The sequence below is a fragment of the Devosia epidermidihirudinis genome (genome assembly GCF_000971295.1).
In the GTDB taxonomy this organism is placed as follows: domain Bacteria; phylum Pseudomonadota; class Alphaproteobacteria; order Rhizobiales; family Devosiaceae; genus Devosia; species Devosia epidermidihirudinis.
Window position 1 is genome coordinate 114334 of record NZ_LANJ01000019.1, and the last position, 57671, is coordinate 172004.

50 protein-coding genes (1 of these 50 running past the window's edge) are annotated in these 57671 nt (G+C 61.7%); 27 read left to right on the forward strand and 23 right to left on the reverse strand.

The annotated features are described in order from the left end of the window. The 6 genes from WH87_RS12290 to phoB all read left to right on the forward strand — a co-directional run. On the forward strand, positions 1-873 hold the 3' portion of the coding sequence (locus tag WH87_RS12290) for a substrate-binding domain-containing protein (RefSeq protein WP_052726182.1). The gene continues 141 nt to the left of window position 1, outside the view; only the last 873 of its 1014 coding nucleotides appear in the window; the start codon falls outside the window, past its left edge; the stop codon is at positions 871-873. A gap of 63 nt (positions 874-936) precedes the next feature. Continuing rightward, positions 937-2316 carry a phosphate ABC transporter permease subunit PstC gene (pstC, locus tag WH87_RS12295; RefSeq protein ID WP_046137479.1) on the forward strand — a complete coding sequence of 460 codons (1380 nt, stop codon included), beginning with the start codon at positions 937-939 and terminating at the stop codon, positions 2314-2316. A 2-nt stretch (positions 2317-2318) separates the two neighbouring features. Further along, positions 2319-3683 carry a phosphate ABC transporter permease PstA gene (gene pstA, locus WH87_RS12300; protein WP_082092669.1) on the forward strand — a complete coding sequence of 455 codons (1365 nt, stop codon included), beginning with the start codon at positions 2319-2321 and terminating at the stop codon, positions 3681-3683. Positions 3684-3752: 69 nt separating this feature from the next. Then, positions 3753-4535 carry a phosphate ABC transporter ATP-binding protein PstB gene (pstB, locus tag WH87_RS12305; RefSeq protein ID WP_245622408.1) on the forward strand — a complete coding sequence of 261 codons (783 nt, stop codon included), beginning with the start codon at positions 3753-3755 and terminating at the stop codon, positions 4533-4535. 17 nt (positions 4536-4552) lie between these two features. Then, positions 4553-5263: a phosphate signaling complex protein PhoU gene (phoU, locus tag WH87_RS12310; RefSeq protein ID WP_046137477.1), complete on the forward strand. Its 711-nt coding sequence runs from the start codon at positions 4553-4555 to the stop codon at positions 5261-5263. Positions 5264-5362: 99 nt separating this feature from the next. Further along, positions 5363-6064 (forward strand): phosphate regulon transcriptional regulator PhoB, encoded by a 702-nt coding sequence (phoB, locus tag WH87_RS12315; RefSeq protein WP_046137476.1) that lies wholly within the window; start codon positions 5363-5365, stop codon positions 6062-6064. Positions 6065-6319: 255 nt separating this feature from the next. Here the strand turns inward: phoB and WH87_RS12320 are convergent, their stop codons facing one another. The 4 genes from WH87_RS12320 to WH87_RS12335 all read right to left on the reverse strand — a co-directional run bounded on the left by WH87_RS12320 (position 6320) and on the right by WH87_RS12335 (position 11404). After that, complete coding sequence (locus tag WH87_RS12320) at positions 6320-7363, reverse strand: quaternary amine ABC transporter ATP-binding protein (RefSeq protein ID WP_046137475.1); 1044 nt, start codon at positions 7361-7363, stop codon at positions 6320-6322. After that, positions 7360-8232 (reverse strand): ABC transporter permease, encoded by an 873-nt coding sequence (locus WH87_RS12325; RefSeq protein ID WP_046137474.1) that lies wholly within the window; start codon positions 8230-8232, stop codon positions 7360-7362. The genes WH87_RS12320 and WH87_RS12325 overlap by 4 nt, the downstream gene beginning before the upstream one ends. Before the next feature lie 149 nt (positions 8233-8381). Beyond that, positions 8382-9410, reverse strand: coding sequence for a glycine betaine ABC transporter substrate-binding protein (locus tag WH87_RS12330; protein WP_046137473.1), 1029 nt, complete (start codon positions 9408-9410; stop codon positions 8382-8384). A gap of 554 nt (positions 9411-9964) precedes the next feature. Continuing rightward, complete coding sequence (locus tag WH87_RS12335; protein WP_046137472.1) at positions 9965-11404, reverse strand: aldehyde dehydrogenase family protein; 1440 nt, start codon at positions 11402-11404, stop codon at positions 9965-9967. A 352-nt stretch (positions 11405-11756) separates the two neighbouring features. Between WH87_RS12335 and WH87_RS12340 the strand changes: the two genes are divergently transcribed. Beyond that, positions 11757-12467 (forward strand): SIMPL domain-containing protein, encoded by a 711-nt coding sequence (locus WH87_RS12340; protein ID WP_046137471.1) that lies wholly within the window; start codon positions 11757-11759, stop codon positions 12465-12467. 94 nt (positions 12468-12561) lie between these two features. On the opposite strand, the gene WH87_RS12345 is transcribed toward WH87_RS12340, so the two are convergent. Together WH87_RS12345 and WH87_RS12350 are read right to left on the reverse strand one after the other, a co-directional pair. After that, complete coding sequence (locus tag WH87_RS12345) at positions 12562-13392, reverse strand: sulfite exporter TauE/SafE family protein (protein WP_046137470.1); 831 nt, start codon at positions 13390-13392, stop codon at positions 12562-12564. Next, positions 13392-13814 (reverse strand): secondary thiamine-phosphate synthase enzyme YjbQ, encoded by a 423-nt coding sequence (locus tag WH87_RS12350; RefSeq protein ID WP_046137469.1) that lies wholly within the window; start codon positions 13812-13814, stop codon positions 13392-13394. The genes WH87_RS12345 and WH87_RS12350 overlap by 1 nt, the downstream gene beginning before the upstream one ends. 251 nt (positions 13815-14065) lie before the next feature. On the opposite strand from WH87_RS12350, the gene WH87_RS12355 reads away from it, so the two are divergent. The 5 genes from WH87_RS12355 to WH87_RS12375 all read left to right on the forward strand — a co-directional run bounded on the left by WH87_RS12355 (position 14066) and on the right by WH87_RS12375 (position 19663). Beyond that, the gene (locus WH87_RS12355; RefSeq protein ID WP_156458215.1) at positions 14066-16372 is read left to right on the forward strand and encodes an OmpA family protein; all 2307 of its coding nucleotides are present in this window, start codon (positions 14066-14068) and stop codon (positions 16370-16372) included. A 233-nt stretch (positions 16373-16605) separates the two neighbouring features. After that, positions 16606-17121 (forward strand): TIGR00645 family protein, encoded by a 516-nt coding sequence (locus WH87_RS12360; protein ID WP_052726180.1) that lies wholly within the window; start codon positions 16606-16608, stop codon positions 17119-17121. Between the two features lie 169 nt (positions 17122-17290). Continuing rightward, positions 17291-17677: a hypothetical protein gene (locus WH87_RS12365; protein WP_052726179.1), complete on the forward strand. Its 387-nt coding sequence runs from the start codon at positions 17291-17293 to the stop codon at positions 17675-17677. A gap of 159 nt (positions 17678-17836) precedes the next feature. Further along, on the forward strand, positions 17837-18520 hold the full coding sequence (locus WH87_RS12370; RefSeq protein WP_046137468.1) for a tellurite resistance TerB family protein: 684 nt from the start codon (positions 17837-17839) through the stop codon (positions 18518-18520). A 105-nt stretch (positions 18521-18625) separates the two neighbouring features. Then, complete coding sequence (locus tag WH87_RS12375; protein ID WP_046137467.1) at positions 18626-19663, forward strand: LLM class flavin-dependent oxidoreductase; 1038 nt, start codon at positions 18626-18628, stop codon at positions 19661-19663. A 368-nt stretch (positions 19664-20031) separates the two neighbouring features. Here the strand turns inward: WH87_RS12375 and WH87_RS12380 are convergent, their stop codons facing one another. From WH87_RS12380 to dnaG, 6 genes are all read right to left on the reverse strand, one after another. Next, positions 20032-22515 (reverse strand): membrane-bound PQQ-dependent dehydrogenase, glucose/quinate/shikimate family, encoded by a 2484-nt coding sequence (locus WH87_RS12380; RefSeq protein WP_245622405.1) that lies wholly within the window; start codon positions 22513-22515, stop codon positions 20032-20034. A gap of 101 nt (positions 22516-22616) precedes the next feature. Further along, positions 22617-22838, reverse strand: coding sequence for a hypothetical protein (locus tag WH87_RS12385; protein WP_046137466.1), 222 nt, complete (start codon positions 22836-22838; stop codon positions 22617-22619). An 87-nt stretch (positions 22839-22925) separates the two neighbouring features. Further along, positions 22926-23216, reverse strand: a complete 291-nt coding sequence (locus tag WH87_RS12390; protein WP_046137465.1) for an HlyU family transcriptional regulator — start codon at positions 23214-23216, stop codon at positions 22926-22928. Between the two features lie 22 nt (positions 23217-23238). Next, positions 23239-23535 (reverse strand): DUF2442 domain-containing protein, encoded by a 297-nt coding sequence (locus WH87_RS12395; protein WP_046137464.1) that lies wholly within the window; start codon positions 23533-23535, stop codon positions 23239-23241. A 99-nt stretch (positions 23536-23634) separates the two neighbouring features. Continuing rightward, the gene (gene rpoD / locus WH87_RS12400; RefSeq protein WP_046137463.1) at positions 23635-25707 is read right to left on the reverse strand and encodes an RNA polymerase sigma factor RpoD; all 2073 of its coding nucleotides are present in this window, start codon (positions 25705-25707) and stop codon (positions 23635-23637) included. Between the two features lie 211 nt (positions 25708-25918). Beyond that, entirely contained in the window at positions 25919-27853 is a 1935-nt protein-coding gene (dnaG, locus tag WH87_RS12405) for a DNA primase (RefSeq protein ID WP_046137462.1), read from the reverse strand. Between the two features lie 99 nt (positions 27854-27952). Here dnaG and WH87_RS12410 point away from each other — a divergent pair, with 99 nt between their 5' ends. Continuing rightward, positions 27953-28873 carry a YihY/virulence factor BrkB family protein gene (locus WH87_RS12410; protein WP_052726178.1) on the forward strand — a complete coding sequence of 307 codons (921 nt, stop codon included), beginning with the start codon at positions 27953-27955 and terminating at the stop codon, positions 28871-28873. On the opposite strand, the gene WH87_RS12415 is transcribed toward WH87_RS12410, so the two are convergent. Further along, positions 28852-29415: an HdeD family acid-resistance protein gene (locus tag WH87_RS12415; protein ID WP_197410804.1), complete on the reverse strand. Its 564-nt coding sequence runs from the start codon at positions 29413-29415 to the stop codon at positions 28852-28854. The two genes, WH87_RS12410 and WH87_RS12415, sit on opposite strands and share 22 nt — an antisense overlap. Positions 29416-29603: 188 nt before the next feature. On the opposite strand from WH87_RS12415, the gene WH87_RS12420 reads away from it, so the two are divergent. Together WH87_RS12420 and WH87_RS12425 are read left to right on the forward strand one after the other, a co-directional pair. After that, positions 29604-30800 (forward strand): MFS transporter, encoded by a 1197-nt coding sequence (locus WH87_RS12420; RefSeq protein ID WP_046137461.1) that lies wholly within the window; start codon positions 29604-29606, stop codon positions 30798-30800. Between the two features lie 128 nt (positions 30801-30928). Beyond that, positions 30929-32077 carry a GGDEF domain-containing protein gene (locus WH87_RS12425; RefSeq protein ID WP_046137460.1) on the forward strand — a complete coding sequence of 383 codons (1149 nt, stop codon included), beginning with the start codon at positions 30929-30931 and terminating at the stop codon, positions 32075-32077. Here the strand turns inward: WH87_RS12425 and WH87_RS12430 are convergent. Beyond that, a complete protein-coding gene (locus WH87_RS12430) occupies positions 32074-32526 on the reverse strand; it encodes a GatB/YqeY domain-containing protein (protein WP_046137459.1) in 453 nt (150 codons plus the stop codon). The two genes, WH87_RS12425 and WH87_RS12430, sit on opposite strands and share 4 nt — an antisense overlap. 195 nt (positions 32527-32721) lie before the next feature. On the opposite strand from WH87_RS12430, the gene carA reads away from it, so the two are divergent. After that, the gene (gene carA / locus WH87_RS12435) at positions 32722-33927 is read left to right on the forward strand and encodes a glutamine-hydrolyzing carbamoyl-phosphate synthase small subunit (RefSeq protein ID WP_082092671.1); all 1206 of its coding nucleotides are present in this window, start codon (positions 32722-32724) and stop codon (positions 33925-33927) included. 3 nt (positions 33928-33930) lie between these two features. Further along, positions 33931-34731: a phosphorylase family protein gene (locus WH87_RS12440; protein WP_046137457.1), complete on the forward strand. Its 801-nt coding sequence runs from the start codon at positions 33931-33933 to the stop codon at positions 34729-34731. Between the two features lie 73 nt (positions 34732-34804). On the opposite strand, the gene WH87_RS19080 is transcribed toward WH87_RS12440, so the two are convergent. Further along, complete coding sequence (locus tag WH87_RS19080; protein WP_052726176.1) at positions 34805-36319, reverse strand: glycosyltransferase family 32 protein; 1515 nt, start codon at positions 36317-36319, stop codon at positions 34805-34807. 96 nt (positions 36320-36415) lie between these two features. Continuing rightward, positions 36416-37357: a KPN_02809 family neutral zinc metallopeptidase gene (gene ypfJ / locus WH87_RS12450; protein ID WP_046137456.1), complete on the reverse strand. Its 942-nt coding sequence runs from the start codon at positions 37355-37357 to the stop codon at positions 36416-36418. A gap of 291 nt (positions 37358-37648) precedes the next feature. Here ypfJ and WH87_RS12455 point away from each other — a divergent pair, with 291 nt between their 5' ends. Both WH87_RS12455 and WH87_RS12460 read left to right on the forward strand, forming a co-directional pair. Next, on the forward strand, positions 37649-39625 hold the full coding sequence (locus WH87_RS12455) for a bifunctional 2',3'-cyclic-nucleotide 2'-phosphodiesterase/3'-nucleotidase (RefSeq protein WP_046137455.1): 1977 nt from the start codon (positions 37649-37651) through the stop codon (positions 39623-39625). Positions 39626-39750: 125 nt separating this feature from the next. Then, a complete protein-coding gene (locus tag WH87_RS12460; protein ID WP_046137454.1) occupies positions 39751-40734 on the forward strand; it encodes a ribonuclease T2 family protein in 984 nt (327 codons plus the stop codon). Here the strand turns inward: WH87_RS12460 and WH87_RS12465 are convergent. Beyond that, complete coding sequence (locus WH87_RS12465; protein WP_046137453.1) at positions 40726-41187, reverse strand: MarR family winged helix-turn-helix transcriptional regulator; 462 nt, start codon at positions 41185-41187, stop codon at positions 40726-40728. The two genes, WH87_RS12460 and WH87_RS12465, sit on opposite strands and share 9 nt — an antisense overlap. A 105-nt stretch (positions 41188-41292) precedes the next feature. Between WH87_RS12465 and WH87_RS12470 the strand changes: the two genes are divergently transcribed. Beyond that, on the forward strand, positions 41293-41724 hold the full coding sequence (locus WH87_RS12470; RefSeq protein ID WP_046137452.1) for an organic hydroperoxide resistance protein: 432 nt from the start codon (positions 41293-41295) through the stop codon (positions 41722-41724). 35 nt (positions 41725-41759) lie between these two features. On the opposite strand, the gene WH87_RS12475 is transcribed toward WH87_RS12470, so the two are convergent. Next, on the reverse strand, positions 41760-42986 hold the full coding sequence (locus WH87_RS12475; RefSeq protein ID WP_046137451.1) for an MFS transporter: 1227 nt from the start codon (positions 42984-42986) through the stop codon (positions 41760-41762). A 197-nt stretch (positions 42987-43183) separates the two neighbouring features. Between WH87_RS12475 and WH87_RS12480 the strand changes: the two genes are divergently transcribed. Together WH87_RS12480 and WH87_RS12485 are read left to right on the forward strand one after the other, a co-directional pair. Continuing rightward, complete coding sequence (locus WH87_RS12480; RefSeq protein ID WP_407060044.1) at positions 43184-43969, forward strand: ABC transporter ATP-binding protein; 786 nt, start codon at positions 43184-43186, stop codon at positions 43967-43969. Then, positions 43966-45498: a hypothetical protein gene (locus tag WH87_RS12485; RefSeq protein ID WP_046137449.1), complete on the forward strand. Its 1533-nt coding sequence runs from the start codon at positions 43966-43968 to the stop codon at positions 45496-45498. The genes WH87_RS12480 and WH87_RS12485 overlap by 4 nt, the downstream gene beginning before the upstream one ends. Here the strand turns inward: WH87_RS12485 and WH87_RS12490 are convergent. Further along, positions 45495-46676 carry an MFS transporter gene (locus WH87_RS12490; protein WP_046137448.1) on the reverse strand — a complete coding sequence of 394 codons (1182 nt, stop codon included), beginning with the start codon at positions 46674-46676 and terminating at the stop codon, positions 45495-45497. The two genes, WH87_RS12485 and WH87_RS12490, sit on opposite strands and share 4 nt — an antisense overlap. A 116-nt stretch (positions 46677-46792) precedes the next feature. On the opposite strand from WH87_RS12490, the gene WH87_RS12495 reads away from it, so the two are divergent. Both WH87_RS12495 and WH87_RS12500 read left to right on the forward strand, forming a co-directional pair. Next, positions 46793-47143 (forward strand): ArsR/SmtB family transcription factor, encoded by a 351-nt coding sequence (locus WH87_RS12495; protein ID WP_046137447.1) that lies wholly within the window; start codon positions 46793-46795, stop codon positions 47141-47143. 33 nt (positions 47144-47176) lie between these two features. Beyond that, positions 47177-47644: a GNAT family N-acetyltransferase gene (locus tag WH87_RS12500; RefSeq protein WP_052726175.1), complete on the forward strand. Its 468-nt coding sequence runs from the start codon at positions 47177-47179 to the stop codon at positions 47642-47644. Here WH87_RS12500 and WH87_RS12505 read toward each other — a convergent pair. Continuing rightward, positions 47641-48561 (reverse strand): flagellar motor protein MotB, encoded by a 921-nt coding sequence (locus tag WH87_RS12505; protein ID WP_046137446.1) that lies wholly within the window; start codon positions 48559-48561, stop codon positions 47641-47643. The two genes, WH87_RS12500 and WH87_RS12505, sit on opposite strands and share 4 nt — an antisense overlap. A 21-nt stretch (positions 48562-48582) precedes the next feature. Beyond that, on the reverse strand, positions 48583-49446 hold the full coding sequence (motA, locus tag WH87_RS12510; protein WP_046137445.1) for a flagellar motor stator protein MotA: 864 nt from the start codon (positions 49444-49446) through the stop codon (positions 48583-48585). A 313-nt stretch (positions 49447-49759) separates the two neighbouring features. On the opposite strand from motA, the gene WH87_RS12515 reads away from it, so the two are divergent. The 3 genes from WH87_RS12515 to catB all read left to right on the forward strand — a co-directional run bounded on the left by WH87_RS12515 (position 49760) and on the right by catB (position 55040). Then, positions 49760-50458 (forward strand): hypothetical protein, encoded by a 699-nt coding sequence (locus WH87_RS12515; protein WP_156458216.1) that lies wholly within the window; start codon positions 49760-49762, stop codon positions 50456-50458. A 239-nt stretch (positions 50459-50697) separates the two neighbouring features. After that, positions 50698-54009, forward strand: a complete 3312-nt coding sequence (carB, locus tag WH87_RS12520; RefSeq protein ID WP_046137443.1) for a carbamoyl-phosphate synthase large subunit — start codon at positions 50698-50700, stop codon at positions 54007-54009. A gap of 401 nt (positions 54010-54410) precedes the next feature. After that, positions 54411-55040 (forward strand): type B chloramphenicol O-acetyltransferase, encoded by a 630-nt coding sequence (gene catB / locus WH87_RS12525; RefSeq protein WP_046137442.1) that lies wholly within the window; start codon positions 54411-54413, stop codon positions 55038-55040. Positions 55041-55128: 88 nt separating this feature from the next. On the opposite strand, the gene ltaE is transcribed toward catB, so the two are convergent. Together ltaE and WH87_RS12535 are read right to left on the reverse strand one after the other, a co-directional pair. Beyond that, positions 55129-56151, reverse strand: coding sequence for a low-specificity L-threonine aldolase (gene ltaE / locus WH87_RS12530; protein WP_046137441.1), 1023 nt, complete (start codon positions 56149-56151; stop codon positions 55129-55131). Between the two features lie 75 nt (positions 56152-56226). Then, a complete protein-coding gene (locus WH87_RS12535; RefSeq protein WP_046137440.1) occupies positions 56227-57207 on the reverse strand; it encodes a methyltransferase in 981 nt (326 codons plus the stop codon). Positions 57208-57671 lie beyond the last annotated feature (464 nt).

The following is a 57671-nucleotide window of genomic DNA, read 5'->3' on the forward strand; positions in this document are numbered from 1 at the left end:
GAATTCGGCGCTGCCTTCCCAGAGTTCAAGACGCCAGTCGTCGGTTCGGGCGGCACCGGTGGCGGCCTGAAGCAGTTCTGTGCTGGCGTCGGCGCAGAAACCATCGACATCGCCAACGCATCGCGTCCAATCAAGACCGCTGAGCGTGAAGCTTGCACCACCGCTGGCGTCACCGACATCCGCGAAATCCAGTTCGGCTATGATGGCATCGTGTTTGCCTCGGCTGCTGCTGGTCCAGATTTCGCCCTGACCCCACTGCAGATCTACAAGGCCATCGCTGCCAACGTCGTCGTTGACGGTGCCTTCGTGCCAAACCCCTACACCAAGTGGAGCGAAATCGACGCTTCGCTGCCAGACCAGACCATCGCCCTGGCCATCCCAGGCTCGAACCACGGCACCCGTGAAGTCTTCCAGGAGAAGGTTGTCACCGCTGGTTGTGAAGAAGCCGGTCTGCCAGAAGGTCATCCAGATGACGCTTGCACCGCGCTCCGTCAGGACGTCGTCATCGAAATCGCTGGCGACTACACCGAAACTCTGGCTCGCCTGACCTCGAATAAGGACACCGTTGGTGTGTTCGGTCTGTCGTTCTACGAGCAGAACAAGGACACCCTCAAGGTTGCCACCATCAACGGCGTCGTTCCTTCCAACGAGTCCGTCATCGCCGGTGAATACCCAGTGTCCCGCCCACTGTTCTTCTACGTCAAGGGCCAGCACATCGGCACCATTCCTGGCATCGAAGAATACGTCCAGTTCTTCCTCTCGGAAGGCATTGCTGGCAATGGCGGCACGCTCGAGGCCGCTGGCCTGATCCCACAGGCTCCGGAAAAGACCGCTGAGGTCCTTGCCGCCTTCGAAGCTGGCGCTTCTCAGTAATCTCCAATCAGGACCGCGCCTCGGCGCGGTCCTTCTCCTTCCCGCGGGGGCAAACGACACACAATGAATTCCTTCCTCATTGCCGGACTGTTGCTTGTCCTGCTCGGCATCGCATATCAGGTGGGCTGGTCGCGCAGCCGGAACCTGGCAACGCCAAACGGCGTCAAGGTTCACTCCCGTCCACAATATCACGGCTCGCTGGTCGCGATCTGGACCCTGGTCCCTACCCTCATCATTCTGGCCCTCTGGGGCTATTTTGGCCCTGACATCGTTCGTTCCTTCGCCGTGTCGCAGATCCCTGCCGACGTGATTGGCGGTCTCGACCAGATGGGCCTCAACAATGCCGTGCTGCGTCTGCAGTCCATCGCCAGCGGTTATGGCGTAACTGGCGAACTGGCCCCTTACGAACAGGCCGCCGGTGAATCGCTGCGCTCGTTCCAGCTGCTGACCTCGCTGCTCGTCGCCGGTGTCGCCATCGCCGCCGGTATCGCCGCCCTGCTGTTTGCCCGCAGCCGCATCACGGCTCGCCTCCGGGCCCGCAACTCGGTTGAGCGCATCGTCAACCTGGCCCTGCTGGCCTGCTCGGGCGTTGCAATCCTGACCACGCTGGGCATTGTCGCCTCGCTGCTGACCGAAGCCATCCGCTTCTTCACCTTCATCAACCCGATCGACTTCTTCTTCGGCACCGTGTGGAACCCAAAGTTCTCCTCGACCGTCGCTGGTGATTACGGTCAGTACGGCCTGCTGCCGCTGCTGTCGGGTACGCTGATGGTTGCAGCCATCGCCATGCTGGTCGCCGTTCCGGTCGGCCTGATGGCCGCAATCTATCTCAGCCAATATGCGCCGCGTCAGCTGCGTGCCGTCGCCAAGCCACTGATCGAAATCCTCGCCGGTATCCCAACCATCGTCTACGGCTTCTTCGCCCTGGTCACGGTTGGTCCATTCCTGCGTGATGCCGGCGCCGCCATCGGCATCAGCGTCAGCGCCACCAGCGCCCTGACCGCCGGTATCGTCATGGGGATCATGATCATCCCCTTCATCTCCTCGCTCAGCGATGACATTCTCAACCAGGTGCCACGCACCCTGCGCGACGGCGCCTACGGTCTGGGCGCAACCCAGTCCGAAACCATCCGCAACGTGCTGCTGCCAGCCGCACTGCCCGGCATTGTCGGCGCCTTCCTGCTGGCTGTCAGCCGCGCCATCGGCGAAACCATGATCGTGGTGCTTGCCGCCGGTAACAGCCCCATCCTACGCGGCACCCCGCTTGAGCCGGTCTCGACCATCACCGTGTCCATCGTCAATCAGCTGACGGGCGACACCGACTTTGCTGGTCCCCAGTCTCTCGTCGGCTTCGCCCTGGGCCTCACCCTGTTCGTGATGACCCTGCTGCTCAACATCGTCGCCCTCTACATCGTCCGTCGCTTCCGGGAGCAGTACGAATAATCATGACCGACACGCTCTCAACCACAACCAACGCTTCCGCCGAGCGCACCAAGCTCATCCGCGCCGGCCTGCGCAAGCGCCACCTGACAGAAGCCATCTTCAAGGGCTTCGGCCTGGGCGCCATCGTCCTCGCACTGGGCTTTGTGGCCCTGCTGTTCGCCGACGTTCTGTCCAAGGGCATTCCAGCCTTTACGCAGTCCAACCTGCACCTGTCGGTGACCTACGATCCAGAAACCATCGGCGTAGACCCCGCTCCGGTCCGCACCGCTGGCCAGTCCGACGCCGACTTCCGCGCCGCCAACCTCAAGTGGCAGCGTGACGTCGCCCTGCTGAACTGGAACAAGGTGGTCGAGGCATCGCTCCGCGCCGCCGCTCCTGCCGGTTTTGAGATCGACAGCCGCCAGATCCTGACCATTGCCGAGACCAATGCCCGCCACCAGATCCGCGACATGTTCGTCGCCGATCCAACCCTGCTGGGCAAAACCATCGAAGTTGACGTGCTGGCTTCGGCCAATGCCGACAACTGGGTCAAAGGCAATATCGACCGCAACCTGGGCGACGCTCAGCAGCAGCTGTCGGCCCCGGCCCGCAACCTGATCGACACCTTCGAAGCCAATGGCACGATCTCCTCGGGCTTTGCCTGGTCGATCTTCACCAATGTGGACAGCCGCGCTGCTCCTGCCGCCGCAGGTCTGGCCGGTGCCTTCATGGGCTCGCTCTACATGATGCTGGTGGTGATCCTGCTGGCTGTGCCAATCGGGGTGGCCTCCGCCATCTATCTCGAAGAGTTCGCTCCCAAGTCGCGTCTGACCGACCTGATCGAAGTCAACATCAACAACCTGGCGGCCGTGCCATCCATCGTGTTCGGTCTGCTCGGCGCGGCGGTGTTCATCAACTACCTGCACCTGCCCCTCTCGGCTCCATTGGTCGGTGGTCTGGTGCTGACACTGATGACGCTTCCAACCATCATCATTGCTACCCGCGGCGCATTGCAGGGCGTTTCGCCCGCTCTCCGCCAGGCCGCTCTCGGAATGGGTGCATCCAAGACGCAGATGGTGTTCCACCATGTGCTGCCGGTGACCCTGCCCTCGATCCTGACCGCAACCATCATTGGTGTGGCTCAGGCCATGGGTGAAACCGCGCCGCTGCTGCTGATCGGCATGAATGCCTTCGTCGCCTCGGTGCCCGCCACCCCGCTCGATCAGGCCACCGCTCTGCCCGTCCAGATCTTCCTCTGGCAGGGCAATGAAAACCGCAACTTCTTCGAAGCCCGCACCTCTGCAGCCATCATCGTGCTGCTGGGCTTCATGATCCTGCTTAACGCCATCGCCATCTTCCTGCGGACGCGCCTCGAAAAGCGCGCATAGAAGGACTTAGCCAAAATGGATATGCTTGCCGGCAAGGTTAAGATGACCCAGCAAACCGTGAACACCGCCATGAATCCGACTGACGCTCTTGAACGCCAAATCCGCCTGACCGCCCGCGATGTCACCGTGCACTACGGCGCCAAGCAGGCCCTGCATGGCATTTCGATCGATATCCCAGACCGCGCCGTGACCTCCTTCATCGGACCATCGGGCTGCGGCAAGTCGACCTTCCTGCGCTGCATTAACCGCATGAACGACACCATCGAAGGCGCCAAGGTTGGCGGCACGATCAAGCTCGACGGCGACGATATCTACGATCCGAACCTGGACGTGGTGGAACTGCGTGCCCGTATCGGCATGGTGTTCCAGAAGCCAAATCCGTTCCCCAAGTCGATCTACGACAACGTCGCCTATGGTCCACGCATCCATGGCCTGGCCAAGTCCAAGACCGATCTGGACGAAATCGTTGTGTCCTCGCTGCGCAAGGCGGGCCTGTTTGAAGAGGTGAAGGATCGGCTCAACGAACCCGGCACCGGTCTTTCGGGGGGTCAGCAGCAGCGTCTGTGCATTGCCCGCGCCATCGCCGTTGGCCCCGAAGTGATCCTGATGGACGAGCCCTGCTCGGCACTCGACCCGATCGCCACCGCCATCATCGAAGAACTGATCGACGAATTGCGCGAAAACTACACCATCGTCATCGTCACCCACTCCATGCAGCAGGCCGCCCGCGTTTCGCAGAAAACGGCCTTCTTCCATCTGGGCAATCTGATCGAGGAAGGCGTCACCGAAGACATCTTCACCAACCCGATCAACAAGCAGACCCAGGACTACATCATGGGCCGTATCGGCTAAGGGCGGGAGCAATTATCATGGCCAATATCGGCAAAGACCACATCGTATCCGCCTATGGCGACGAACTCGTCGCCCTCGCCCAGCTCATCTCCGAAATGGGTGGCCAGGTTGAAGTCGCCATCGAGAATGGCACCAAGGCCCTGCTCAAGCTAGACCGCGAGCTGGCCGACGTCACCATCATCGCCGACCAGCGCATCGACGACATGCAGCGCAAGATCGACGACATGGCCGTCTCCATGATCGCCCGTCGCCAGCCCATGGCGTCGGACCTGCGCTCGATCATCACCTCGATCCACGTCGCGGCTGATCTCGAACGCGTTGGCGACATGGCCAAGCAGCTGGCCCGCCGCTCGCTCAAGCTCGAGGGCCTGAGCCTGCAGCCAACCTTCTACAACGGCGTCAAGAACATGACGGCGCTGGTGCTGCGCCAGATCAAGGAAGCGCTCGACGCCTATGCGGCGCGCGACGAAGCCATGGCCATCGAAGTGTGCAACCGCGACGACGAAGTCGATGCCATGCACACCTCGCTGTTCCGCGAACTCCTGACCTACATGATGGAAGATCCGCGCAACATCACGCCCTGCACGCACCTGCTGTTCTGCGCCAAGAGCCTGGAACGCGTCGGCGACCACGCCACCAACATTGCCGAGCGCGCTTACTACCTCAAGACCGGCAAGCAGCTGACATCCGACGTGCAGGAACTGCACCGGACCCAGATCAAGCCCTGATAGGGGCTTGCACCACCCATGACGTCACTCCCGCAACAGCGGGGGTGACGGCCCGATAGAATTGATGGCCGGCAAAGTCCGGCACAATGGGAGCCACCCATGCCGGCTACGATCCTCGTCGTTGAAGACGAAGGCGATATCGCCATTCTGCTGCGCTACAATCTGGAGGCCGAAGGCTTCCGCGTTGTCACCGCCGAAACGGGCGACGAAGCGCAACACGCGATTCAAGACAAACTGCCAGACCTGATCCTGCTCGACTGGATGCTGCCCGAAGTCTCCGGCATCGAGCTGTGCCGCCGCCTGCGCGCCCGCGAAGAAACCGCCCGTGTGCCGATCATCATGTTGACGGCGCGTGGCGAAGAAGAAGAGCGCGTGCGGGGCCTGGCCACCGGCGCCGACGACTATGTCGTCAAGCCCTTCTCGGTGCCCGAGCTGGTGGCGCGTATCCACGCCCTGCTCCGCCGCGCCAATCCAAACCTGGTGACGGCCGCCCTCAAGGTCGGCGATCTCGAGCTCGACCGCACCACCCACCGCGTCCGCCGCGCCAACCGCGACGTGCACCTTGGGCCAACCGAGTACCGCCTGCTCGAATATCTGATGCGCCACCCCGGCCGTGTCTATTCGCGCGAGCAACTGCTTGATGGCGTCTGGGGCAATGATGTCTATGTCGACGAACGCACGGTCGACGTCCACATCGGCCGCCTCCGTCGCGCCATCAACCGCGGCCGCGAAAGCGACCCCATCCGCACGGTCCGCGGCGCGGGTTACGCGTTCGACGAGCGGTTCTCGCAGGTTGCCTGAATGATTGTCACCCCCGCTCCGGCGGGGGTGAGTTTATCTGGCTTCCCACCCACAGGTGTCATCCCGGCGTAGGCCGGGATCCAGGTCCGTGGCGATCCAACTCATCCAGCGCCGGGATAGTCTTCAGCATGGATTCCGGCATGCGCCGGAATGACGTCGTGGTTGTGAAGGGGCATGCGCCTCCCTCCCCTTGATGGGGGGAATGAGGGTGGGGTGACGCCCCCGCCACCGATGTCACCGGGTTTGGGACGTCGCCTAAGCCGCGTCGGGGCTGTAGCGAGCCAGGGCCTTGATGACCTGCTTGGCGGTGACTCGGCCGATCTGGTTGCCGTCATTGTCGAGGACACCAACCCATTGATGCTCGGCGAAGAGTGGCAGCACGTCTTCGCAGCGGGCGTCCATGGGCACTGAGCGTTCACACGGTTCGGTTGCGCCGCGCTCCATGATCGAACGCACATGGATGGCGCGGGCTTTGTTCACCTGCCGCACGAACTCCTCGATATGCTCATTGGCGGGCCGCAGCACGATATCTTCGGGCTTGCCCTCCTGCTGGAGCGCACCATCCTTGAGCACGGCAATGCGGTCGCCGATCTTGAGCGCTTCGTCGAAGTCGTGCGTGATAAACAGGATGGTCTTGCCCAGCGACTTCTGTAGCTCGATCAACTGATCCTGCATGCCCGAGCGGATCAGCGGGTCGAGCGCGGAAAACGCCTCATCCATCAAAATGATGTCGGTATCGAGCGCCAGCGCCCGGGCCAGACCCACGCGCTGCTGCTGGCCACCGGAGAGCTGGCGCGGCTGCGAGTTTTCGTAACCAGCCAGTCCGACGATCTCGATCCACTTGGCGGCTTCTTCCGTGCGCTGCTTTTTGGCAACGCCGCGCACTTCGAGCCCATAGGCGACATTGTCGATCACCGAGCGATGCGGCAACAGGCCGAACTTCTGGAACACCATGGCGACGCTGCTACGGCGATAGCTGCGCAATTGCGCCAGCGTCATCGTCAGCACATCGGTGCCATCCACAATGATCTCCCCGGCAGTCGGCTCGATCAGCCGGTTGACGTGACGGATCAGTGTTGACTTGCCCGACCCCGACAGGCCCATCACCACAAAAATCTGTCCTTTGGCGATATCGAGAGAGACATTGTCGAGCCCGACCACGTGGCCCGTTTCGGCCTGCACGTCAGCCTTGGACCGGCCAGACCGGAGCATTTCAAGCGCCACCTGCGGATTGTCGCCAAAGATCTTGGTGACGCCACGCATGGCAATGGCGAGGTTTGGATTGGCTTCGATACTCATGACTTCGCCTCCGCCAGGCCGATACGGCCCTGCAATTGTTTGCCGAACGACTGGGTGATGCGATCAAAGATGATCGCCAGCACGACGATACCAAGACCGGCAAATAGCCCACGGCTGACCTCAAGCCGGCCAATGCCCTGCAGCACCTGATAGCCCAGCCCACCAGCGCCGATCATCGAGGCGATCACCACCATCGAGAGTGCCATCATCGTGGTCTGGTTGATGCCCGCGAGAATGGTAGGCAGCGCCAACGGGATCTGCACGCCGAGCAGGCGCTGGCGCGGATTGGTGCCAAAGGCGCGGCTGGCTTCCATCACGGCTGGATCGACCGAGCGCAGGCCCAGATCGGTGAGGCGGATCAGCGGCGGCGCGGCATAAACGATGGTGGCGATCAGCGCCGGGATTTTGCCGGGGCCAAAGATCATCACCGTGGGGATGAGATAAACAAAGCTCGGCAGCGTCTGCATCAGATCGAGCACGGGCGTGAAAATCTTGCGGACATTGAGCGAGCGGCTCATCCAGACACCGACCGGGATCGACACCACAATGGCGGTGAGCGTCGCCGCGATCATCAGGGCCATGGTAGTCATGGCGTCCTTCCATAGGTCCATCAGACCCAGGAACAGCAGCGACAGCAGCACCACCAGCGGCAGCTTCCAGCTGCGCGTGGCCAGCCAGGCGATACCGGTCAGAATGGCGATGATCAACCACCATGGCGTGGCGATCAGCAGGTCTTCAATGCCCTTGAGCAGCATCAGCAGCGGATAGGCGGCGGCTTCAAAGCCATCGCCCCAGTTGCGCACGACCCAGTTCAGGCCATCGTCGATAGCCCGACGCAGCGGGCGCGTATCAATCAGTTGAGGGAACACGTTGTGTCACTTTCATTGGCCCACCGGGCCGTTGATCTGGCGCGCGCTATCCCCAAGGGAGCCGGCGACAGCTCGCTTGGGGATTGGGCGCGGAACGGAAAAGCGGCCGGATCGAAACCCGGCCGCTGCGCTATCGCTGTGAGGAGCGATCAGCTGATACTGGCGCGAACCTTTTCGGCAACTTCTGGCGACACCCAGCCGCTCCAGAGATCTTCCTTGGTCTTGAGGAAGTTCTCGGCCGTTGCGGCGGCGTCGGCCTGGTTTTCGTCGCCATAGACCAGCAGCTCGCTGATTTCGGCATTGGTCAGGCCAACCTTGGTGAAGTACTCGGCGATCACAGGTGCCTCTTCCTGCAGCCAGGCGGCGGCACCAACGATGGCGGGCGAGGACGGATAGGCCGTCACGCCGGCTGGCTCATTGCAGTCCGGATCGGTGTTGCAGGCATAAACCTCTGGCAGGGTTTCACCCATGTCCAGCGCCACAGCGTCGAACTTGCCCAGGATGGCCGTTGGACCCCAGTAGTAGAACAGGATCGGCTCTTCGCGGGTGAAGGCGCGGGCAATCGAGGCGTCCAGCGCACCACCCGAACCGGGCGAGAACAGGTTCCACGCGCCGCTCATGTCATAGGCGTCAAACAGTGCTGTAGTGGCCAGCTCGCAGCCCCAGCCGGGAGGGCACGAATAGATGCGGCCCTTGCTGGAATCCTCGGGGTCCGGGAACACGCTCGGATTGGCAATCGCCGTTTCGGCGCTGACGATCTCGGGATGGGCTTCCTGCGTATAGCGCGGAATGAACCAGCCTTCGATCGTGCCATCGGTGATGGCGCCGCCAAGGGCAACAACGGAGCCCTCGGCAAGGGCTGCGTCCCACTGATCCTGAACGGTGCTGGTCCACAGCTCTGGCGCAACAGCAGGCGAGCCGCGCGTCACCATCGAGCTGGTGGTGGGCACGGTATCTCCGGTGACGATGGCAACATCGCACCCGAAACCGGCCTCAAGAATTTTGGCATGGATATGCGCCAAGGCGGCCGCGGAGGGCCAGGTCATCTCGGCAATGTCGATGGTCCGGTCGGTGCCGCAGGCAGCGGCGCCCTCGTCCTGGGCCATGGTGGGAAGACTAGAAACGGAAAAGAAGGCAACAGCCATCGCGGCGGCAATGCCACCGGATTTCAATATCATCAGGTCACTCCTGGATTTATCTGAGTAGCCAGACCATAGGGAGACAGATCATATGTGTCAAATCACCCAATATTTGCCGCACCACTGTAAACTGATCGTGCGACAACTTGGAAAATCAACTAAACGCTGTCCCAATCATATTGCCCCGTATACGAATTATGTTGTTCTGTAACTTTCAGAGACCACACTGATACAGCCATCAAGACAAAATAATTCTGCACGCCACCTTCTCGCCGCATATGCGCCCATTTTCCGGGCGGTTGCGGCGGCACCGTTGCCGAGCTTGCGGGGGCAAAAACTACTTGGTGGGGAAAATGACGGCGTCGCGCAGAGAAGAGACAGGACAGCAGCAGACACCACTGAGACCTCATGGTGATCCTGTCGAACCACGCGGTCGGGCTAGTGGAGGGCCGCGATGGCATGACCTCGTCCTTCGACAAGCTCAGGATGAGGTCTGCTGGGCGAGTAGCGGTCGCCAAAAAGAACACCCCCGAGCGTGGGCCCGGGGGGGATGTAGGATTGTTCTGGCGTCGTTGCGCCGGACTTAACCGCAACTAGCCAGCGGCGGTGTAGGCGGTCTTCACGACGGTGAAGAACTCGGATGCGTACTTGCCCTGTTCGCGAGGGCCGTAGGACGAGCCCTTGCGGCCGCCGAATGGCACGTGGAAGTCCACGCCAGCGGTTGGGACGTTGACCATCACCATGCCGGCTTCAGCATTGCGCTTGAAGTGGGTCGCATACTTTAGCGAGGTGGTGACGATGCCGGCGCTGAGGCCGAAATCGGTGTCGTTCGAGGTCGCCAGGGCTTCTTCGTAATCCTTGACGCGGATGACCGATGCCACCGGCCCGAAGATCTCTTCGCGGCTGATGCGCATGGAATTGGTGGCTTCGGTGAACAGGGTTGGCTGCAGGAAGTAGCCTTCCGTGGAAGCCTTTACCAGTTCGCCACCGGCAACCAGCTTGGCGCCTTCCGACTTGCCGATGGCAATGTAGTCGGTGTCCTGCTTGAGCTGGCTTGGATCAACCACAGGGCCGATCTCGGTGTCCTTGGCGAGGGCATCGCCGACGCGCAGATTGCGGGTGCGCTCTGCGAGAGCCTCAACGAATGCGTCGTGGATGCCTTCCGTGACGATGATGCGCGAGGACGCCGTGCAACGCTGGCCGGTGGAGAAGAAGGCCGACTGGGCAACCGTTTCAACAGCGACCTTAAGGTCGGCGTCATCAAGCACGACGGTCGGGTTCTTGCCGCCCATTTCGAGCTGGAACTTGCGGTTGTGTTCAATCGAAGCGGCAGCAACGCGCTTGCCGGTGCCCACCGAGCCGGTGAAGCTGATGGCGGTAACGTCCTTGCTGTCGAGCAGGGTCTGACCGACAACCGAACCCTTGCCCATCACGAGGTTCAGCACGCCCTTGGGCAGGCCTGCACGCACCAGAATGTCGACGATCGCCCAGGTGGAGCCTGGAACCAGATCGGCTGGCTTGATCACGACTGTGTTGCCATAGGCCAGAGCCGGAGCAATCTTCCAAGTCGGGATGGCAATGGGAAAGTTCCATGGCGTGATGATGCCGATGACGCCGATTGGCTCACGGGTGATCTCAACGCCAACGCCCGGACGCACCGACGGCAGCACTTCGCCAGCAAGGCGCAGCACTTCACCAGCGAAAAAGTCGAAAATCTGCGCAGCGCGCGTCACTTCACCAATGCCTTCTGGAAGGGTCTTGCCCTCTTCGCGGCTCAGCAGCTCACCCAGCTCGGCCTTGCGGGCCAGGATTTCCTGGCTGGCCTTGGAGAGAATGGCGTGACGCTCGAGAATGCCCGAACGCGACCAGGCTGGAAACGCAGCCTTGGCAGCAGCAATCGCCTGCTTGGTTTCTTCAGCTGTAGCGCGCGCATAAACGCCCACCACTTCGGCGGTGTTGGATGGGTTGATGTTCTCGACCCCGTCCGTACCAACCCACTCGCCGTCGATCAGGTTGCGGTGCAGCTCGCTCATATGAAGTGCCTTTCGAATAGTCTGGGAGGTAGATGCACCCAACGGAGCCAGCATGCGCTGAGACCATGGCTGGAGTGCGAAACTGATGAAGAGGATCAACCCACTACATAGGCTGCCCACGGTGATTTGTTGAGGCCAAAACACGCCAAATCGTCAAGACGGGCGCACAAAGGCTGGAAAAGCTGGCCTGTGACTAACCAGTGGCAGCACCGTTCGCAAGCGCTACCTTCGTTATAAGTCATACTTATGACGACACAAACTCCACAAGCTTGTTCAACTGCCGTTCATGTGCGCCGCAATACTGACGCAATGGATGGGGAGTAGTCCCCTCAACACGATCATGGAGTATCCTATGCGCCGTTTCGCTGCCCTTGCCCCTCTCGCTCTTCTCGCTGGCATGACCCTTCCCGCCTTCGCCGGGAACATCTCCATCGAGGGTCGCGGTGAAGTCACGGCAACGCCAGATACTGCCGCAATCAACTCGGGCGTGACCACGCAGGGCGCCACTGCCCGCGAAGCGCTTGATCTGAATACCAAGGCAATGACCGACCTGATCGCCGCTCTCAAGGACGCAGGCATCGAAGCCCGTGACATCCAGACCACTGGTTTCACGGTTAGCCCGAACTACGTCTACACCGACGAGCGTGACGACAAGGGTTACACCCTGCCGCCAAAGATCAATGGCTACCAGGTCAGCAATGGCGTCACCGTCGTCGTGCGCAAGCTGGCTGACCTTGGCTCGATCCTCGACCGTTCGGTTACGGTTGGCGCCAACACCGTCAATGGCGTGAGCTTCTCGGTTGCCGATCCATCCGCGCTGCTGAACGAAGCCCGCAAGGCCGCTTTCGCCGATGCCCGCACCAAGGCTGAGCTTTATGCCGCTGCCGCTGGTGGCAAGCTCGAGGACATCGTCTCGATCACCGAGACCCAGGGTTACAATGCCGGCCCAAGCCCGATGTATGCCCGCGCAGACATTTCGGCCGCAGCCGTTCCAGTTGAAGCTGGCGAAATGACGTTCTCGATCAACGTCAGCGTTGCCTGGGAACTGAACGAAACCAAATAACAGATTCCAAGATACCCCTCCCTTGAGGGGGCTTGGGCGGTGGGGACGGACCCGTAGTCACCCGTCCCCACCAACCCTTCTCTGAGCGTTGAGCCTAGCCCGCCAGAACCTTCCAGAGCATATTGAGCCCGACCACCACCAGGAATGCCGCAAAGACGTATTTGAGCGTCTTCTGGTCCATCCGGTGGGCAAGGGCTGCGCCCAGCGGCGCAAAGGCAGCGGCCAGCACCGCCACCAGCACCAGCGCCACCAGATTGATATAGCCAAGGCTGAGCGGCGGCAGCCCCTCAACGCCCCACCCCGAAATGATGAAACCGATGGTGCCCGAAATGGCGATGGCAACACCAATGCCGGCCGAGGTGCCCACGGCCGCGTGCATGCTCGTGCCAAACGCCACCAGCGTCGGCACCGTGAGCGAGCCACCGCCAATGCCCATCAGCGCAGAAATATAGCCAACCACAAAGGCGGAGACGCGGTGTGTCAGCGACGAGCCCTTGAGGTGCCCCATCAACCTGGTCTGAAAGCCAAAGACGATATTGGCGGCAATGATGAAGGCCATCACTGCGAAGACGATGCGCAGCACATCGCCCGAGAAGAACCCGGCCATCAGCCCGCCAATCAGCGTGCCGACCACAATGAACGGCGCCCAGAGCTTGAGCACGCTCATATCGAGCGCGCCGCGTTGGTAATGCGCCCGCGCACTCATGATCCCGGTGGGAATGATGATGGCGAGCGAGGTGCCCACAGCCACGTGCTGCACCTGATCGGACCCATACCCCATGATCGACAGGGCGGTCGCCAGTGCGGGCACGATGATGGCCCCACCGCCAATGCCCAAGAGTCCAGCGGCGATGCCCGAGAACACGCCCGTCACCATCAGCCCAATCACGAAGGGCCAGTAGGCGGCGATGACCGTCCAATCCATCAATGCTCTCCAATGATGTTCAGCACCACTTCGCGCCGATGCGGGCGACGGCGGTGCTCAAAGAGATAGAGGCCCTGCCAGGTGCCGAACACGGGGCTGCCATCGGCCACAGGAATGCCGATGGATGTCTGCGTTAGCGCCGCCTTGATGTGGGCGGGCATATCGTCAGGCCCTTCGGCGGTGTGCACGAGCCAGGTCATGCCCTCGGGCACCAGACGCGCAAAGAAGCCGTCGAGGTCGACCTTGACGCCATCATCGGCATTTTCCTGGATCAGCAACGAGCAGGATGTGTGCCGCACATAGGCGGTCAGCAGGCCCGTGGTGATGCCCGATGCGTCGACGAAACGACGCACTGCGCGGGTGAATTCGTAGAGGCCCTGCCCCCTGGTGTCGATTGTGACGATGTCGATTGCCTGCTGCATATCAAAGGCCTAGCACGAACTGACGGCGCTCGGCAGCATGGCTTTCATACAATCGGCCCAACCACTTGCCCCACTCGCGCCATCATCAACCCGCCTATTCGAACACGGCAAAATGTGGAACCATCGCCAAGACCCGGCGTTGCTGTGTTGCGGGGGAATTGGGCTCGTTTGATCGTCGTCAGAACCATTCAGTCTGTGTTCAGACAGACATCGCGATGCTTGCACCAAGAATGAACTAAGAGGAAAAAACAATGCGCCTTAGAAACTGGCTTCTGACCGGTACCAGTATCGGTCTCATGGCCCTGACGCCCATGACCGTGCGTGCGCAGGATAGTGGCGTTATTGCCGCCTACCAGCAGCTCGCTGCCGCACAGGCATCCGGCGACGCTGCCGCAACCGAGGCTGCCCAGGGCGCCTTGCGTGACGCGTGCATCGTGGCGGGCTTTTCCAGCATTGATGAGTGCATTGCTTCGGCAACCGGTGGCGGCGCACCCGCTGCAGCGCCGGCTCCCGAGCCCGCACCAGAACCCGTTGCCGAACCAGCGCCGGCCCCTGAGCCAGAAGCAGCGCCCGTACAGGAAGCGCAGCCCGAGCCAGCCCCTGCGCCAGAGCCCGCGCCGGCACCAGAGCCGGAACCCGCTCCACAGCCAGAACCAGCGCCGCAGCCCGAGCCTGCACCACAGCCTGAACCGGCTCCCCAGCCGGAACCAGCGCCAGTGGTCGAGCCAGCCCCAGCTCCAGAGCCACAGCAGGCGCCTGCCGCTGAGCCGGCCCCTGCGGTTGAGCAGCCTCCTGCCGCTGAGCAAGCGCCCGCGCCTCAGCCCGAACCAGCACCTCAGCCAGAGGCTGCACCAGCACCGCAGCCAGAAGCCACTCCGGCTCCAGCCCCGGAAGCTGCTCCAGCCCCAGCGCCCGCCCCTGCACCACAGGCCGACATTTCTGGCGCGCTTGCCGCTCAGATCGACCTCTATAACGGCGCTATCGCCGACCTGATGTCCGGCGGCGACGCCACGACCGCTCAGTCGCAGATCGCTGCCGCCAAGGCCGAGATCGACGCCCTGTGCGCTCAGGCCGGTTACCCAGACACCGCAACCTGCCTTGCCCAGAACGGCCTGACCTTGCCAGCCGTGCCCGGCATTGCCGTGCCGCCTGCGGCTGAAACCCCAGCCGTGCAGCCAGAAGCTCCAGCAACCCAACCTGAGGCACCAGCTCAGCCAGAAGCGCCCGTTGCACCTGAATCGCTGCCCGATGAGCAGACCGAAGTGATCGAAAACCTGCCTGCCGGCATCACCCAGGAGCAGCTCGCTCCCGTGCTGGACAGCGCCAAGGATGGCGATCTCGTTCCAATCGAAGGTCAGGCCCCTGCAGCCTCTGCTACGCCAGCCGTAATCGCTGCCCCGCCAACGGACGACGCCGCCGCTCAGGCCGACTTCCAGCGTCCAGCCGATGCTGCCGCCATGTCCGCACGTCTTGACGAGGGCAATGCAGTGGAAGCTGCGGCGCTGGCGCCACAGGATGTGCCGCAGAACGTCACCATCATCAACCAGACCACTGTCGTGAACAACGTCACCAACAATGTGACGAACAACACCCAGAACAATACGGTCAACAACACGACCAACAACACCGTCAACAATACCAATGTGAACGTCGACAACTCGACGACGGTCATCAACCAGCAGAACAACACGGTGATCCAGCCGCTCGATCCGGGCCAGGCCATCACTCAGGTTATTCTGCAGGTCGGCACCCAGCTGATCGTCAACGCCATCGGTCAGGATACCGACCGCTTCTACAATCCGCAGCAGGACGAGATTTTCTACGAAAACCTCAGCAATGGCCGCACCCGCGAAACCATTACCCGTCCTGATGGCAGCCAGATCGTCACAGTGCGCAACCGCAATGGCGACATCCTGCGTCGCTCCAGCTTTGATCCGAGCGGCCGTGAATATGTGCTGGCCTATTTCGATGACCGCTACGACAACCAGCTGAATTCCTGGCGCGACCCAGGCCTCGACCTGCCTCCACTGCGCCTGAACATTCCGGTGCGTGACTACGTGCTCGACGCGTCCTACGCGGATGAGCGCCAGGTTCAGACCTTCTTCGCCCAGCCACCGGTCGAGCAGGTCGCCCGTCTCTATTCGATCGACGAGGTCAAGCGTTCGGCCCGCGTGCGTGACAGCGTGCGTAAGCTCGAAGTTGGCGGCCTGACGTTTGATACCGGCGCTGCCACCATCGGCCGCGATCAGGTGAACTCACTGTCCAACGTGGCCAATGCCATGCTGCAGCTGCTCGCCACCAATCCGGGCGAAACCTTCCTCATCGAAGGTCACACCGACGCGGTGGGTTCGGACATTGCCAACCTGAAGCTGTCGGATCTACGCGCTGCTACAGTGGCCCGCATCCTGACCGACTTCTACGGCGTGCCGCCACAGAATCTGGCCACCCAGGGTTATGGCGAACGCTACCTCAAGATTCGGACGGAAAAGGCCGAGCGTGAAAACCGCCGCGTCACCATCCGCCGCATCACGCCACTGATCACGGTCGCCAGCAAATAAGCGGCGTCCAAAGGTTAACGGAGAGGCCGGGCACATCGCCCGGCCTTTTTTCTGCGTAATGCAGCAAATAGCTGATGCGTATGAGTAAAATTGCTGCTTATTATGCAGACAGTTGGATGCGAGGGCCTCCAACAGGTTTACCGGCCGGTGATCGCCGTCGCCGCGCCGGTGAACCACCTTGTCAGTCTCCATAAAATCGATATGTCTGAGCACCTTCGGTTGGAGCGGGTACGATGAAGCGTCTGGAAATTTTCGTCGAGAGCATCATCCTGGCCTCTCGCTGGCTTCTGGTGGCGTTCTACATTGGCCTCGGCATTGCGCTCGCGCTCTATGCAATCACCTTCGGCGTTAAGCTGTTCGATTTCGCCAGCCACCTGTTCGATCTCGATGAAACCGAGACCATCCTCAAGATTCTGGCGCTGATCGATGCCGCGCTGATCGCGAGTCTGGTGGTGATGGTGATCATCTCGGGCTACGAAAACTTCGTGTCGCGCTTCGACAATGATGACGACGTGCACTGGCTCGGTCAGATCGATGCCGGCTCGCTCAAGATCAAGGTCGCCTCCACCATCGTGGCGATCTCCTCGATCCACCTGCTGCAGATCTTCCTGAACGTGCCGAAATACACCGACAACCAGATCATGTGGTACACGATCCTGCATCTGACCTTCATCGTGTCGGCCCTGTTCCTGGCCCTGATCGACAAGATTTCCAAAAAACCGGGCAAGGAAAAAACGCCTGACATCTAGGTCTGGCGCCGTCCCGCCTCATCCGCCCGCGATTATCTGCCCGCTAGCCCCTTGGTTCAGCGGGCATTTGTTCGTGCGTACGAACTTTTTTCGGCGTGATCACGTATCTGGGAACAAAACCAAAAGCCTCGCGTTTCTTATCCATACGGTGAAACAAAGGAGCGAAATCATGGCTACCCCTGACCGCGATACCGTTTATACCCCTGATGGCAACCGCACAGTCTACGCCCGCGAAAGCAACGGCACCGGCTGGTTCGTCGGCATCATTGTAGTGCTTGCACTGCTCGCCATCGGTTACCTGGTCTTTTCTGCCAATTCCGGCACCACGACTGGGCCAAGTGCAACCAGCACCACGCCAGCAGTTGAGGCACCGGCTAGCCCAACCATTGCGCCAGCGCCAATGACTGAAGCCCCAGCGGCTCCAGCGACGGACGCAGCCCCAATGACGCCGGCTCCGGCAACGCCAGCGGCACCAGCCGTTGAGGCCCCAGCAAATGCTGCAGCCCCTGCTGCAACCACTCCGGCCCCAGCCGAAACGGCTCCTGCCGCTAACTAAGCTGAAGCCGACACGCCTCAGCTCCTCCCTCTGAGGCTAATCAAGGCCCTGACCGCCCCGTCAGGGCCTTGTCGTGTCTGCGGCAACATCGCTCACGGCGCACGACTTGCGCGAGCCCTGCCCCATCCCCACCTGCACTCCACAGCCACGGAGCTTTCCATGTTCAACATCGACCAGATCCTCAAAGCCTTACAGTCCGACCCCAATACCCAGCGCACCGCAATGACCGGCGCCGCAGGCCTTGCCGCCGGCATGCTGCTGAGCGGCGGCGGTCTGGGCAAGCTCGCCGGCAATGCCGCCAAGATCGGCGCTGTCGCGGCTGTCGGTGGCCTGGCCTACAAGGCCTGGCAAAACCATCAGCAGAACCAGCAGGGTTCTGCCCCCGCGCCGCAGCAGGACGCCTTCATTCCGCCCGCCAACAGCGCGGCGCAGGAAGAGCTGGGCAAGACCCTGGTGCGCGCCATGATCGCCGCCGCCAAGGCGGACGGGCGCATCGACGCCGACGAGAAGGAAGCCATTTTCGGCAAGCTCGAAACCATGAGCCTGTCCTCCGAAGAAAAGGCCTGGGTGTTCGATGAGCTGTCGACGCCGCTCGACATCAATGCCGTGGTGGCCCGCGCCGACACGCCCGAGCATGCAGTCGAAATCTATGCCGCCTCGCTGGTCGCCATTACGGCCGATACCGCCGCAGAGCGCGCCTATCTCGATGCCCTGGCCAGCAAGCTCAAGCTTGATCCTGGCCTCGTCGCCGAAATCCACAAGTCCGCTGGCGAAGCCGCGCCGCAGCCGGCTGCCACGCCCGTTTCGCCCTACGCCTATACGCCGTCGAACAGCAACGTCTAGGTTTTGCTTCTGCCGCGCACCGGACCGGTGCGCGGTTACACCCATGTGCGTTCTTGATCGTCCCTCCCGTCCGCGCCATCTGTGCCTCAACAAAGAGGTCATCCCATGGAACTCGGACTATATTCGTTTGCCGAAAACACCCCCGACGCGCTGAACGGCGGCGCCCTGCAGAGCCCGGCCGACCGGCTGCGCGATCTGCTCGAGGAAATCGAGCTGGCTGACCAGCTCGGCCTGTCGTTCTACGGACTGGGTGAACATCACCGCCCCGACTATGTCGCGTCCTCCCCGGTCACCATTCTGGCGGCCGCGGCGGCGCGCACCAAAAACATCCGCCTCTCGACGGCCGTGACCGTATTGAGCTCGGAAGACCCGATCCGCGTCTGGCAGCAGTTTGCGACAGTGGACCTGTTGAGCAATGGCCGTGCCGAGATCATGGCGGGCCGCGGCTCGTTCATCGAGAGCTTTCCGCTGTTTGGGCTGGACCTCGACGACTACGACACCCTGTTCGAGGAAAAACTTGAGCTACTGCTGAAAATTCGCGAGGGCAGCAAGATCACCTGGCCCGGCAGCAGCCATACCAAGCCCATTCCCGGCATCGAGATTTTCCCCAAGACGGTGCAGAACCCGCTACCCGTGTGGATCGCCGTGGGCGGTACGCCCAATTCGGTGGCCCGCGCCGCCTATTATGGCCTGCCCCTGATGATCGCCATCATCGGTGGCCAGCCCAAGCAGTTTGCCCCGCTGGTGGAATTCTATCGCGAGACTGCTGAAAAGGTGGGCCGCGATCCCAAGAGCCTGCCCGTTGGCATCAGCTCGCACGGCTTCATCGCCGCCGACAGCCAGGACGCGCGCAACATCGCCTTCCCGGCTCACAGCGAAGCCATGAGCCGCATCGGCAAGGAACGCGGCTGGCCCCCAACCACCCGCGCCCAGTTTGAAGCCGGCGCAACGCCCAACGGTGCCTACTTCATGGGCTCGCCCCAGGAGATCATCGACAAGATCCTGATGCAGCACGAGTGGTTCAAGCACGACCGCTTCGGCCTCCAGCTCAGCGTCGGCACCCTGCCCCACGATAAGGTCATGAAAGCCATCGAGCTGTACGGGACTGTGGTGAAGCCCGCAGTGGACAAGGCGCTGGGCTGATCTCTTCCCTCAAATCCCTCAGTCGTCCTCCCTCCCCCTTGTGGGGAGGGAGGCGAGATAGGACTTAGCGGCGGCTAAGTCCGTCCATCGAGCCGGGTGGGGGTATGTCGCCGCATGCGCGATGGTGGAGAGATAACCCCCACCCTTGATCCCTCCCCACAAGGGGGAGGGAGACGACTGCCTGCCCATCGCTTGGGACACACACCTCCCCAACCCCACCGCTCGTCCCCCTCGGGCTTGACCCGAGGGCTCTTCACTTGCTGAGCGTTCTCAAAGAACCCTCGGGTCAAGCCCGAGGGTGACGAGCGGTGGGAGGCGTGCCGAACACAAACAAAAAAAGGGCCATCACGGGCCCTTCTCATTTTCAACTACTGCCCCTTCGGCAGCGCGTAGGCGATGATGGCGTCACCCGCCTTGGTCCCGGTGGACCCGTGCCCGCCAGCGACCACGATGACGAACTGCCTCTGGCTGATGTCGGACCAATAAGTCATAGGCGTCGCCTGCCCGCCGGCTGGCAGGCGGCTTTCCCAGAGTTGGTTGCCATTGGTGGCGTCGTAGGCCCGCAGATAATAATCCATCGTGCCGCTGAGGAAGGCGAGACCGCCCTTGGTGAGGATCGGGCCACCAATGCCGGGCACGCCCATTTTGAGCGGCACAGGCACAGGCGAGAGGTCCTGCACGGTGCCATTGACGTGCTTGTAGACAATCTCGCCCGTGGTCAGATCTGCACCCGCCACATAGCCCCATGGGGGCGATTGGCAGGGCAGGCCAAGCGGCGACAGGAACGCACCCATCTTCGCCGCGTAGGGCGCCCCATAGTTTTCGTTGAACGGCCCCTCGTTTGGCGTCGTGGTGACACGATCGGTGTCATTGGGACGTTTGACCAGTTGCGAGGTGAAGGCGAGATAGACCGGCATGCCGAACATGATCTGGCGCTCAGGATCAACCGCGACGGCACCCCAGTTGAAGGTGCCGAAATTGCCGGGATAGATGATCGAGCCCTGCTCGCTTGGCGGAGTAAAACGCCCTTCATAACGCAGCGACTTGAACGCGATGCGGCACGCCAGCTGGTCGAACATCGACATGCCCCACATGGAGGCCTCGGTGAGCTGGGGTGGCTCGAACGACAGCGCCGATTTGGGCTGGGTTGGCGAGGTTGTATCCCCGGCCACCGCACCACCGGGCGCAGGCACTTCGGTCACCGGCAGGACAGGCTCACCCGTCGCCCGGTTCAGCACGAAAATCTCGCCCTGCTTGGTCGGCGCGACCAGCGCTGGGACAACCGCCCCATTGATGGTCAGATCGATCAGGCTGGGCTGAGCGGGCACGTCCATGTCCCAAAGGTCATGGTGCACGCCCTGAAACGCCCAGGCGACTTTGCCGGTATCAGCATGGAGCGCGACGATGGCGGAGGAATAAGGCGCGGCCTTTGGGTCCCGGTCGGCGCCATACTGGTCCGGCGTCTGGTTGCCCATGGGCAGATAGACCAGGTTCAGGTTCGGATCATAGCTCGCCACGCTCCAGCTATTGGGCGAGTTCTCCATATACTTGGCGTCTGGCGCAATCGGGGACGTGTCATCGGGATTGCGACTGTCCCAGTTCCACACCAGCGCGCCGGTATGGATATCAAACGCCCGGATCACGCCCGAGGGCTCGGTGGTCGAGACGTTGTCATTGACCGCGCCGCCCACAATGATCAGCGAGGGCGTCACCACCGGTGGTGATGTCGAATAATATGAGCCTGTCAGCTGGTTGGGCATGTTCTGCCAGAGATCGACAGCCCCATCAGGGCCGCCGAAGCCGGGACAGATCAGGCCGGTGCGGGCGCTGAGGGCTATCAGGCGGCCATCAGCCGTTGGCATGAACACGCGCTGCACACAGTCTGCGGCCGACGCGCGACCGCTATCGGCATCTTCCGTGGCGGTCTCCGTGCCCGGGCCCGTTGGGTTGAGCGGGGTTTCTGCCGCTGGCTGTGCCTCAGTCGTAACGGCTGGCGTCACCGCAGCTATCGTCGCCTGCGGATAGAGCGAGCCATCGTAATAAGACACACCGCGGCAGGTCAGATGCTGGGCGTCTTGTGGGCTGGGCTGCGCCAGATTGGGATTGTAGCTCCACTTCTCGGCACCCGTTTCAGCGTCGAGCGCCACCACCAGATTGTGTGGCGTGCAGAGGTAAAGCGTATCGCCGACCTTGAGCGGGGTGACCTCATAAGTGGTCTCGCCCGGATCGCTTTCGCCGCGCACGTCGCCAGTGTTGTATTGCCAGGCCACCTGCAGGTTCCTGACATTGTCCGGGTTGAGCTGGGTCAGTGGCGAATAGCGTTGGCCATAGGATGTGCGGCCGTAAGCGTGCCACTCACCATCAGGCACATCGCCTGCCCCCGCCGGGAGCGCCGCCATCCGCAGCCCCGGTAGGTCCCCAGACACATCATGCGGACTGGAAAAGAGGGCGATGACCGCCACGACAATCGTCGCCGCGATCGCACCGACCAGTGACAGCCACCCGCCGCGTCGCGCGGGCGAGGCCTCAAGCCCCCGCACCGCCCAGGGGAGCGCCAGCAAAATACCAAGAATGGCGAGCACATCGCCGCGCGGCGCCAGCGCCCACCAGTCGAGGCCCACCTCAAACAGCGCCCAGATCAGGGCGCCGACCAGCGTTGCTGCGTAAATCCAAAGGGATATGGGGCGGCCCATCCAGGCCAGAATGCCAGTGGCGAGCAACGCCACGGCCAAAATGATGTAGCCGAACGACCCACCCAGGGCCGCCAGCCAGACGCCACCGATAGCGATGGCTATACCGGACAGTACAAACAGAACTGCCACAAAGCGCGTGTAAAGACGTGATGTGCCCACAACGTGTCCTTCCAACCTTGTGATGGTCGGAAAGCGGCCACCGTGGCTTCAACGCCACGGCACCAGATTTGTTGCAGATATCGATCAGTCTAATGAGAGGCTTACTTGCCCGAGCGCTTGATCGTCTTGATGTTCAGTGGCGGCAGGCCGGACTTTTCAGAAATGGCGCGGTCCTGTTCCATGATGGCGGCGCGGGCTGGCTCATCGCCATCCAGGCCACCGAGCAGGTCGGCATCGACCTTGCGGTTGGAACGCTGGCTGCCGTCCTCATAGACGACGTCAAACATCACGAATTCGCTGCGGGCGGTTGGCTTTCTTGCCATGGTCTTTACTCCTGTGCGACAAGCCAGCCCGGCGACCCTGTTGGTCCGCTGGTGCTGGCAACTTGCCTGAAATGTTGGGTCTAAAGGCTAGCGAAAGATCGCTTCGCCCTGCTCATCGATGATCTGGCGGCCCTTGGACAGGGCGATCGCAGTCAGGTCATCGCGAGATGTCATGCGGTCGGCGCGGACAAAACGATACGTCTTGAGTTCGCCGCCAACTTCTTTTTCGATGGTGCCAGCCAGTTGCAGTTCGCTGCCAGCTTTCATTTCAACTGCCTTGATGAGGAAGCCTTTATAGCCCTCCTCGCCAAGCACCTTGTCGCCAGCAGGCTCCGTGCTCGCGGCACCACCACCGAACAGGCTCTTCCAAAACGACATGGCGTCTCTCCTCTCGTGTCGGTCAGCGCCTGTGGCGGACCGGCAGCGGCACAATCAGCTCGCCGCGCTTTTCCATTTCCTCGCGCAGCCAAAGCGGCGAGATATCGAAGTGGTTCGGCCAGGTCGGCACGCCGTTGGCCAATTGGACCGTGCCAAAGAAGCGCCGGTCGCGCAACGGCTCAGTCCCCTCGCCGCGCTCCCCGATCATCGGACTGGCATCGAATGTGCCAGACGTCCCATCGGAAAACGTCACCACCAGCTTGAACGGCACGATGGCCCTGATGCTGGTAACCTTGAGGCGAACTGAAGGAGTAGTCACGTCATTCCTCCATCAATTCGCAAGTTGATCGATCCGATCCACAGAATAACCATGGCCAGAAATGGATCACCCGGACAAGCCGGGTGATGTCGGTGTGTTTTAGTTGTCCAGGAAGCTGCGCAGCTTCCGGCTCCTGCTCGGATGCTTCAGCTTGCGCAGGGCCTTGGCCTCGATCTGACGGATACGTTCGCGGGTCACCGAGAACTGCTGGCCGACTTCTTCGAGCGTATGGTCGGTGTTCATGCCGATACCAAAGCGCATGCGCAGCACGCGTTCCTCGCGTGGCGTCAGCGACGCCAGCACGCGGGTCGTGGTTTCACGCAGGTTCGACTGGATCGCGGCGTCGATCGGCTGGATCGCGTTCACGTCCTGGATGAAATCGCCCAGGTTGCTGTCTTCTTCGTCGCCGATTGGCGTTTCGAGAGAGATCGGCTCCTTGGCAATCTTGAGCACCTTGCGGACCTTGTCCAAAGGCATCTGCAGCTTTTCGCTGAGTTCCTCAGGGGTCGGCTCGCGACCGATTTCGTGCAGCATCTGGCGGCTGGTCCGAACGATCTTGTTGATCGTTTCGATCATGTGCACCGGAATACGGATGGTACGCGCCTGATCGGCGATCGAACGGGTGATCGCCTGACGGATCCACCAGGTCGCATAGGTCGAGAACTTGTAACCGCGGCGATATTCGAACTTATCGACGGCCTTCATCAGGCCGATATTGCCTTCCTGGATCAGATCGAGGAACTGCAGGCCGCGGTTGGTGTACTTCTTGGCGATCGAGATCACGAGGCGAAGGTTGGCTTCCACCATTTCCTTCTTGGCGATTGCAGCTTCGCGCTCACCCTTCTGAACCTTGTGCACGATGCGGCGATACTCGCCGATATTGAGGCCAGCTTCAGCAGCAAGCGTTGCCACATCACCGCGGATATCGTGAATGGTGTCGACTTCGCGCTTGGCAAATTCGCTCCAGCCCTTGCCTTCAAAGGTTTCGAGCGAGGCTTCCCAGGTCGGATCGACTTCGCGGCCGTAATAGCTTTCGAGGAACTTCTCGCGCTTGACGCCATAGCTTTCAGCCAGACGCAGCAGGCGCCCTTCCAGCTTCACCAGACGCTTGTTGATGTCGTAAAGCTGCTCGACGAGGTTCTCGATACGGCCGGCATTGAGCGACAGCGACTTCACGTCGGCAATCACTTCGGCGCGGAACGCTTCGATCTTCTTGCGGTCGGCATCAGACACAGTCGCGCTGCGGTCTTCGGCGTGGCGATCCTGAATCTCGCGCATCTGCCCATAGGCATTGGCGATACGATCGAACGTCTCAACGACCTGTGGCTTGAGCTCGGCTTCCATCGCCGACAGCGACAGGGCGTTTTCGAACTCATCATCATCGTCATCGGGCGCCGGGTCCTGCGGAGCCTGTGGCTCGTCGGGCACGTAGTCGTCATCGCTGTCGCCCGAAGAAGCCTTCTTGGCTGGTGCTGGCTTGGCCTTTTCGGCGGCACCTGGCTCGGGACGAACCTGAGCCTGATAGGCCTGCGACATGTCGGGCGCTGCCTGCTTGGCGTCGGGGCCAGCATAGGTCGCTTCCAGATCGATAATGTCACGCAGCAGAATTTCGGCCTGCGCGAGCTGGTCACGCCAGATGATGATGGCCTGGAAGGTCAGTGGCGATTCGCACAGGCCTTCGATCATGGTCTCGCGACCGGCCTCGATGCGCTTGGCGATGGCGATTTCGCCCTCGCGGCTCAGCAGCTCGACCGAACCCATTTCGCGCAGATACATGCGCACCGGGTCATCGGTACGGTCAGAACCGGCCTTGGTATTCGAGGTGGTGGAAACAGCCGTGCTGGACGAGGAAGTGGCGACTTCCTGGCCCTGATCTTCTTCGTCTTTTTCGACTTCGGTCTCTTCGACCTCGTCTTCATCGACGACATTGATGCCCATGTCCGAGAACATGGACATGAAATCTTCGATCTGTTCGGACGACACTTCGTCCGACGGCATAACCGCGTTCAATTCCTCATAGGTCACATAGCCGCGTTTCTTGGCGACTTTGATGAGTTTTTTGACCGCGGCATCATTTACGTCAAGTAACGGGGAGTCGTTCGTCGCCTCGGGGGCGCCGGCTTCCGGCTTCTCGTTATCCTTAGTGGTCTTGGTAGCTGCCTTGGTGGCCATCTGGTACTCCGTCGAAACCCGTCAGCGCTCGGGCTTCGGTAAAAGGCTTAAGTGGTGACATCTCAAGGCAAGGTAAAGGTTTGGTAACCGAGGCGTTAACGTTCGCGCCTGTCACCTGGTTCACTTCGGTAACTATCTGCAGAAAATATGCGGAGCGCCGCATATTGCCATACACAAAATCGCGCGTACTCGCCGGTCTCCAGAGTCACCTCTAAAGACTGCGTGTCGCGCGTCCCGATAGCGAACCAAATCCTTCGATCAATGCCTCAGTGCCATCGACAGTGGTAATCTGGTTCTTGATGTCCCGCAGCCTTTCAAAGGTTTCTTCGCTTGGGTCTTCGCCCAGCGCCGCTTCGGCTGCTTTGAGTTCCTTATTTAGCTGAACTTTCTTGTTATGCAAGGCCAGCGCATGACTCAATCCGATCTGAGCGTCCGGTTCGGCAATCGCCGCGTCGGTCTGCCACACGCCCTGACGGGCCAAACTCAGGGCCATATGGGCGATTGATGCCCCATGCCCGCGCGCTCCAAGTGCCGCCCGCAAATCATCGCCCGAAATATCGTGATGCTTGACCACGAGGCTCAAAATCTCGCCCAGCACCGTCCGCGCCGTGCCGGTTTCAAAGTCCAGCGCCGCCAGAACCTCGAAATTCTCGTCGACCAGGGCCGGGTGATTGATCAGGCTCAGAATGATCGTCGCCTCGCGCGGCGTCGCATCAGCCATCGAACCCGGCTTCATCAGACGCGAATTGCGCAGCGTATCGGAGACGACCAGCTTGGGCGTCCCCCGCCCCGGATAGCCATAAGCGCCGCTCTGGCCATAACGCTGCTGGCCACCGCGCGGCTCGAACCGGTTCTGCCGCATCGGCGCGAGGAAAGCCTTGAGCTTTTCGTCAAACGCCTGCGCGTAGTGAAAGCGCACCGAGGAATCCTGAATCCCGTTGGCCCGCTCGCGCAACCGCGCCTGCAAAGCCGCGCGGGCTTCGGGCGTCTCGGGCACCAGCCCACCCGTTTCCATGCTCCAGATCACATCGGACAGGCTCCGCGCCCGATCGATCACGTCAGCAAAGGCCCCACGGCCATGCGCCTTGATCAGATCGTCCGGGTCCTGCCCTTCCGGCAATGTGGCGATCTTGACGGTCTGGCCCGGCTTGAGGTGAGGCATGACAATGTCAGCAGCCCGCTCAGCCGCTTTCAGCCCCGCCTTGTCGCCGTCAAAACACAGCACGGGCGTATCGCTCATGCGCCACAGCAGCTGCAAATGCTCTTCGGTGAGCGCCGTACCCAGCGGCGCAACAGTACCTTCAAAGCCCGCTGACACCGCCGCGATCACGTCCAGATAGCCTTCCACCACGATCAGCGTGCCGCCATCGCGCGTCGCCTGCCGCGCCGTCTGGCCGTTATAGAGCGTCTGCCGCTTGTGAAAGAGTTCGGTCTCGGGCGAGTTCAGATATTTGGCCGGAACGTCGGCCGACAGGGCACGACCGCCAAAGGCGATCACCCGCCCGCGGAAATCCATGATCGGGAACATCACGCGATTGCGGAACCGGTCATAGGTCAGCGCATCGCCATCGCGGCTGGCCACCAGACCCGTATCAATCATGTCCTGCGCCGAAACCCCGTTCTGCGCCAGATGCTCCTTCAGCCCATTGCGGCTGTCGGGCGCAAAGCCGATGCGGAACCGCGTCTGGCTCTGCGCCGAAACACCGCGCTCGAACAGATAGCCGCGTGCCCGCGCTCCGATATTGTGGACGAGAGCGGCCTCGAAATACTTCGTCGCCAGCTCCATCACGTCGATCAGGCTCTTGCGTTCAGCCTCGCGCTTTTCCTGCCGCTCGTCGCGCGCCGGCATTGGCACGCCAGCCATGCCCGCAAGCTTTTCGACGGCTTCGGGAAAGCTCATCCCTGCCTTCTCGGTCAGAAACCGGAAGTGATCGCCCGACACGCCACAACCGAAGCAGTGGTAGATACCGCGCCGGTCATCGGCATGGAAACTCGGGCTTTTTTCGCCATGGAACGGGCAGCACGCCCACATATCGCCCTTAGCGGGCTGGCTCTTGCGCTTGTCCCAAAGCACGTGTTCGCCCACCACCTGCGTTATCGGCAGGCGCTGACGGATCTCATCCAGGAACTGATCGGAAAAGCGCATGAGCCTTAGATAGGCGCTCGCTCGTGCGAAGTCACGGGCCGCCGACTTTTCCACAGCACCCTCTGCGCAACTCAGGCGAGGGTCCGGCGTTGAGGAAACATGACCGACAAAACCGCCGCTGCCGAGCCCACCCCTTCCATCCCATTTCGCGAGCGTCGCTGGCCCAAGGTGTTGTGGCGCACCGCAAAATCCATGACGCAGATGGACACGGCCATGCGTTGCGCGGGGGTGGCCTATTTCGGCTTCCTGTCGCTCCTGCCAGCCTTTGCCAGCGCGGTTCTGCTGTTTGGCTTGATCGCCAAACCAACCTTTCTCGCCGACATGATTGATCGCGTTGAAGGTCTGATCCCCGAAGTGGTGCGACAGACCCTGGCCTCTCAGCTCACGACCCTGCTTGAGCAGCCACGCGGGGGGCTGGGCGCTGGTCTGGTGCTGTCGCTGGTCATTGCCGTCTGGAGCGGTTCGCGCGGCGTTGCGGCGCTGATGTATGCCACCTCGCGCACCCATGCCGAGCCGGACAAACGCGGTTTTGTAGCCACCATCGCCATTTCCATTCTGGTGACTATGGTGGCGGGCCTCTGCCTGATCGCCGTGCTGACACTGGTCGCGGTGATTCCCGCCTATTTCGCCACGCTGCCCTGGCTGGGCTCCGGCGAAACGCTGCTGCTCTGGCTGCGCTGGCCGCTTCTGCTGGTGTTTGGTGTGCTGGTGATCGCCGCTTTTTATCGCTTTGCGCCCGATCGTCGTGCCAAAAGGGCCCGCTGGATATGGCCCGGCGCAATCATCGCCACCGTGCTCTGGCTGATCGCCTGCGCCCTGTTCTCATTCTATGTCGAGCAGCTGGGCCAGTTCGAGGCCACCTTCGGCTCCCTGACCACCGCCATCGTCCTGCTGCTCTGGATGTACAATTCAGCACTCATTGTGGTGCTCGGCGCTACGATTAACGCCGAGCTGCAGCGCAAGACGCAGGCCGATCAGGCCCGCGCCAAGTCCGAAAATCAGGCGACCTTGCTGCGCTGATAAAGGCGCCAAGCCCAGCCAAACAGGCCGAACGAGAACACAACCAGCAAAATGCCGCCAATCATCACCGCAATCGACGCGCTGAGCAGCGGGAAGAACAGGAAGACCAGACCGAGCAGGATGTAGGAAATGCCCGACAGCACCACTGGCCAGATGCGCGCATAATTCTCGCGCTCACGCGTGATCACCACGATCTGCATCACGCCAACGATCAGCGCCGCAATACCCACCAACGTCGCGATGAAGCTGACGGTGAAGATGGTGGCGAGGAACGGGCTGATCAGGATCAGAATACCCAGGATCAGCGAGAGGGCGTTGGAAACGACGTCAAACCAGTAATTGCCGCTCTTGCCGCCGCCAAAGGTCAGGCTCCAGAGCCCAAGGGCACCGTCGATAACAAGCAGGATACCGCCTGCCAGCACCAGAATGGTCAGCGCTTCGGCTGGCCAGATCAGGGCATAGAGCCCCGCCAGCAGCATGAAAACGCCACGTATTGCGGTCGCCAGAGCAAACCGGCGTTTGGTTTCTGCAGACACTGCCATCGCAATTCCCTTCATGTTGAGCGGCATGGGCCGCTTGAGTCCCCGAAGAAAGCTTAGCGCAGCATTTTTGAGCTGTCCTCACAGTTCGACAAAATCTAAAGCGGCACCGTCATTTCGTGGATTGCCCGTGGCAGCCAGCTGTGGTCTTAAGCCCAGCTCAATCGAGGCCCGCTGCGGCGGATATAGTCATGTCACTACCCCTGTTCGCCCTGTTCCTTGCCGCCTTTGCTTTTGGCACGGCTGAGTTTGTTATTGCCGGCGTGTTGCCCGAGGTTGCTCTGGGCCTTGGCGTCACCATCCCCGTCGCTGGCTTTCTGATCACCGGCTATGCCATTGGCATCGCCATCGGTGGCCCGCTGCTGGCCGTGGCGACCAAGAAGATGTCGCGCAAGACGCTCATTCTGGTGCTGGGTGCTGTGTTCACCGTCGGTCAGGCGCTCTGCGCACTGGCGCCCAATTTCGAACTGCTGATGGTCGCGCGCGTGCTCGTCGCTGTTGTCCACGGCACCTATTTCGGCATTGCGGCCATCGTTGCGGTCAATCTGGTGCCCGAAGACAAGCGCGGCTTTGCCGTGGCGCTGATCCTGTCGGGTCTGACCGTCTCCAATATTCTGGGCGTGCCCGGCGGCACCGCCATCGGCAATGCCTTTGGCTGGCGCGCCACGTTCTGGGCCGTTGGCGCCCTTGGTCTGGTTGCCACGCTAATCGCCGCGTTCTTCCTGCCCTCCAAGGCCGGACAGGCCGCCACCGGCGGCAGCTTCCTCCGCGAATTCAAGGCGCTGGGCCGCCAGCAGATCGTCACCAGCCTTGCCATCGTCATTCTGGTGATGATCGGGCAGTACAGCCTGTTCACCTATATCGCCCCCCTGCTGCGTGAAGTGACCCAGCTTGATGCCGGCATCGTGCCATGGGTGCTGCTGCTCTACGGCGTGGGCTCAACCATCGGCGTATTCATCGGTGGGCGTCTGGCCGACTGGAAGCTGATGCCGTCGCTGATCGCGATTCTCGCGACCCAGGCGATCGCCTTCACCCTGCTGCACTTTGTCAGCCCCTACCCCATCCCCATGGCCATCATGGTGGTGTTCTGGGGCGGCGTGAACTTCGCCTTTGGCGCCCCTGTGCAGTCCCGCGTGCTGGCATGGGCAGCCGACGCGCCAAACCTGGCATCGGCCCTCATTCCCACCGGCTTCAACATCGGCATCGCCATCGGCGCGATCCTGGGTGCCTACATGCTGGAAAACGGCCACGGCTATCAGGAATTGCCCCTGATCGGCGCCTTTGCCCTGGTTCTGGCCGTGCTGATCGCCATCTTCTCCTATGTCTGGGAGAAGCGCGTCGGCAGCACGCCGCCCCCCGCGTCAGAGCGTCAGCTGGCCGCCGCTTAAGGGCAAGGCCACGCTTTTTTCCGGGATTTCGCCACTATGATAGCCGCGTCGTAACCTTTCGTTCGCGTCTACCGAGTCAATAATGGGGCTCCACCCATGGATATCGGCGGGCGAGGCACAAGGACGAAATGCTGCTCGACAATGTTTCCCTGCTGGTCGCAGTTGGCGTCTCCAGCATTGCAATGATGGCCGCCATGCTGATCGGCTGGGCAGGCTCTCGCAGGGATTCGTACCTGATCAGCTGGACCATCGGCATGGCCGTGGTCGTCATTGGCATCATCATTCTGGGTCAGCGCGGCGGCCCCTTCGTCCCGCTCTATCAGTTCAGCTCATACTTCATGCTGGTCACTGGAATCGCCATCATTTACGGCGGTGCGCGCCAGTTCAGCGGCGAGCCATTCGCTCCGCTGCATGTCGCTGCGCTCTGGGGCCCCGCTGCATTGGGCATGGCCGTCGCCTATCTGCTGGGCCTGTCCGGCATCGGCACCATCGTGCTCAATCTGGCCTGCGCCATCTTCATGATGCTCTGCGCGCGGCGCTATTGGCAGGTGCGCGGCGAAAATTCGATGGCGCTGTCAACGACATCAGTCCTCTATGCCCTGACCGGCATATCCTTCCTGCTCTGTTCAGCCGTTTTGCTGTTCAATGGCCAGTGGGTGCTCTATGGCGCGCCGGACAATTGGGCCGAAACCGCCAATTCCATCATGTCCATCATCGGCCTAAGCTGCATCGGGGCCTTGTCGCTGACGCTCAATCACTCTCGCACCGCCAAGCGTCACCGCCAGGATGCGATGACCGATCCGCTGACCAACCTGCTCAATCGTCGCGCGCTGTTTGACCGGTTTGGCGAGGATGGCCTGCCCCAGAACACCGCCGTGCTGATGCTCGATCTCGATCACTTCAAGCAGATCAATGACCTGGCCGGCCACGCCGCTGGCGACAGCGTCATCCAGCACTTCGCCAATATCCTGCGGGCCAATACCCGCAAGGACGACGTGGCAGCCCGACTCGGTGGCGAAGAATTCTGCGTGGTGATGACGGGCCAATCGGCCGAGACCGTCGCCATGATTGCCGAGCGAATTCGTGCCGGCTTTGGCGAGTACTACCTGAGCCACGGCAATCTGGTGCTCCGCCCCACCGTCAGCATTGGGGTGGCAATGGCGGGCGAAGGGGAACCGTTCCCCTCCACCCTGAGCCGTGCCGATGGCGCCCTCTATGGCGCCAAGCGCAGCGGCCGCAATCGCATTCAGACGGCGGCCCTGCGCGACGCAGCCTAACCCTGTAGCGCCGCCCGCACCTTGCCGCTGGCCTTGCCGAAATCGATCCGGCCCGGATAGTCCACCTTGAGCTGGGCAATCACCTTGCCCATGTCCTTGGCGCCTTCGGCACCGCTCGAGACGATAGCCGCCGCAATGGCAGCATCCACTTCCTCATCGGTCAGTCCCTTGGGCAGGAACTCGTTGAGAATGTCGATCTCTTCCTTTTCCACCGTCGCGAGGTCGGCGCGACCGGCCTGTGCATAAATGGCAAAGCTTTCTTCGCGCTGCTTCACCATCTTCTGCACGATGGCCAGCACCTCTTCATTTGTCGCAGGTCCGCGATTCTCCATACGGATCGCGATGTCCTTGTCCTTGATCGCAGCAGTGATGGCGCGCAAAGTGGCTGTGCGGCGTGTATCACGGGCCTTTAGCGCCACTTTGAGCGCTTCGCTGAACTGTTCGCGCATGGGTCTGGTCCTCTTGCTATGCATTTTTCAGAGACCATATAGGCGCAATAAGACGCCTGCGCCACTTGCGCTGCTGGCCCTTGGCTTCTAAAGGGAAGCCTCAACCGACATAACTCTGAGCGTGGTCAGGAAAAGTTGCTACAACTTTTTCGGATTAGCCACGCGAGCACCTGAAACCAAATTTGGAGGCCCACCGTGACCGGCTGGCAGCAATCCCCCGCGACCGCAATTCTGATCCTGGCAGATGGTACGCGCCTGGAAGGCCGCGGTATTGGCGCCATCGGCCATGCTGCAGGCGAAGTGTGCTTCAACACCGCCATGACCGGCTATCAGGAAGTGCTGACCGATCCGTCCTATGCAGGCCAGATCGTCACCTTCACCTTCCCCCATATCGGCAATGTGGGCACCAATGACGAAGACATCGAGACGGTCAACATGGCCGCTCTGTCCGGCGTCCGTGGCGTCGTGCTGAAGGCCGACATCACCAACCCGTCCAATTACCGCGCCGCTGAAAAGCTCGACGCCTGGCTCAAGAAGCGCAACATCGTCGGCATTACCGGCATCGACACCCGCGCCCTGACGGCCCAGATCCGCGAGCATGGCATGCCAAATGGCGTCATCGCGCACGCCGAAGACGGCCATTTCGACGAGCCATCCATCCTTGCAGAACTCAAGGCCTTCCCCGGCCTCGAAGGACTCGACCTCGCCAAGGAAGTCACCACCGCCCAGACCTATCACTGGGACCAGACCGGCTGGGTTTGGAACAAGGGCTATGGCACGGTTGAAAAGCCAGAGTTCCACATCGTTGCGATCGACTACGGCGCCAAGCGCAACATCCTGCGCTGCCTCGCCGATCAGGGCGCCAAGGTCACCGTCGTGCCGGCAACGGCGACGGCCGCTGAAGTGCTCTCGCACAATCCAGACGGCATCTTCCTGTCCAATGGCCCTGGCGATCCGGCCGCGACCGGCAAATATGCCGTTCCGACCATTCAGACCCTGATGGAAACCGGCAAGCCAGTGTTCGGCATCTGCCTTGGCCACCAGCTGCTGGGCCTGGCGCTCGGCGCCACCACGTCCAAGATGCATCAGGGCCACCACGGCGCCAACCATCCGGTCAAGGACCTGACCACCGGGAAGGTCGAAATCACCTCGATGAACCACGGCTTTGCCGTGGACAAGGCAAGCCTGCCCGCAGGCGTCACCGAGACCCACATCTCGCTGTTCGACGACTCCAATGCTGGTCTCAGCGTTGACGGCAAGCCGATCTTCTCGGTGCAGTACCACCCCGAAGCCAGCCCAGGCCCACGTGACAGCCACTACCTGTTCACCCGCTTCCTCAACCACGTCCGCGCCCAGAAGGGCCTGGAGCAGCTGGCTGAGCATCCTTCGGCAGCGGCCTAAACCATGGCTGGCACCGGCGAGTTTCATCTGACCCCAGAAGTGCTCGTCGGCGAACGCTTTGGACCCAAAGTGTTCGGGGATATCAAGATTGCGCTGGTGGGCTATTGCCCACCACCGAGCGCGCTCGAGCGGTACAATCCCGAGCGCGTCACAGACCAGCATTTCATCCATGTCTCGCCCGACAGCGTGCGCATCCTCAGCCATGAGGGGCGACGCTTCCTGTCGCTCGCCCATGTCTATGGCGGCCCGGTCTCATCGGCGACGGTTGAAGAGCTGGCCTATTACGGCATCGACTACATTCTGGCCTATGGCCTCGCCGGAGGCCTGGGCACACGCGGCCTCGTGATGGGCGACTTCTATCTCGTCGAGACCGCCCGCGCCGCCGATGGCACGACGCCGCACTACACCAAGGACAGAATCGTCGCCGCCGACACCGGCCTGCGCGACCTGATCCTGAACCTCTGGCCCGCCGGGCCATCGCTGACGCCCGTCCGCGCCGTCACCGGCGACGCCATCTATCGCGAAAGCGACGCCATGCTTGATGGCTTCCGCGCCGAAGGCTGCGATGTGGTGAACCTGGACTCCGCCCACCTGTTCGCCGCCTCGCGCACCAACAGCGCCAACCACCCCATCCGCACCATCCAGGCCGGCGTCCTCTCCGACATCGTCACCGGCGCCGCCGCCTCCGAAACCACCCTCGGCACCATGCTCTCCGCCAAAGGCACCACCGCCTTCAACCCACTCGAGCGCACCGGCGACATCGTGCAATTCTACATCGAAACGCTGGCACCAAGGTTGAGCTAGGGGAACCCGCATCGGCAAGGGTGCTGTGCCAGAGCGGTCTCGATAAGAATGCCAAGACGCATGCAATCAGGAGCTAAGAGCGCCTGACCACAACACCCGGCAGACCCGCTACCTCAAACCCTTTGTCTCGGGCCATGATCCCAAAGGCCTCAGCCCCAAGATGCAGCTTGTATGGCGTCTCCGCGAAACGAACGCCCGCATCAACCACTTCGCGGCGGATCAAGACGAAGCTCTCACCAACCCCATCGAGCGGCAACACCGTAAAGACGCGCTGATCGCGAAGATAAATGCGATAGACCGGATTACGGCTTACGACCCCAGAGCTTCCGCCGTCCTTGTAAAGGATTTTGAAGGGGGCCCCCTTCTCATATCGGAAAAGCGATGGGTCCGCGTTATTGCCATTTTCATCGAGAAAATTAGCACTGACGACGGGGCGTCCAGATGAGACCAAGCGGTGCAGCGCGTCCCGAGGGATGTCACTGAGTGCAGCATCAACTAGCAGGATAAGATCCGCTTTTTGCGAATAGGCAGAGAGAATTGCGTTATCGCGTGCTGCTGGATTTGGGTAATCTGCGCGCCACACGTCGACACCAGCAAACTCATCCTCCGCTATGCTTAGAGCAGAGCCAGCATGTAAGCTGAAGCTCAAGCGGTCGGCTGGATAGTCACCAGACTTGAGCGCGGCGACGAGCCCCGGTGCAATACCAGCCTGCCCCACTCGCACGGCGACGTGGATAGTCGGAAACTTTTTGATCAGTTTTGGCTCTTGATCGACGTAGGCAAAAAGTGGGTCAAAAATCTTAACATTCGCAAGATCACGGTTTATCTGACGGCGCGCCCACCATTTGACCAAAGTTGGAATCTGGAAAACCCACTTCCAGCGGTTGGCACGCTTGTGCCAAGGCACCCAGGTCGTAAACCACTTATGCGACACCAGCGCCCCGCTACCCGCGGAAATAACATCGCCTACCTCACTCAACATAGGGGCGAGGGCCGCATCGCTTTTTCCAGGCAAGCCGCTTGATAGCAGAGGGGACCAAACCTCAGGCAGAAGCAGTACTGGCCTGTCGGCTTTAGCCAGCCTCAGTGTCATCGCCGTGACCATGTAAGGCCCGGTGGAGTGGAACACTTCCTGGTCAGCCAGTCCCGGCATCTCAGCGATAATCTGACGCCACAGAATATGATTTGGGACCGAGCCCATAAACGCATTTGTAATCAGATACGGCACGCCCTGGTGCTTGCCATCCTCAGTAATATGCTCCAGCGGCTCCACGCCAATAAATGCTGTGTGCTTGAGCAGCGGTTCTACTGACTTCAGCGGCTCAACATCCAAATCTGCATAGATGCCGCCAAGTGTGTCCAACACGAGATAGCGAAACGCATCCGCGCGCTGAATCATCTTTGGGTAACTGTCATACGTCGCCAAGAAATCGGGATGGGAGTCAGCAACAAATGCCCGCATGCTATCGTCTGTCCAAAGACGAATATCCCAGCCCGGATGGAGCTGCTGCCATTTGACGAAATAGTCCCGCATCTCGCCCTGCAGGTCTTGGGTTTTCCAGGTAAAATGTAGCAGCCTTGGGATCATGGAACATCAACGACGGTTCGAAAGGGAGGGCAATGCGTCGCCCTTCCTTTGCGCAATGTCCAGTCATTTCGACCTCAAAACGGGTCTAGTTCGCCCCTAAACATTCCCCGAGAACGTATCACAGTCGCCGGGATTGCCGGTTTTGTAGCCGCGTTCGAACCAGGTTTTGCGTTGGGCCGAGGTGCCGTGGTTGAAGGTTTTGGGGACGGCGAAGCCTTGCATGCGCTTTTGCAGGGTGTCGTCGCCGATCTGATCGGCAGCGTTGAGGGCTTCTTCGAAGTCACCCGCTTCAACCAGGTTTTGCTGGCCGGCATAGTTGGCCCAGACGCCGGCATAGCAATCAGCCTGTAGCTCCACGCGCACGGAATAGGCATTGGCCTGTTCAGTGCTCATGGCCGCGCGACGGCGGTTGAATTCGGGCAGCACGCCCGTCTGATCCTGCACGGCGTGGCCGACTTCGTGGGCCAGCACATAGGCCTGCGCGAAATCGCCCGGCGCGCCAAACTCGGTGCGCAGCTGGTCGTAGAAGTTCAGGTCGATATAAACCTTCTGGTCGCCCGGGCAGTAGAATGGGCCAGTGCGCGCATCGGCGGCGCCGCAGGCAGTGTTGACCTGATCGGTGAACAGCACCACCTTCGGCGGGGTGTAGCGCTGGCCTTCCTGTGCAAAAACACCGCCCCACAGGTCTTCAGTTTCCTTGATCACCACGCCGACAAAATCGCGCAGGTCATCCTGGGAGCCCGATGCCGGAAGCTGGCTGGATGAGCTTGCCGAGGACGATGAGGTCGTGGTCGTGCCTCCGTTCATCAGCATGTCGAGCGGGTTCTGCCCGGTGGCCACCCAGATGATACCGAGCACCACCACGATGCCGATCAGGCTGCTCATGCCGCCGCGCGAACCGCCGCCGCCTGTGGGCATGCGCATGCCGCCACCACCGCGACCGAACGGACTGCCGCCAAGGCCCCCGCCCAGCCCGCCGCTGCGTTGCCCGCGACGATCTTCGATGTTGGAGCTCTGTTCCCTACCGCGCCATTTCATTGTGCAATTCTCCGCTTGCCCTGAGCATTAGCAACAAGCCGCGCCAATGCAATCGGTTCCCGCGTTGATCGCACTTGGCGGGCGGCCCGTCATAATTTGACCACCCCGCGAAACGCCACTAGCCTTCCTGTGCCGTCGTCATTCCAGCGTCACCTGCGGACGGCATGAGCGTGCTGGCTCCCTCTTTGCGGAGCATCAAGCGCTGCGCCAGGCTTTTTGCCGCGCGGCAATCCGGGAGCGCGGCGCCCCCGGACCTCAAGTTCACCCAATGAACATCTCAGGGAGACAGACATGAATTTCCTGCCCAAGATTTCGCGACGCACTTTCCTCGTTGGTTCGGCAAGCATGGGCGCCATGGCCGCAATGCACCCCTTTGCAACGATGGCGCAGGCCAATCAGGCCCATCTGCGCATCATGGAAACCACCGATCTGCACGTCGCCGTCTTTGCCTATGACTATTATGCCGACGCGCCCAACGACACGATGGGCCTGGCCCGTACCGCCTCGATCATCGAATCCATCCGCGCCGAAGCCGGCAACTCGATGCTGATCGACAATGGCGACATCATCCAGGGCAACCCGATGGGCGACTATATCGCCTACGAAAAGGGCCTCGACGGCAATGTTCACCCCATCATCGCCGCGATGAACACGCTGGGTTATGAGGCCGCCACGCTGGGCAATCACGAGTTCAATTACGGGCTGGACTATCTCGACAAGGCGCTGTCCGGCGCTGAATTCCCCTTCGTCTCCGCCAATCTGGTCAAGGGCGATCTTGCCGCCGATCCGCTGAGCGACACCACCTATATCAAGCCCTATCTGATCGTTGAAAAAGAGCTGACCGACGGCTCGGGCGCCACCAAGACCATCAAGCTCGGCCTGATCGGCTTCCTGCCACCGCAGATCATGACCTGGGATGCGGCCAATCTGGCCGGCAAGGTCAACACCCGCGACATCGTCGAAACCGCTGCGGCCTACATTCCCCGTATGCGCGAAGAAGGCGCCGAGCTGATCATCGCCCTGTCCCATTCTGGCATTGCTGCCGACCAGACGACGGGCGCAGAAAACGCTTCCCTGCAACTGGCTGGCCTTGATGGCATCGACGTGGTCGTCACCGGCCACCAGCATCTGGTCTTCCCCGGCCCCGACTTTGATGGCGTTGCCGGTGCCGACATTGCCAATGGCACGCTCAATGGCAAGCCTGCCGTCATGGCCGGTTTCTGGGGCAGCCATATGGGCCTTATCGACTTGCTGCTCGAGCAGGATGCCGACGGCAAGTGGACCATCGCTTCGCACACCTCCGAAGCCCGCCCGATTTTCGAGCGTGTCGAGGGCAAGGTGCATCCGCTGGTGGAAAACGAGGCCGAAGTGGCCGCCGCCGCCCAGACCGACCATGACGAAACCCTGCAATATGTGCGCCGCGCCGTGGGTGAAACCTCGGCCCCGCTCTATTCCTATTTCGCTCTGGTAGCCGATGATCCATCCGTGCAGATCGTCAGCCAGGCCCAGACCTGGTATATCGAGCAGATGATGAAGGGCACCGAATGGGAAGCCCTGCCCATCCTCTCCGCTGCCGCGCCGTTCAAGGCAGGCGGTCGTGGCGGTCCTGATTACTACACCGATGTTCCCGTCGGCCCTGTTGCCATCAAGAACGTGGCCGACCTCTATCTCTATCCAAACACCATCCAGGCCGTGGAAATCACTGGCGCCGATGTGAAGAACTGGCTGGAGCGCGCGGCGGGCATTTTCAATCAGGTGGAAAAAGGCGCCAAAGACGCCGAACTGATCAATCCCGATTTCCCGTCCTACAACTATGACGTGATCGACGGGGTCACCTACAAGATCGACCTGACCCAGCCATCGCGCTTCTCCTCGGACGGCAAGGAAGAGCCAAACCCGGACGCCAGCCGCATCATCGACCTGATGTATGATGGCAAGCCGATCGATCCAGCGGCCAAGTTCATCGTCGCCACTAACAACTACCGCGCAGGCGGCGGCGGCAACTTCCCCGGCATCAATGCCGACAAGATCGTGTTCAAGGGTCCCGACACCAACCGCGACATCATCGTGCGGTTCATCGTGGAAAATGGCACCATCAACCCAAGTGCTGACAGCAACTGGTCCCTCGCCCCAATCGGCGACACCACCGTGCTGTTCGCCACCGGTCCCAAGGCTGCCGAGCACGTCGCCGATGTGAAAGCCATCAAGATCGAAGCCACCGGCGAAACCAATGCCGACGGCTTCGGCGTCTATCGCATCACGCTCTAGTCGTTGATAAAATCCACCGCACTTCGTCACCACCGGGCTTGTCCCGGTGGTCCATGCGGAGGAAAGATGGATTGCCCGGACAAGCCGGGCGATGACGACAGCCGATAAAACGGAGCGCGAGAATATTGCGGATTGCCCTCACCCTGCTTCTCGCCCTCCTCACCGTGCCCGCCCATGCCGAGGTGCCACTCAGCGGCTACTTCACCGCCACCAAGGCCTGCCCCGCGCTGCAATCGATCAACCGTGGCACCAATCCGGGCAATGTCACCCTTCGCCCCGGCACCGCCTATGATCTGCTTGCCGGCAACAAGGATCGCCCTACCCATCTCTGGATCGCCGTCCCCGGCGCGCAACCCGAACGGCGCTGGGTCGAGGTCAGTTGCGGCGAACGCGCCACCGACGCCGAGGCCCGCATGCCCGCGCCGACACCAGCACCTCCGAAGCCCAGCTATCGTGGCACGCAGTATATTCTGGCGGTCAACTGGCAGCCTGCCTTCTGCGAGCTCAGTCCGCGCAAGGCCGAGTGCCGCAATCAGCAGCCCAATAGCTTCGAAGCCACCAATTTCACCCTGCACGGTCTCTGGCCGCAGCCGCGCGGCAATGAGTTCTGCTTGGTTTCGCAGGATGATCGCTGGTCCAGCGAAAACGGGCGCTGGCGCGACCTGCCCCCGGTCCGGCTCAGCACCGGCCTGCGCGATGAGCTCGACGTCGTCATGCCGGGCACCCAGTCTGGCCTCGATCGGCACGAATGGACCAAGCATGGCACCTGCTACGGCACTAGCGCCGAACGCTATTTCACCGATGCGATGGTGCTGATGCTGGCTCTCAACGAGTCATCGGTGACGAAACTGTTCGCCAACAATATCGGCCGCAAGATCACGCTCCAGCAGGTGCGTGACGCGTTTGACGAAAGTTTTGGCGATGGGGCCGGACAGCGCGTGCGCATGGCCTGCGAAGCCGATGGCAACCGCACCATCATCACAGAGCTGACCATAGGGCTCACCGGAGAAATCTATAGTCCCGATGATTTCTCGGCGCTCATCGGCGCGGCCAGCCCCGTCGATGGCGGCTGCCGCTCCGGCATTGTGGATGCCGCCGGCCTACGCTGATGGAGTGCCGGACGAGGCATCGTCCAGCAACACGCGCAACCGGTGCAGGCCCGCGCGGAGCGTATCGACCGTTGCCGCTTCATCACTCAGGGCCGCGCCAACCTCAAGCGGCACAGCCAGTGCTTTGGCGCGCAGGCCCCTGCCCTCGGCGGTGAGGTACACCCGCACCACGCGCTCATCATCCTCGTCGCGCTGCCGCTGCAGCAGTCCGCGCGCTTCCAGCCGCTTCACCATTGGCGTGATCGTACCGGAATCGAGGAACAATCTGTCGCCCAGCGCCTTTACACTGATACCGTCTGCTTCCCACAGCACCAGGAAGGCCAGATATTGCGGATAGGTCAGCCCGATAGCGTCCAGCCGTGGCTTGTAAAAGCGCGTGAACGCGTGCCCGGCCGCGTAAACGGCAAAGCACAGCATGGAATCGAGATTAAGCGGGTCGGGGCTCCTGGCCATCCACTGATCCTTCCGGCGACTGACACCCCGATTCATAGCATGCAAAATTCAATTGCGCACAATTTAATTGCGCAGTAGGCTACATCATCAACCAAGGAGACCACGATGTCGATCAAGTCAGCCATCTACACTGCCCATGCCAGCACCACTGGCGGCCGCACCGGCCAGAGCGCGACCGATGACGGTCGTCTTTCGGTTACCCTCGACACCCCCAAGGAACTGGGCGGCAATGGCGGCCCCGGCACCAATCCCGAGCAGCTCTTCGCAGCCGGTTATTCGGCCTGCTTCCTTGGCGCGCTCAAGGCTGTTGCCCGCGCCGACAAGATCAAGGTGCCAGATGACACCAAGATCGACGCGTCGGTCTCCATCGGCGACAATTCCACCGGCATTGGCTTCAACATCGCCGTCGAGCTCAAGGTCACCATCCCCGGCTTCGACAAGGCTGACGCCCAGGCGCTCGTGGAAAAGGCCCACACCGTGTGCCCTTATTCCAACGCCACGCGCGGCAATGTTGACGTGACCCTGTCGGTCGGCTGAAAACACAACGGGCGCCCATGAGGCGCCCGTTTTTCTTATGCGGCTTTGGGAGCGGCCTCGAGAGGCTCCCAGCGCTGGGTGCGTCGATCCAGCCACAGCGAAATCCCGAACAGCACCAGTCCACCCACCGCGAGGATGGCGCCAACGGGACCCGTCGAGGTCCAGCCGAAGCCCGCGGCGATGGCCATGCCACCGAACAGCGCGCCCAGCGCATTGCCGATATTGAAGGCAGCGTGATGCAGCGTCGCGGCCAGGGTTTGACCATCAGCGGCCACATCCATCAGGCGCGTCTGCAAGGCCGTACCAATCGCGACGGTAAAGCCCACCAGCAGCACACTCAGCGACGCCGTGGCCCAGAACTGTGCCGTCCATGGGATCGCAGCAAGACTGACCACGTTGAATACCAGCATGCCGCCAATGGTCGGCATCAGCGCCCGGTCAGCCATGGCCGCACCCAGAATATTGCCCAGTGTCATGCCAACACCGAACAGCGCCAGCACCAGCGGCACCCACACCACGGGCACATGAGCCACTTCGGTCAGCAGCGGCACCACATAGGTGAACACCGAGAACATGCCACCGCAGCCGACAGCGGCAATGCCCAGCGTCAGCCACACCTGCGGACGCTTAAGCGCGCCGAGTTCACGCAACGGGCTCGCGCCTTCGCTGGCAGCCACCTGCGGCACGAAACGGAAAATCATGGCAAAGGCCAGCGCGCCGACGATACCCACGCCCGCAAAGGTCGGCCGCCAACCCAGCCCCTGCCCCAGCCAGGTGGCCAGCGGCATGCCGATCAGCGTCGCGATGGTCAGCCCCAGCATCACCCTGCCCACGGCGCGGGCGCGATAGCCCACATCTACCATCGAGGCAGCGATCAGCGCGGCGATGCCGAAATAGGCGCCATGCGGCAGCCCGGCCAAAAAGCGCAGCCCGATCAACGAGAGATAATCCGGCGCCATGGCGCTGCCGAAATTGCCCAGCGCAAACAGCGCCATCAGCCACAGCATCAGCGGCTTGCGCGGCGCCCGGGCAAAAGCAATAGCGAACAGCGGCGCGCCGACCACCACGCCCAGCGCATAGGCGCTGATGACATGCCCGGCCTCTGGCTCGGTAATCCGCATGTCAGCGGCCAGATTGGGCAGCAGGCCCATAATGGCGAACTCGCCGGTACCAATGCCGAAAGCACCAATGGACATGGCAAAAACGGCGAGCTTGGTCGATAGGTCCCCGAGGCCGTGGACGGCTGGGCTGGCGGTACTCATTTTGGGCTCCAGTCAATTCGGCCCGGCTGCCTGCCCCAAGCGGGCGGCGCACTGATCGACAAAAGGGGATCGGGCGCGACGACTGTAAAATGTTAGTGCCGGGTTGGACAATCACCGCTTTGCGCACACCCCCCTTGCATACAAGTGGGGACGACAGCCCAATTTCTTAACGCTCCCGATTCACGCCGCCGAAACGCATGGCTTGTAGGCTTTGCCTCCAAACTCGCCGGAGCGACGCCATGACACTCCCTGCCCTCGCCATTTCCAACCTGTCCAAGAGCTTTGATCGCAAGGTGGTCAACGATCTCGAACTGACGGTGCGGGCGGGTGAATTCTATGCGTTGCTTGGGCCCAATGGCGCCGGCAAAACCACCATCCTGCGCATGGTGGCGGGCCTGCTGCAGCCCGACGCAGGCGATATTTCCATTTTCGGCATCGACGCGCGCAAGGACCCGATTGCCGCCAAGCGCATCGTCGCCTGGGTGTCCGACGAACCCATGGTCTATGACCGGCTGACCCCGCTCGAATATCTCGAATTCGTCGCCGGGCTCTGGCAGATCGACGCGCGCACCGCTGAAGCCAAGGCCAATGAACTGATCGACTGGCTCGGCCTGCGTCCGCACGCCAATGAGCTGTGCGGCGGCTTCTCCAAGGGCATGCTGCAAAAGGTGGCGCTGGCCGGTGCGCTGGTACACGATCCGCGCCTGATTATCCTCGACGAGCCGCTGACCGGCCTCGACGCGGGCTCGGCCCGTCAGGTCAAGGATGTGCTGCTTGGTAAGGTGCGCGATGGCGTCACCGTCATCATGACCACCCACATTCTCGAAGTCGCCGAGCGCATGGCCGAACGCATTGGCGTCATCGCGCATGGCCGCCTGATCGCCGAAGGCACGCTGGCCGAACTGCGCACCCGGCTTGGCAAGGAATCGAGCCTTGAGGATATCTTCCTTGATCTCGTGGCCGAGGGGACCGAAGCCGCATGAGCGCCGCCCCGGCAACAATCGGCTGGTTCGCCCGCCACGAGCTGACCCTGGCCTGGCGCGAATGGGTTGCCATGATGACCGGTGGCCGCCGCACCCGTGGCATTGGCATCGCCATTTTCCTCGCCATTGTCGTGGTGCTGCTGCACCTGCTGGCATTTGGGCTGATCCTGCCCTGGATCCAGAGCGGCATTGCCATGGACAAATCGACGCTGGTGATGATCACGGGCGGCGGCCTGCTGTTCTGGACGGTCATGCTGTCCCAGGCGCTGGAATCGGTGACACGCGTCTACTACGCCCGCTCAGATCTCGACCTGATCCTCTCCTCGCCCGCCTCCTCCCAACGCCTCTTTGCCGTGCGCACCGGCTCGGTAGCGCTCTCCACCATTGTGCTCACCGGCCTTCTCGCTAGCCCGCTGATCAATGTGCTGGCCGTGTTCGACAGCCCCAAATGGCTCACCGCCTATGGCGTGCTGATCGCCCTTGGCGCGCTTTCGACGGCGATTGCAGTTGCCATCACCATGGCATTGTTCCGCGTCGTCGGCCCCAAGCGCACGCGCCTCATCGCCCAGATCGTCGCTGCTGTCGTTGGTGCCGGCTTCATCATCGGCATCCAGGCCGCAGCTATCCTTTACTACGGCAGCTTTTCGCGCTTTTCCGTGTTCCAGTCTGCCGACGTCATCGCCGCTGCACCTGCCATTGGCAATGCTCTCTGGCTGCCCGCCGAGGCCGCCATGGGCGATATCGGTGCACTGGTGGTCTGCCTGATCATTGGCCTGGGCGCGCTCGCCCTGACAATTGGTCTCAGCGCCTCAAGCTATGGCCGTCTCGCGATTTCAGCCGCCGGGCTTTCCCATGTCCGTAGCCTGCGCAAGCAAACCAACCGCCCGTTCCGCGCCGCGTCTCAGCACCATGTGCTGCGCGTCAAAGAATGGCGCCTGCTGCAACGCGACCCCTGGTTGCTGTCGCAGACGCTGATGCAGATCCTCTATCTGCTGCCGCCCGCCCTGCTGTTGTGGATCAATTTCGGCAATGATGCGGGCGCCTATGTCGTCGTCGTGCCAGTGCTGGTCATGGCGGCCGGGCAATTGGCCGGCGGCCTCGCCTGGCTCGCCATCTCCGGCGAGGATGCGCATGATCTGGTCGTCACCGCCCCGGTCTCCGCGCGCGCCGTGCTGGTGGCTAAAATTCAGGCTGTGCTGGCGGTGATTGCCGTCATCATGGCCCCCCTGCTGGTGCTGCTGCTGATCGCCTCGCCCCGCATGGCGCTGGTGACTGCGGTCTGTGTCGCACTTTCCGCCGGGTCGGCCACCGCCATTCAGCTGTGGTTCCGCGTCGTCGCCCGCCGCTCGATGTTCCGCCGCCGGCAAGTGGCCTCGCGCGCCGCAACGCTCAGCGAGGCTTTCGTGTCCATCATGTGGGCGGGCACGGGTGCATTGCTCGCCAGCGGCTCGTGGTTATTTATTGCGCCCGCCGTATTGGCGCTGCTCATCCTCGGCTTCGCCAAGCTGATCAGCCCCAAGCGCGCCTAGCCCAGACCCGCCAGAGCGGCACGGGGCGGACGACGCGTCGCCGTCAGGCCCATGCCAAACAGGGACAGCGCGGGCAGCAATGCCCCGACCCAGCCCAGATCGCTCGGCGTCCCATATTGCAGCACCAGTCCACCAATCAGCGATCCGGCAGCGATGCCGAGATAGAGCGCCGAGGCATTGAGCGACAGCACCAGTGGCGCATTGCCGGGTGAGAGGCTGAGCAGATGGCTCGCCTGGGCCGGTGGAAATGCCCAGCCCGTCGCCCCCCACAGCACCACCACCGCAAAGAATGCCCCGACCATGATCCCGCCCGGGAGATGTGGTACAACCGACATCGCGGCCAGCAGCAGCACGTTCATCACCGTCGCACCCACGACGGTGCGCCGCGCGCCTACCCGGTCAGCCAATTGCCCGCCTGCCGCATTGCCGATGGCCGCACCAATGCCGAACGCCAGCAACACCACCGGCACCCATTCCCGCGAAAGGCCAATGGCCTGGGTCGCGATAACAGCCAGATAGATAATCACCGTGAACGCACCCGCCAGATTGAGCAGCGTCGTCAGCAGAGCGCCGCGCACACCCGGCAGCGCAATGGCCGCCACGCGCTGACGAATGCCCAACTGCGCCCCGCGCAATCCGGCTGGCAGCATGATCCAGATGGACAGCGCCGCGACGACGCCAAAGCCCGCCACCATGAAATAGCTGCCGCGCCAGCTGGCATATCCCGCAACCAGCGCGCCCAGCGGCGCACCGAACGCCACCGCCATCGACGTACCGCCCACGATCACCGAGATCGCCCGCGCCCGATGGTCGACCGAGGAAATCGCCACGCCGGTCGCCTGCGCCGTGGCGCTATAGAGCCCGGCGGCAAAAGCCATCAGCACGCGCGCCGCCATCAGATCGGCATAGCCATAGGAACATGCAGCCCACACCGCGCCGACCGTAAACACCAGCGCAGATACTGTCAGGATGCGCCGACGATCTGCCGTCCCCGTCAGGGCGGCAAGGATAGGCGAGCCGAAGGCATTGGCCAAAGAAAACGCAATGACGAGATAGCCCGCCTGCGTCAGCGACACCCCGGTTGAATCGGCAATCTGCGGCAAGAGGCTCGATATGGCGAAGCTCTCGACGCCAATCGCGAATGTACCCACCGCCAACCAAATGAGACGGATATCCATGCTCGATCCTTAGTTCAATGATTATTGAACAATTGAACCTCCGCCGAACCAATGTCAACAGAAGTTCAAAGATCGTTGAACATTGAAGAGCGCCCCGTCCTGCGCTACATTGGGGCATGACCTACCTGCCGCAGCCCGAAACCGAGCAGATCGCCTTTGCCAATGTGCTGACAGCGCTGGGCGATGAGACGCGCCTCGCCATTATCGGCCTGCTGGCCCGCAATGAAGAAAACCCCATGTCCTGCGGGCAGTTTTCCGGCGTCGGCTCCAAGACCGGGCTGAGCTATCATTTGTCCAAGCTGCGCGAGGCCGGCGTCGTTCACGTCCGCCCCGAGGGCACCAAGCGCTATGTCAGCATTCGCCGGGCCGATCTCGATCAGCGCTTTCCCGGCTTTCTCGATTCCATTATTGCTACCGCCCAGCACCTGCCCATGCCGCGTGAAGAGGCACAGTCCACAGCCGACTGAGCCACCTCCGGGGCCACTTTCCCGGGAATAGTGATGACCAGCCTGACCTTCCGCGACGCAACACCAGCCGATATCCCGACCATGCTCATCCTGGGCCACGCTGGCGACTCCCGTGGCGCCGCCACCCCGCCGCTTGATCACAGCACGCTCACCGATCCACGCTATCGCGCCGCGTTCGATGCCATCACGGCAAACCCCGATCATCGCCTGATCGTGGCCGAGCAGAACGGGGAGATCGTCGGTACCCTGCAGATTTCTTTCATCCCCGGCCTGCCCAACTTCGGCACGAAGCGTGGCATGCTCGAGAACGTGCATATCCGCGCCGATCAGCGCGGCACGGGGCTGGGCAGCCAGATGGTCAGGTGGGCTGTTGAGGTGTGTCGCGCGGGCGGCTGCGACATGGTCCAGCTCACCTCAAACAAGGTGCGCACGGATGCGCACCGGTTCTATGAAAAGCTTGGCTTCAAGAAATCCCACGAGGGCTTCAAGCTGGCGCTTTAGGGCGTCAGCCCCGGCGGCACCGGCGGCGCTTCATACAGCACGGTGATCTTGATGCGCTCATTGGCGGCCATATAGGGATCGTTGGGGAAGAACGGATCGGTCGTCGAGCGGCCGATCACCGACTTGATGCGGTTCTCCACCAGTCCTGATTCACCCAGAATGCTGCGCACCACATTGGCGCGGTCCGTCGACAGCTCCCACGAGCTATAGCGCGGATTGGCATAGGTGCCGCCCGCAGCCGTGTGGCCAGAGATATTGATCTGGTTGGACAGCTTCTGCAGCGTCGGCGCAATTGCAGCGATCGCCTTACGGGTGATCTCGTAGGGGTACTTGGACCCTTCGGGGAACATCGGCGCGCCGTCCTGATCGATGATCTGGATATCGAGACCTTCATCGGTCACTTCAACAAGCAGGTTGTCCGACACTTCGGTCAGGTCTGGATTGGCCTGCCAGGCCTGGCGAATGCTCGCCGCAGCGCTGTGGAACACCTGAGAATAGGTGGATTTCAGCGCCTCGGACGAAGCCTTGGTCTCGTCGTGATCGGTCTGCTGATCGCCATTGCGGCCGCCCAGAATGGCGCCCTGCGCCCCAAGCGTGCCGCCATCCGGGGCCAGCGAGACGTCAGCCGTAATATCAGGCGCCGCGCCCGCGGACTGTGCCCCGTTGGCATCCAGCGCTGTACCGCCCATGATGCCGCCTGCCCCGCTCACGGACATGCTGACATTGGGGGGCGCGAAGTAGTTGGCCAGGCCTTCTTTCTGTTCGGGCGTGGTCATCGAGATCAGCCAGAGCAGCAGGAAGAAGGCCATCATGGCGGTCACGAAGTCGGCATAAGCGATCTTCCAGGCGCCGCCGTGGTGGGCGTGCTTGTTGCGCTTGACCTTCTTGATGATGATGGGTTGATCGTACCCGGCCATGAGACGTTCTTTCTTTTAGACCTAAGCGTTAGCAGGCAGACCTGCGGTCGCCGCATCGACCTCGGCAAAGGTCGGACGCACTTCCGACATCAGCATCTTGCGGGCAAATTCGATGGCCATCACCGGCGGATTGCCCGACACGTGGGCAAGAAGGCCGGTCTTGAGGGAGAGGAAATACTTGTCCTCGGACTCAAAGATGTTGCGCAGCGACTGCGCCATCGGGGCAAAGAAGCCATAGGCCACGAACACGCCGAAGAACGTGCCCACCAGAGCGCCACCGATCATGTGACCGAGCACTTCTGGCGGCTCGCTGATCGCGCCCATGGTGTGAATAACGCCGAGAACGGCGGCCACGATGCCCAGAGCCGGCGTACCGTCGGCCAGCGCCTGAATGGCGCCAACCAGGCGCTCGCGCTCCTGGTGGTGGGTTTCCAGTTCCTCGTCCATCAGCGCTTCCATCTCGTGCACATTGTTGGTGCCGAGCGTAACCATGCGCATGTAATCGCAGACAAATTCCACCGCGTGGTGGTTTTTGGCGAAGGTGGGGAAGCGGTTGAACAGCGAGGATTCGTGTGGGTTCTCGATATGCGGCTCCAGCGCCAGAATGCCCTTGGACTGGATCAGCTTGAACATGGAAAACTGCATGCCAAGCAGCTCCACATAGGCCGCCTTGTTGTAGCGCGGACCTTTGAACAGTGTGCCGAACACACCCAGCGACTGCTTCAGCACCGCGCCGGTATTGCCGATGATGAATGCGCCGATGGCGGCGCCGAGAATGATGACGAATTCGAACGGCTGCCACAGCACCTCGAAGTGGCCGCCGACGCCCATATACCCAACGAGCACCGAGCCAACCACAACCGCAATGCCGATGATAAAGCGCATCTAATCAACCTGTAATTCAAGCGTCGGCGGGCATGCAGCAACGCAACACGCATCACCGCCCGAAGGCCGTTCGATCTGAGAGGGGAGCAAGCTTGCCGCGCCCCCGCAACCAATAATGGGTCATTAGCCTTAACAGCCGGTTATTCCCGGCGAGTCCCGCGGGGCCACATTGTCCCGATCTGGACATTGCTGTGGCCACGACTTCATCGCAGGTCTCAAACCAATGCAGACAACTGAATCAATTCAGTAAATCGCCCATTCAGAACGCACTGTCATATTGGTGTGGAAATGGTCGCATCTTGGGAGGTTAGTCTTGTCGATGATCGAGCAGGATAATGAGCCGCACTATATGGGCGCCGTCATGGGCCGTTACGTGCTGGGCAACAATGCGCGCATTCCCGGCGTCAATATCTTTGCCTGTCGGGCTCGCTATATTTCACCCACCACGTTCATTGCCGCTGCTCCTGTAGTGGGCACGATCGGCGAAACCGTCCGCGCCTCCTTCGCGCCCTTTGGTGCTTTGCGTGGCACCATCTCCCGGCACGTGTCTGACGGCTTTGCAGTCAAAATCGATGCCAGCGACACCAAGCGGATCGAGCTGGCGCGCCATATCGACAGCCTCCGCGGTCACACCTGGAATGGCCCGTCCAACAAGCGCTCTGAACGCCGCTTCATGCCGGCCGAGCCCCGCTCGATCCTCACGCTCGATAACGGCGACGTCATTCCCTGCCTGATTGTGGATTTCTCCGCCATCGGCGCATCGGTGTCAGCAGACCTGCAACCCAGCGTCGGCACCAGCCTCACCATTGGCGAGGTCTCCTGCAAGGTTGTGCGCCTGTTCGACGTGGGCTTCGCCGTACTGTTCGATTCTCCACAAAACGAAGACGCCGAAGAAATGCTCAAGGCCCCGCAGAAGTGGCGCGACTCGCTCAACCTCGTGCGGAGTACCCAGATCGATATCTTCGATCCTGCCGATATCCCCGATATGGATGGGGTCTATCCCGACTTTTGAGCCTGGGCAGAGATGTCACAGGTTGAGCCAAACCGCCGCACCGGCCAACAAGGCTTGAATTGGACATGTCCGCCCCCTTCCCTTTCGGGACCATCTCCGCTAGACAGCCCACCTAACCACCATGTCTGGACCTTCCACCGCGCCGCAGCGCTCAGTTGCCGCGCGGTTTCGCGCGAGACAGGTGCTGTCCGGGCGATTCTTCCTGTCGCCCAGCCGTTATGAACAGTTGAGCGAGCACCATGCCAAAACGTACCGACATTAAATCGATCCTCATCATCGGTGCGGGTCCGATCATCATTGGACAGGCATGCGAGTTCGACTACTCGGGCACACAGGCGTGCAAGGCTCTCAAGGAAGAGGGCTACCGCATCATCCTGGTGAACTCGAACCCAGCGACGATCATGACCGATCCGGATCTGGCCGATGCGACCTATATGGAGCCCATCACTCCAGAAGTCGTCGCCAAGATCATCGAAAAGGAACGCCCCGACGCCCTGCTCCCAACCATGGGTGGCCAGACGGCGCTGAACTGCGCGCTGTCGCTGCGCAAGATGGGCGTGCTGGAGAAGTTCGGCGTTGAGATGATCGGCGCGACTGCCGAAGCCATCGACAAGGCTGAAGACCGCGAGCTGTTCCGCGACGCCATGAAGAAGATCGGGCTGGAAACACCCCGCTCCATGCTGGCGCACAACACCATCGAAGCGCTGCAGGCGCTCGAGGTCATCGGCCTGCCCGCCATCATCCGCCCATCGTTCACCCTCGGCGGCACCGGCGGCGGCATTGCCTATAACCGCGAAGAATACCTCGCCATCGTCGAGAGCGGTGTCGATGCTTCCCCGACCAACGAAGTTCTGGTGGAAGAAAGCGTACTCGGCTGGAAAGAGTACGAAATGGAGGTTGTCCGCGACAAGAAGGACAACTGCATCATCATCTGCTCGATCGAGAACATCGATCCAATGGGCGTGCACACCGGCGACTCCATCACCGTTGCCCCTGCCCTGACCCTGACCGACAAAGAATACCAGATCATGCGCGACGCCTCGCTGGCTGTCCTGCGCGAGATCGGCGTTGAGACCGGCGGCTCGAACGTGCAGTTCGGCATCAACCCGGCCGATGGCCGGATGGTCGTCATCGAAATGAACCCACGCGTGAGCCGTTCGTCGGCCCTCGCCTCCAAGGCAACCGGCTTCCCGATTGCCAAGGTCGCGGCACGCCTCGCTGTTGGCTACACGCTCGACGAACTGGACAACGACATCACCGGCGGCGCGACCCCAGCATCGTTCGAACCGACCATCGACTATGTCGTCACCAAGATCCCACGCTTTGCCTTCGAGAAGTTCCCCGGCGCCGATGATCGCCTGACCACCTCGATGAAGTCGGTCGGCGAAGCCATGGCCATCGGCCGCACCTTCCAGGAAAGCCTGCAGAAGGCCCTGCGCTCGCTGGAAACCGGCCTGACCGGTCTCAACGAAGCCGTCATCCCGGGTCTGGGCGAAGGCGAAGACAAGAACGCCATCAAGGCCGCTCTTGGCACCCCAACGCCAAACCGCCTGCTGCAGGTTGCCGAGGCCATGCGCCTGGGCATGAGCAACGAAGATATCTTCGAGGCATGCAAGATCGATCCATGGTTCCTTGAGCAGATCAAGGGCATCGTGGACATGGAAGCCAAGGTGCGCGAGCTCGGCCTGCCCGATAACGCGCCGGCCCTGCGCTCGCTCAAGGCCATGGGCTTCTCGGACAAGCGCCTGGCCCAGCTGACCAACCTCAAGCCAAGCGACGTGCGCAAGCTCCGTCACTCGCTCGAAGTGCGTCCGGTCTACAAGCGCATCGACACATCGGCTGCCGAGTTTGCCTCGCCAACCGCCTATATGTACTCGACCTACGAAGCGCCCTTTAACGGCGTCGTGGCCGACGAGGCACGCCCATCCGATCGCAAGAAGGTCGTCATTCTCGGCGGCGGTCCAAACCGTATCGGCCAGGGCATCGAGTTCGACTATTGCTGCTGCCATGCCGCCTTCGCGCTGGCCGAAGCTGGCTATGAAACCATCATGGTCAACTGCAACCCCGAGACCGTCTCGACCGACTATGACACCTCGGACCGCCTCTATTTCGAGCCGCTGACCGAAGAAGACGTCATCGAAATCCTCGAGACCGAAAAGCAGAACGGCACGCTCCACGGCGTCATCGTCCAGTTCGGCGGCCAGACCCCGCTGAACCTGGCCGAAGCCGTGCAGAAGGCCGGCGTGCCGATCCTGGGCACCCAGCCAGACGCCATCGACTTGGCCGAAGACCGCGACCTGTTCTCCAAGCTCCTCAACAAGCTCGAGCTGACCCAGCCCAAGAATGGCATTGCCTATTCGCTGGAGCAGGCCCGTCTGGTTGCCGAGCGCCTTGGCTACCCATTGGTGATCCGCCCAAGCTACGTGCTGGGTGGCCGCGCCATGGCCATCGTGCACTCGGCGTCCGAGTTCGAGCGCTATGTGCAGGATACCCTGACCGGCCTCGTGCCGCCCGATATCCTGATGCGCTACCCCAACGATAAGACCGGCCAGATCAACTCTGTCCTGTCCGACAACCCGCTGCTGTTTGATGCATACCTGTCCGGCGCCACCGAAATCGACGTCGACGCCCTGTGCGATGGCGAGACGGTTTTCGTGGCCGGTATCATGGAGCACATTGAAGAAGCAGGCATTCACTCCGGCGACTCTGCCTGCTCGCTCCCACCCCAGAACCTCTCTCCCGAGATCCTGGCAGAGCTCAAGCGTCAGACCGCCCAGCTGGCTTTCGCGCTCAAGGTCGGCGGCCTGATGAACGTTCAGTACGCTCTCAAGGACGGCGTGATCTACCTGCTCGAAGTCAACCCGCGCGCCTCGCGCACGGTGCCCTTCGTTGCCAAGGTCATCGGCGAGCCCATCGCCAAGATCGCCTCGCGCATCATGGCCGGTGAAAGCCTTGCCAGCTTTGGCCTCGTGGAAAAGACGTTCAAGCACATCGCCGTCAAGGAAGCCGTGTTCCCGTTCAACCGCTTCCCAGGCGTTGATACGGTGCTTGGCCCAGAGATGAAGTCGACCGGTGAAGTCATCGGCCTCGACACCAACTTCGCCGTGGCCTTCGCCAAGTCGCAGATGGGTGCAGGCCAGAAGGTGCCGACCTCCGGCAAGGCTTTCATCTCGGTTCGCGACGAAGACAAGCCACTGATCATCGACATGGCCCGCCATCTCGTGGAAGCCGGCTTTGAGATCCTCGCCACTGGCGGCACCCAGCGCTATCTGGTCGACAACAACATTGCTGCGACCAAGATCAACAAGGTGCTCGAAGGCCGTCCACACATCGTGGACTCCATGAAGAATGGCGGCGTGCAGCTGGTGATCAACACCACCGATGGCATGAAGTCGATCAGCGACAGCCGCGACATCCGTCGCACGGCCCTGCTCGCCAAGATCCCCTACTACACGACCATCGACGGCGCTCTTGCCGCTGTCGAAGGCATCGTCGCCCTCAAGAGCGGCAGCCTCCAGGTCCGCTCGCTGCAAAGCTACTTCGCAGCCTAAGACATTTGCCTCCCCCTTCTCGTAAGGGGGAGGCGCCACACTGGGGATTTCTCCCCCTATCGTCATTGCCCGGCTCGTCCGGGCAATCCATTGCCGCCGCGCCGAAAGATGGATCACCCGGCCAAGCCGGGTGATGACGGCGGCGAGGGAAACGCGCAGACGGCCCACCAACGACCGGCGCCTTGACACCCGATCCAGCGCCCCTATGCTCTCCCCATGATGATCGAAGCAACCAAGCACCCCGTGCACCTGATCGCCTAAGGCGTTCAGCGGAGCACTTCCGACAGGCGACAGCCGCCTGGTTCATGACCGCCTCGTGGCGGCTATGCGGACGTTTGGATTCATCACCCTGCCCACATGCACTCCAGAGCGAGGCAAGGCAGGTCGATTTCAGAGACATCATGACCAATTATTTCAAGGATGCCTTTAGCGGCATTCAACTGCATGAGCAGGTCACCAACCCCAATATCGTGGTTGGTCGCTTCAGCTACTATTCCGGCTATTATCACGGCCACAGCTTCGACGATTGCGCCCGCTACCTGCTGCCGCATGAGGGGGCGGACCGCCTGATCGTCGGCAGCTTCTGCTCCATCGGGTCGGGCGCCGCCTTCATCATGGCTGGTAATCAGGGCCATCGCTATGACTGGGTCAGCTCGTTCCCGTTCTTCTACATGCCCGAAGAGCCAGCCTTTGCCGGCGCCACCGACGCCTATTCGCCATCGGGCGATACGGTGATCGGCAATGATGTGTGGATCGGCAGCGAAGCCATCATCATGCCCGGCATCACCATCGGCCACGGCGCCGTCATCGGCACGCGCGCCTTGGTCAGCAAAAACGTCGAACCCTACGCCATCGTCGGCGGCAACCCCGCCAAACTGATCCGTAAACGCTTCGACGACGAGCCCATCTCTCAGCTGCTCGAAATGGCCTGGTGGGACTGGACAGACGAAGAGCTCAGGGCAGCGATGCCCCTGCTCTGTAGCGCCAATATCCCGGCACTCCACAAGCATTGGCTGGAACGACTGGACTAACCCCAACCACAACGTCATCCCCGCGAAAGCGGGGATCTCCCTTTACAAGACAGGGGGATTCCCGCTTTCGCGGGAATGACATCGTGGGCTACTTACCTTCAAAAAACGCCACAACCGCTGCCAGCGCGCCATCGATCGCATCATCATCGATGTCGATATGCGTCACCCAGCGCTGCTTGCCATAGGTGCCCAGAATGCCAACGCCCGCCGCGGCCATGGCCGCGTCAAAGCGCTCGGCAATGTCCTTGTCCGCATCGACAAAGATGATGTTGGTATCGGGTGTTACCACTTTCAGCGCCGGATAGGCCGCAAGGCCCTCCGCCAGCCGCTTGGCGCGACGGTGATCATCGGCGAGCCGCGCCACATTGTGGTCGAGCGCATAAAGCCCCGCTGCCGCGAGAATGCCCGACTGGCGCATGCTGCCGCCCAGCATCTTGCGATGGCGACGTGCCTTGTCGATCAAATCCTGCCGCCCCACCAGCACCGAGCCAACCGGCGCCCCGAGCCCCTTGGACAGGCAGATCGACACCGTATCGAACGCCGCGGTAAAGCTCTTGATATCAGTCCCCAGCGCCGCGCAGGCATTGAACGCGCGCGCGCCATCGAGATGAAAGCCCAGCGCGCGGCGCTGCGCAATCTCGGCCACTGCATTCATATAGGCCATGGGCAGCGCCCGGCCGCCAAAGGTGTTTTCCAGCGCGATCACCGTGGTGCGCGCGTAGTGGTGATCGTCCGGCTTGATCGCCGCCTCGATATCGCCCAGCGCCATGGTTCCGTCAGCCTGATGGGCGATCGGCTGCGGCTGGATCGAGCCCAACACCGCCGCGCCACCCGCCTCATGGCTGTAAAGATGGGCGTCCTGCCCGGCGATATACTCGTCGCCGCGCCCGCAATGGCTCATCAACGCCAAGAGGTTTGATTGCGTGCCCGAGGGCACGTAGATCGCGTCGTCCTTGCCCAGCATCGCCGCCATGCGCTGCTCCAGCTGCAACACGGTCGGATCATCGCGGAACACGTCATCGCCCACTTCGGCCTCAGCCATGGCGGCGCGCATGCCCGCAGATGGACGAGTTACTGTGTCGGAGCGAAAATCGTAGCGAATGGTGTTCATGGCGGGCTCGTGCGTTGTCAGCGCAATCGCGCCGGAGAAGGCTCAAGCCATAGCGAGTGAACGCCGCCTCAGCAATCAGGCAGCGACGTGCCCGCCGTCTTCGCCATGGTCATTGGCTGCCGTCAGCTCCACGGGCGGTTTGCGCGCCACAACCAGAATGCCGGTGATCGGTTGCCCGCGATCCATGCGCAGCACCGCCGTTTCAAAGCGTAGCACTTCGAGCCCCGCCACCACCAGCGCATCGCGCGTCGCGGCCACGCCATGGGCATAGCGAAGCGACGCCCGCAGAAACACCGGCTCTTCGCCATCATGGGCTTCGAGAGAAAACGCCAACATGCCGCCCGGCTGCATAGCCGGCACCACTGCCGACAAAACAGGCGGCAGCGCACCGCAATAAATGAACACATCGGCCGCCGTCACCAGGTCAGCCGTGCCACTGCGATGGGAGAGGAATTCAACCAGCTCGGCCTTGTCCAGCCGATCATAAATGCCCTTGCGCGCCGTTTCGGCGATCATGGCGGCGGACAGGTCGATCCCTTCGAGGAACCCAACCTTGCCGCGCAGCTTCTCGCCCATCAGGCCAGTGCCGCACCCCAGATCCAGCGCCTGGGCAAAGCCGTCGATTCCCTGACGGCTCATTTCTTCGTTCAGCATCGCATCCAGCATTTCGGGAACGCGATAGCCCAGCTTGTCCACCAGCGCCGCTTCAAACTGCGGCGCGTATTGGTCGAAGAGCGCTTCGACATAGCTGACCGCCGTGCCCTCCCCGGCGCGGCCCGCGCCATGCGCTGCCAGCTTCAGCTCAGCCCCAAACAGCCCATTGTCGTCGAGAGCTTCAAGGTGCCGCCATGCTGAGATAGCGCCCGATACGTTGCCGGCTTTTTCGTGATAGCTGCCCAGCAGATCCCAGCCCGCAGCCCAGTCCGGCACCAGCTCCAGCGCCTGTTCCATCAGATCGGCCGCTGCGGCGTGATCCTTGTCCTCGGCAAGCAGTCTGGCATAGCCAGCGCGCCGATCAGCAATCACGTCACCGGATGAATGAAACGCCTGGGTCAAGCGAGCTGTAACTCTGGGGGGCCGGCTCCATCGCGCGGCTGGCGGGATTTGCCGGAAAACGGTGCCGAAATCAAGCAATTCGTTGCACCACATCTCCGTGATGCTACGGAAGTGTCGGTTCCCCGTCACACAATTTGGGTTACTATGAGCCCGTCCAGCACAGACCTATACAGCCCATGCAGGACACACGTTTTCGGGCCAAGGGTAGAGACCTCCGCTCCTGGCTTTCTATCCCGCGTCGACAAATCACCAGAAGACTTCGGCGCAAATACTTGACGATCTTGTTTTATCCCTCGGAAAGAGTCCATCTTTCCGGGCAGCTTGCTATGGTAAAACGGTATATTGAACCGCGTTTTCTTTCGCGCTACGCTCGTCGCTATCGAATATTGCGGCCGACCGATCTGATCCTGCGAATTCCATTCGCGCCTGCTGACGTCACTACCCGATAGTTTTCGATAACTTGA

Excerpts from the sequence above, each read along its gene's own strand:
- WH87_RS12420 (WP_046137461.1), top strand. The coding sequence starts at position 29,604 with ATGTCACTACCCCTGTTCGCCCTGTTCCTTGCCGCCTTTGCTTTTGGC.
- motA (WP_046137445.1), bottom strand. The coding sequence starts at position 49,446 with ATGCGCTTTATCATCGGCATTGCGGTTGTGGTTGGCTCGGTGCTCGTT.
- WH87_RS12350 (WP_046137469.1), bottom strand. The coding sequence starts at position 13,814 with ATGCAGCAGGCAATCGACATCGTCACAATCGACACCAGGGGGCAGGGC.
- rpoD (WP_046137463.1), bottom strand. The coding sequence starts at position 25,707 with ATGGCCACCAAGGCAGCTACCAAGACCACTAAGGATAACGAGAAGCCG.
- WH87_RS12475 (WP_046137451.1), bottom strand. The coding sequence starts at position 42,986 with ATGAGTACCGCCAGCCCAGCCGTCCACGGCCTCGGGGACCTATCGACC.
- WH87_RS12365 (WP_052726179.1), top strand. The coding sequence starts at position 17,291 with ATGGCTACCCCTGACCGCGATACCGTTTATACCCCTGATGGCAACCGC.
- WH87_RS12415 (WP_197410804.1), bottom strand. The coding sequence starts at position 29,415 with ATGGCAGTGTCTGCAGAAACCAAACGCCGGTTTGCTCTGGCGACCGCA.
- WH87_RS12455 (WP_046137455.1), top strand. The coding sequence starts at position 37,649 with ATGAATTTCCTGCCCAAGATTTCGCGACGCACTTTCCTCGTTGGTTCG.
- WH87_RS12430 (WP_046137459.1), bottom strand. The coding sequence starts at position 32,526 with ATGCGCGAACAGTTCAGCGAAGCGCTCAAAGTGGCGCTAAAGGCCCGT.
- WH87_RS12480 (WP_407060044.1), top strand. The coding sequence starts at position 43,184 with ATGGCTTGTAGGCTTTGCCTCCAAACTCGCCGGAGCGACGCCATGACA.
- carB (WP_046137443.1), top strand. The coding sequence starts at position 50,698 with ATGCCAAAACGTACCGACATTAAATCGATCCTCATCATCGGTGCGGGT.
- pstA (WP_082092669.1), top strand. The coding sequence starts at position 2,319 with ATGACCGACACGCTCTCAACCACAACCAACGCTTCCGCCGAGCGCACC.
- WH87_RS12345 (WP_046137470.1), bottom strand. The coding sequence starts at position 13,392 with ATGGATTGGACGGTCATCGCCGCCTACTGGCCCTTCGTGATTGGGCTG.
- WH87_RS12500 (WP_052726175.1), top strand. The coding sequence starts at position 47,177 with ATGACCAGCCTGACCTTCCGCGACGCAACACCAGCCGATATCCCGACC.
- pstC (WP_046137479.1), top strand. The coding sequence starts at position 937 with ATGAATTCCTTCCTCATTGCCGGACTGTTGCTTGTCCTGCTCGGCATC.
- WH87_RS12330 (WP_046137473.1), bottom strand. The coding sequence starts at position 9,410 with ATGATATTGAAATCCGGTGGCATTGCCGCCGCGATGGCTGTTGCCTTC.
- WH87_RS12335 (WP_046137472.1), bottom strand. The coding sequence starts at position 11,404 with ATGAGCGAGCTGCACCGCAACCTGATCGACGGCGAGTGGGTTGGTACG.
- WH87_RS12340 (WP_046137471.1), top strand. The coding sequence starts at position 11,757 with ATGCGCCGTTTCGCTGCCCTTGCCCCTCTCGCTCTTCTCGCTGGCATG.
- WH87_RS12440 (WP_046137457.1), top strand. The coding sequence starts at position 33,931 with ATGGCTGGCACCGGCGAGTTTCATCTGACCCCAGAAGTGCTCGTCGGC.
- ypfJ (WP_046137456.1), bottom strand. The coding sequence starts at position 37,357 with ATGAAATGGCGCGGTAGGGAACAGAGCTCCAACATCGAAGATCGTCGC.
- WH87_RS12360 (WP_052726180.1), top strand. The coding sequence starts at position 16,606 with ATGAAGCGTCTGGAAATTTTCGTCGAGAGCATCATCCTGGCCTCTCGC.
- WH87_RS12425 (WP_046137460.1), top strand. The coding sequence starts at position 30,929 with ATGCTGCTCGACAATGTTTCCCTGCTGGTCGCAGTTGGCGTCTCCAGC.
- WH87_RS12320 (WP_046137475.1), bottom strand. The coding sequence starts at position 7,363 with ATGAGTATCGAAGCCAATCCAAACCTCGCCATTGCCATGCGTGGCGTC.
- WH87_RS12465 (WP_046137453.1), bottom strand. The coding sequence starts at position 41,187 with ATGGCCAGGAGCCCCGACCCGCTTAATCTCGATTCCATGCTGTGCTTT.
- pstB (WP_245622408.1), top strand. The coding sequence starts at position 3,753 with ATGAATCCGACTGACGCTCTTGAACGCCAAATCCGCCTGACCGCCCGC.
- WH87_RS12355 (WP_156458215.1), top strand. The coding sequence starts at position 14,066 with ATGCGCCTTAGAAACTGGCTTCTGACCGGTACCAGTATCGGTCTCATG.
- catB (WP_046137442.1), top strand. The coding sequence starts at position 54,411 with ATGACCAATTATTTCAAGGATGCCTTTAGCGGCATTCAACTGCATGAG.
- WH87_RS12505 (WP_046137446.1), bottom strand. The coding sequence starts at position 48,561 with ATGGCCGGGTACGATCAACCCATCATCATCAAGAAGGTCAAGCGCAAC.
- WH87_RS12370 (WP_046137468.1), top strand. The coding sequence starts at position 17,837 with ATGTTCAACATCGACCAGATCCTCAAAGCCTTACAGTCCGACCCCAAT.
- WH87_RS12470 (WP_046137452.1), top strand. The coding sequence starts at position 41,293 with ATGTCGATCAAGTCAGCCATCTACACTGCCCATGCCAGCACCACTGGC.
- WH87_RS12495 (WP_046137447.1), top strand. The coding sequence starts at position 46,793 with ATGACCTACCTGCCGCAGCCCGAAACCGAGCAGATCGCCTTTGCCAAT.
- WH87_RS12410 (WP_052726178.1), top strand. The coding sequence starts at position 27,953 with ATGACCGACAAAACCGCCGCTGCCGAGCCCACCCCTTCCATCCCATTT.
- dnaG (WP_046137462.1), bottom strand. The coding sequence starts at position 27,853 with ATGCGCTTTTCCGATCAGTTCCTGGATGAGATCCGTCAGCGCCTGCCG.
- WH87_RS19080 (WP_052726176.1), bottom strand. The coding sequence starts at position 36,319 with ATGATCCCAAGGCTGCTACATTTTACCTGGAAAACCCAAGACCTGCAG.
- WH87_RS12390 (WP_046137465.1), bottom strand. The coding sequence starts at position 23,216 with ATGTCGTTTTGGAAGAGCCTGTTCGGTGGTGGTGCCGCGAGCACGGAG.
- ltaE (WP_046137441.1), bottom strand. The coding sequence starts at position 56,151 with ATGAACACCATTCGCTACGATTTTCGCTCCGACACAGTAACTCGTCCA.
- WH87_RS12485 (WP_046137449.1), top strand. The coding sequence starts at position 43,966 with ATGAGCGCCGCCCCGGCAACAATCGGCTGGTTCGCCCGCCACGAGCTG.
- WH87_RS12375 (WP_046137467.1), top strand. The coding sequence starts at position 18,626 with ATGGAACTCGGACTATATTCGTTTGCCGAAAACACCCCCGACGCGCTG.
- phoB (WP_046137476.1), top strand. The coding sequence starts at position 5,363 with ATGCCGGCTACGATCCTCGTCGTTGAAGACGAAGGCGATATCGCCATT.
- phoU (WP_046137477.1), top strand. The coding sequence starts at position 4,553 with ATGGCCAATATCGGCAAAGACCACATCGTATCCGCCTATGGCGACGAA.
- WH87_RS12385 (WP_046137466.1), bottom strand. The coding sequence starts at position 22,838 with ATGGCAAGAAAGCCAACCGCCCGCAGCGAATTCGTGATGTTTGACGTC.
- WH87_RS12490 (WP_046137448.1), bottom strand. The coding sequence starts at position 46,676 with ATGGATATCCGTCTCATTTGGTTGGCGGTGGGTACATTCGCGATTGGC.